This is a genomic window from Desulfogranum marinum, assembly GCF_963675105.2.
Lineage (GTDB): Bacteria > Desulfobacterota > Desulfobulbia > Desulfobulbales > Desulfobulbaceae > Desulfogranum > Desulfogranum marinum.
The window spans coordinates 930239-987909 of record NZ_CAXXRO010000002.1 but is presented as its reverse complement, the minus strand read 5'-3'; the positions used below and the strand labels follow the sequence as shown (position 1 = coordinate 987909).

Below are 57671 nucleotides of genomic sequence, written 5' to 3'. Positions count from 1 at the left end.
AGAGCATTAAAGTACGAGAGGTAAAAGAACGAAAAAATTAAGATGGAAAGTGAGACTGTAAACAGGGTCATGACCTGTGATTTCCAGGTCTGGAGCATGTTGCGCCCGGTATGACGAAAAGCTGATGATAGAAGACTCATGGACAGACGCTAATAGTTGGTGGCTTGTGTTGAAATATCTGATCCAGACGCTTGGTAGCTGTTTTGCTGACCAAACTCGAGTTGAATAACTCTATGTTGGTCGTTGTAGATCGACATATCATGGGTTGCGATCAACAAGGTCGCTCCCTGTTGATGGAGATCATGAAAAAGTGACATCACGCGCCCGGTTGTTTCAGCGTCGAGGTTTCCTGTGGGCTCGTCGGCAAGGATAATTTCCGGATAGTTGGCAACTGCCCTGGCAATGGCAACTCGTTGCTGTTCTCCGCGGGAAAGCTCAGCCGCCGGGGTATTTATTTTTGATTGCAGTCCCAGTTGTTCCAGCAGTTCTCTGGTACGCTTGATGATAAAAGAATTTTTTCGGTAAACAACTTCCATGGAAACAGCGATATTTGCCGCAACAGTCCGTTCAGGAAGTAATTTGAAATCCTGATAGGCCATACCTATTTTTCTTCTCAGGGAATACAGGTTGCGTCTCGGTATTTTTGCTATGTCAATGCCGTCTACCTCCACCATGCCCTTGGTCGGGGTTTCGACCTTGCTGATAAGCTTGAGTAGTGTTGTCTTGCCGGCGCCGCTTCTGCCGGTGAGAAAGATCATCTCTCCCTTGTTGACGGAAAAGGTGATATCTGTCAGTGCATGCACATCAGGAGTATAGAGTTTCGTGACCTTGATAAGATCAATTATGATATTTGGGGCCTGTTCTTGCTGCTCCATCGATGCCTGGTTTTATTTCAAGTGATTGAATTTGCATGTTTTGGCCGGTGCTTGCTCAAGACTTGCTGTATACAGGTCTCTTCTATTGAGGGCTGTGTCCTGACATCCTACACACCGTCTTGTGATGCATATATAGCTTAGCTACCCTGTTTTTCCCAGTAAAAACCAAAAAACGGCAGCCGAATTGAGCACTTTTGCCGCAGTGCCGCTCTTGTTAATGTACTTTTAAAAAAATGCAGGAAATCCTGCAGCAACGGTACAAAAAATATTTACGCGGTCCTTCACGGACTGGTATAAGATGGCTTTGCATATGGCTGGTGATGTTAATCGTTGGGTAGGCTTCAGTCCATTTTTCGAATGGCCTAGGTTTAATTTTAACGTAGGCCTATGGGCATGTATCGACTAATAGAACAGCAACGAAACACATTCTTAGTTTTTGGGAAAAAAGGGTTATTAAAAAAAGTGTCAAACAATTGAGAGATTGCTTGCTTTGTTTTTATAGAGGAAGACGTGATGCGCTATAAAGCAGTTATTTTTGATCTGGACGGTACCTTACTTGATACACTTGCCGATTTGGCCAATTCAGGGAACAAAGTTTTGGAACAACTTGGTTTTGACCCACATCCAACCGAAGCATATCGTTATTTCGTGGGTGATGGCATGGCAAGCCTTGTTGAGCGTATTTTGCCGGAACACCATAGGACACCTGCCGTCCTGGCCCAAGCAATAGAATACTTCAAACAAGACTATGCGCGGAACTGGGCTGTGGAAACAAAAATGTACCCCGGAGTTGCGGAGATGCTGGATGAACTGACCTTGATGGGCGTTAAAATTTGTATTCTTTCCAACAAACCCGACGGGTTTACCAGGGTGTGTGTGGATTCATTACTACCAAAATGGCATTTTGAGCCTGTACTAGGGCAGCGTGACCAGGTTCCAAAAAAGCCGGATCCGGCAGGTGCACTGGAAATAATTGAAGAGCTGGCGGCAGAAGCGATGGAGGCGAGCGAGATTCTTTATGTCGGTGATACTGCTGTGGACATGCAGACAGCAGTCGGTGCCCAACTCGATAGTGTTGGCGTGTTGTGGGGATTCAGAGATATTGAAGAACTTCAGCAAAATGGTGCCAAATATCTTGTCAATCATCCTGGAGAAATAATCGATATAATTCGTTGTTAATTGGTTACATTTTCCTTTTTTTTTTACCTCTTACTCTCCCTTTTTATGCAGGCTTGTTAAAATGCAATATTCAGATGTCCTTTTTTTTGCCACCTATGCAGGTCCACCGATCATCGGTGCTTTTATCGGCTATCTTACCAACCGGATAGCTATCCGGATGCTTTTCAGGCCGCTTAAAGCGTGGCACATATTCGGCCTTCGGGTGCCGATGACCCCTGGGGTTATCCCTTCTAAAAGAGCTGAACTTGCCGAAAATATAGGTGAGATGGTTGGCGAACACCTGCTGACAAGCAAAGAAATAGGCACAGCTCTTTCCAGGGAGCCTTTTCAGGAGCACCTTTACTCTTTAGTCGATACACGTGTGCAAGCAGTTTTGAAAACAGAGCTCGGCCCAGTTTCTTCATTTATCCCTGAACGGTTTCAATCCTATTTTAAAGTCGCGGTGCAAACCATGAAGTACCGCTTAGGTGTTGGTCTTGGGACGTTTCTTGCCGGCGAAAAATGGCAAGGACAGGTACACGGTTTTATCGTGGAACGGCTCGATGCCATGGGCGATAAAAAGATAAATCAGCTCATCGCTCCAGAGGCAAGAACTACCTTGTACAATGTGCTGGATAGTGTGGTGCAAAACATTCTTGCAAGTCCGGATACTTCCTCCAGGCTTTCTGCCTTTATAAGATGCTGGATCGAGGCGGAAGCAGACCAGGAGCAAACGCTCAAAGACCAACTGCCGGAGCAGGTCCTTGAGCTGCTTCATGCCGCAATACGCAAGCACACCCCGGCGTTGTTGGAGCAATTAGGGCGTCAGCTTTCAGAACCCTTTATCCGTGAACGAATTATTACTGGAATTTTAGGCGGGGTCGATCATTTTATTGAATCGCTTGGCCCCATGGGAGCGATGGCACGCGGCTTTATTGATATGGATTCGCTGGAAAGTACTGTTGATGCGTATCTCACTGATAAAGAAGATGATATTGTCGGCTGGTTACAAGAACCGACCCTGAATGACCACTTGGCAGGCGTCCTGTGTGCGCAGGTGGATGCAGTGCTGGATCGTCCCCTTGGCGAGCTGCTCGATCAAGCAGGGGAAGAAAGTGTGCAAGGGCTCTGTGACGGCATAGCAGAGCAGGTCTTAGCTATGTATTCCGTGCCTGGTAAGGGCGAGAGAAGTATACTGCAAGAAACCCTTGAAGGGTGGTGCGAGCAGGGTGAGCTCACATTACATGCCCTTGGCAAGCAGATATATGGAGGTGGGGAAGCTGGAGAGATACGTGATCTGATTGCACGACAAAGTGTGGAGCTACTGCAGTCGGCAAATATTGAAAATATACTCCATATTCTTACCGATAGAGCCATAGATGTCCTTTTGGAAAGACCGGTTGGTACTTTACATGCGGTTGTACCTCAAGGCGTGCAAAAAGGGTTGACCGAGTATGTGGTGTTGACCACCAATACTATGTTATTAAAAGAGGTGCCCGGCCTGGTTGGTTCGTTGAACATTAGTGAATTGGTTACCGAAAAGGTAAACTCACTTGATTTACTCAAACTGGAACGTCTGCTGCTGTCGATCATGGAAGAACAGTTCAAGTATATCAATCTCTTTGGGGCTCTTCTCGGATTTCTTATTGGGTGCGTAAACCTGCTTATTATCAGGATGGTATAGCAATAAACAACCGCCTGTACGGAGCTGTGCAGGTCATGGGATGATAGTTTGATATCTTCATTACTAAAAACCCATAGGCCTGCTGCTTCATCATTTTACTTTTTGTCGACCAATAGCCCTTTTGCTTTCCCATTGGGTGAGGTGGAGTAATTCTATGCTCAACTAAACAATTTTTTTAATCCTTCTTTCCTCGTAAGCGATTGAACGAGTTCCTTAAATTTTTCAGATTGTTCCTCATTGAGAAAGACGTCAATTTGATCCATGGTTTCTTGAACCAAGGTAGCCATCTGTTTTCCGGAATTTCCTCCTTTACCCGAATGTCGGCCACCCATAGCCTCCTCTTGTAATTGCTTAGATTGCGTTAAAAAGTTTTTCATTATTGGCTGAACCTCAGCAATTTGTCCCTGGTTAAGCTCCAGTTTATTTGTAAGTGTCTCCATAATTTTCTTTAGACTTACTTCTTTTGTCTGACGATGTTCATCTTTCCCTCCTTTGTGCGCTGCGGCAGCTTGCAATGGCAGGCCGCCGAGAAGGATGAGCTGGAAGAGAAGAAACATAATAATAACGGTAACGGGTGAAGGTGTGTGGAAACCGCTTGGCCGGCCACTGTTTTCTAGTGCCATGGAAGGTATGCTCCTTTGTTTAAAAAATAATCTGATTACCCATGAAACTCAGCCATTTTTTTTGGGGGACTCGGGAGACAGATCGGAGTCTTCGATCTGTCTCCCGGGTTTAAAAGAGAAATAAAATCAGTCCCCTGTCTGTTTCGGTAGATAATTGGCTAAGTTTTGTACGTAATCAGAAAAAATGATGGGTCATAATGACGATGATGCAAACGGTTGCCCTACGCTGGAAAAATAAAGAAAATGGCAAATCCATCGTCTGGCGGATTCATGCGTCTTGGGGGCTTATTCCCATTCAGGCCTTACAATAGGGGGTTGTTTGGGTTTGTTTTTGAGAAGCTCTGCGCGCACTGCTTGTGCTTTTTCAATTTGTTGGGCAGTGAGTACATTGTCGATTTCTTTTTTCATTAGTATGCGGCTAACAGCCATATTTTTCATTGCCTCAGCTACTGGAGCATATGCCGTATGAATGGCTGCTACATCATTACTGCTCTCTGCTGTCCGTCTGAATGCTTGTTTGGCTCTACGAATGTTTTCTCGTTCTTTGATCATTTGCTCCTTATAACTGTTTCGAATTGTCTTGATTGCTTCAATTTGTTCACTACTTAAATTCAAAAGATGCTTCATCACTATGTCATGGTCGGCGCTCCTCTTGGGTAGACCAGTCTCTTGAGCCGGTGCCACGTTGAAGCATAAAAGGAGTATTGCAAGGCAACTGCAAAGCGTGAGGGGGATTTTGCTGATAATTGGTTTTTTCATTGTTCACGGCTCCGGGTGTTGTGGTAGCACAATTTGCTACCGTATTAAATGGTGAGTATGCAGTTTTTGGTTATCCAAAAACAAGCAATCTTTTCTTCTTTTCACACTGAGACTTTTACTCCGTAATAACGCAAGAAATATGAAAGAAATGTGAAAATGAGAGAGAGGGGTGATTATTTTTAAAAGAGCGTGGTGATAGCTTTGCTGAACGTTGATTTTTTTATTTCCCCCTGCTGCATCCTTTATTTTTGTTTTGTTATCAGCAGTATTATGAAATGACCTTATTTGCTTGTTTATTAAAGCTGATTTGGTTAACAGTACTGTGGTTATGCAATGATTTTACAATGAAAAATTACGGAGAATGAGCAATGGAAAAACCTAGAAAGTGTTGGCTCTGGTTATCAATTTCCCTGCTGATTGCAAGTATGTTTTTGATCACGGAGAGTTTGGCCAAAGAAGCCAAACCCAAAGATGATCCACCGCCTAAAGCCGTTACCACCAAAAATATAGATATTCCCGTTGATGAGTTGGAGTTGCTGGTTAAGCCGCTGAAAAAAGATGAGTTGATTAGTGAAGCCGATGCTTGGCTTGACTTGTTGAAGAAAAAGGTCGAGGAAGTCAGTGCAGCGGAAATTGCCGTTAAACAAAAAAATAAAGAGATTGAAAAAGCCAAAGAAGTAAAAAAAGAGATTGAGGCAGCCAAGGAGAGCCTGGATGAAGTAAAGGTAGCTGTTCAGGATGCCGTGGAGGATAAAACAGGAAAGGCTGCTGAAAAAGCTGTGGAATCAGCTGGAAAGGCAGAGCAAGCTGCGGAAGCGGTGGTGGCAAAAATTGAGGAGGCCAAGGCCAAGGCTCAAGAGGTTGCCCAGGATGAATCAGTGAAAATAGCGCTTAAAGCAGCAGGTGAAGAAGCTCCTGCAAAGGATCAGTCGCCAGGTTTAGCGAAAGCTTCCAAAGCAGCCCAGGAAGCGGAGGCCTTAACCACAGCCGTTACCGAGGTTGCCAAGCAAACAGAGGCAGCAGGCGGAGAGGGGAAAGACGTCGATCGTACCCGAAAAGCGGAACAAATGATAGCCGCCGCAGATGATGCCAAGCAGGCGCTGCAAACCACGCAGGAAGAGATTAAGAAGGCAGTCATAGATTCCACTGAAAAAATGGTGAATGATGCTGAAAAGCTCGCCAAAATTAGTACTGAAATGGATAAGGTTGCTGATACCGAGGCAGAACTTAAAAGTAAGATTCTGGATACAGTCGCAGCTCTTCGAGACGAGCGCACCGGTCTCATCGATCGACTCGGTGTAGTGCTTGATGAGTTGAACGCCAAGCTTGGCAGAACACCAGAGGGAAAAGATAACGAAATAGTTGTTCCCTATAGGCTATATATGGATTCCGTAGGCGGTATCAAGGTCGATGTCTCAGACAAAGAAGCTGCCTGGGCTACTGTTATGGGGTGGGTGCAATCAGATGAAGGAGGTATTCGCTGGGCGAAAAACATTGTTGCGTTTATTGCTACCGTGTTTGCGTTTTGGGTTCTGGGATTGATTCTTGGCAAATTGGCTGAAAAAGCATTTGGCATCGCTAAAAACAGTTCTATCCTGTTGCGCAATTTTGTTGTTCACTCCGTGCGGCGGGTTACATTTATCATTGGTTTGATTTTTGGACTATCTGCTCTGGAAATCAATATAGGTCCATTGCTGGCATTGATTGGTGCCGCCGGTTTTGTTGTTGCTTTTGCCTTGCAGAATACCTTGAGCAATTTTGCAAGCGGTATCATGATCATGCTGTATAAGCCTTTTGATGTCGGTAATCTTGTTGATGTAGCAGGTGTTATGGGGGTGGTTCGTTCCATGAACCTGGTAACCACCACCATCACCACTGCCGATAACCAGATCATGGTTGTACCTAACAACTCAATTTGGGGCAATATCATCATCAACATTACCGGTAGCAAGCAGCGCCGGGTAGATCTTGTGTTTGGTATAGGCTACGACGATGATATCGACCTTGCCCGTAAAGTGCTGATGGATATTGTCGATAAGCATCCACTAGTACTGAAAACTCCTGAACCAAATATCCAAGTGCATGAGCTGGCGGAATCTTCTGTGAATTTTATCTGCCGCCCATGGGTAAAGACCGAGGACTATTGGGAGGTTTATTGGGATATCACCCGAATAGTGAAAGAACGTTTTGATGCTGAGGGCTTATCTTTTCCATTCCCGCAACGGGATGTACATCTTTTGCAGGATGCACAGACTGTAGCGTCGCAGGCCATTCCCGGGAAACAAGAAAAAACATATTGCAACGAAAGTTGAATGAGGTGTAAAAGGGTTTGTTGCTGATATCTCGACCATTTTGATTTTAATCAAGCACCTCCAGCGTTTGCTGCAGGTGCTTTTTTTTGTGGGGGAAGCAAAAGCTGATGGGGAGATGTGAGATACGGAGCTCAGAATGTGGTGAATGTGGCTATCATGTTGGTCAAATCCTGAATACCTTCCGGGTGAGAAATCATATGGTTGTAATTTGCTGAAGCGATAAATACCCGGTTGCTGGCTCTATTGATTATAACTTTTTGATATGACTCTCCCCCTGTCTGCGGATTGGTAAAAACGGCAAAAGCGGTTTCTGAAGGGAAATCGTAGGTTATTTGCGGAGGCTGCCACAGCTGCCCTGTCTGCAGCATGGCTTGGATGTTCAACGTAACAAATTGCTGGATATTAACATTGGGTGGTATCGATCCCACTCCAATGTTGAGGTGAGATCCCTCTTGGTTAAAGATGGTATACACTGGAACTGAGGAGTTTTGCAGGCCTGCCGGATTATACTGAATCTGCCATTGATCAGGGTGCTGCACGGAAAAAAGGCAACGTAGATCGTTACTGATAAAGTTTTTGCCAGAGAAAGCGGTTGGACTCGTCGATCCCAGAGTGGTGATCTGGTCAACAATATTTTGGTTTGTGATCAAGCCCTCTGTAAACTGAATTGTATCGCCAGCACCTTCTGTTTTGGATGTACCTATGGCTATCTGGTCAACAATAGGTTTCTCCAAGGCGAGGCTGAACTTCCCCTCTGTGAAGTCCACCGCTACCTTGCCGGAACCACCTTTTTCGGTCCCTTTGAGCAGCACGTAGAAGCCAACGCCTGCCAGGAGCAGCAGGGCGACTATGGTCATCAAAAAACGAAACGTTTTTTGTTTCTCTATGGCGAGCTTTTCTGAATTTTTTGACGAATTACTCATGAGATACTTGCCTTCAGAGTTTTTTGGGCGAAGGATGACTTAACTGGCGAGTTTCAACGAATTCGGTTGAATAATTGTATTATTCTTTCCTTTTTATTGAATCAAGGAAAAAAGGGGTAGAGTTAATTGAAATTTTCGAGGTTATTTTATTCTGACTCTTTTATATCAGGTCGATAGGGATAAGCAATTAATAAGGAACCGGCTGTCCCATTTTATTACAGGATAACCGGAAAAAACCTGCATTTTGCTAAAGTGTTATTTTTCAATAGTCTGGAATTTTTCGATAAATTTGCGGTCAATATAATCCTTAATCTTGAAAGCAAGCTTACCGCCAAAAATAACCGACCATTTGCAGAAAACCCCTTCATCGTTGCCCAGGTTATAGATGAGCAGGTAAGAACCGCCCGGCTGAAAGGCCTCCAGATCTTCCCCTTCAAGGCCGGCCATCAGGTTATGATATAATACCGGGTTTTGGCGGACAGCATAGACACCGACTTTATCCAATGGATCCGGTTCAAAATAAATACAATCACCGCCACCAAAGATATTGGGATATGCAGGACACTGTAAAAAACGATTAACCAGCAGCCCGCCATCAGGCCCGGTAGCCAAGCCTGAATCGGCAAAAATAGGAGACGGCCGCACGCCAACTGCAGGAAAAATAATATCAGCAGGGTGACTGGTCCCATCTTCCAGGTGGATTATGCCTTGGTCGATATTTTTGACATAGTTGCCTTCCAGCACCTTTACACCCCTCTTTGTCAACGATGCCAAGGCCAGTTTTCTAATTTTTGCAGGCTTGCCGACCATTATTTCTCTACCTGTGTAAATGGATATATGCGGTTGGTGGAGTGCCTGGCGCTGACCAAGTTGCTGCACATTCCCGGCAATCTCTATTGAAGAAGGTCCTCCACCGATAATGGCGATGTTAAGAGCTCGCTCTTTACTCAGGGAAAGGATCTTTTCCTGTGCCCGGAAAAGGCTTTCAATGGGTTTGGCTGTAAAAATTTCCGGGCTATCTGCGTGTATGATGTCACGTGGAACAGAGGAACCTGCATTGCATGAGAGGACATCATATCCAACCTCCTCGTCCGAATTGTCAAGCCGAACCACCTGTTTTTCAGGATCAATAGAAACCACTTTATCTTTAACAAAAGTGCCGCCCTGACTTTCCACTACCTTGCGAGTGGCAAAACGAATGTCATCGGGGTGATAGGTTCCTCCCAACATTCCTGGTCCCATGCCCGAGTAGTAGTGATGGGTTGAGGGCTGAATAACGGTGACGTCATACCCCTTGTCTACAATCGTGCGGATATTGGCTAGGGTGACCATGTGGGCGTGGCCGCCGCCTATGAGCACTAGTCTTCTTTTTGCCATTTTTTCACCTCATGCCATTGCGTCGAGATATTGAGTCAATTTATTTATGTGGGTGCGTTCCTCATTGGCGATATGCCGCAGAATCGAACTGACGTCTTCCTGATCAGCTTTGTCTGCAGCCCGCTGATAGAGATCCAGCGCCTGTGCTTCTATGGATATGGCGAGGGAAAGAATATCCAGTTTTGACTCAAGGTCAGGACTAAAACGTTCCAGGTATTGTGCTGTCGTCAACCCGCCTTCCATGGCTGGTTGTACCTTTTCTTTTTCAAATGTATCTTCAGGCATGCTTGTGCCGGTCACTTGATCGTAGAGTTTCAACAGTTGTTTTTGATGCAGCAGTTCAATATCGGCAAGCATTTGGAACAATTCTTTCGCTTCCTTGTCATCGACATTTTGCTGCATATCGAGATAGAATTCCCGTAAACCCTGCTCCAGGCCATAGCCGACAATGATTGTTTGTTCGGCGCTCTCCGCGCCGTCAAAGAGCTCCAGGCCAAGCTCTGGAGGGCCAACGGCTACCTCGCTGTTCCATGCCTTAATGCCACCACTCAGATTGTAAATTCGTGTAAAGCCTTTACCTGCCATCATCTGCGCAGCTACCCGGCTGCGACCACCAATGGCTCAGTACACCACCACCGGTTTGTTGGGGTCAAGTTCCCCTAATCTTTTATCCAACTCTCCCATGGGAATGAGGTGAGAGGCTGGAATATGGCCTGCCATATATTCCTTAGGCTGACGAACATCCAGAAAGGTGACATTATCGGCCCCTTCGTCTAGGACCAGTTTTTTGGCCTGATTGGCGTCAATTGAAGTGACCGGAGTAAAAAATTGTTTCCATAACATAGCAAACCTCCTCGATTCAGGTGGATGAGCACTGTTTAACCCGGATCTATTATCAGTGCAGATGGCCTTGGGTGAACATTGTGAACATTTATAATTCCATCTACTTGTCCTCAACATGTTGAAATTGTTTGCAATGGAACAAATTGACACAATGGTTTATCCGAAAATCCGGGTTAAGTGTTGGGAAGAGAGACAATCGTTCTGCCGTGAGAGAAGATCGGCTGTCGCTTCGTACTTAAAAGGACGGACATTCGCACAGATTTTATGTGCCGGTGTGCGTCCGCTCTCTGCCTCTAACATTTGGTTATTATTTAAAAGTATTACATACGACACATTCTATCGTTAATGGAGGAATAGCCGTCTGTCAAGGTCGAGATTGTTTCGTTTTTTATATGTGGGAGGAGCAAGGGTGGTAATGGATTTTGTCGTGTTATCGAAGAGGTGTCACATTGGGGTAGGGCACGGGTTTGATTGGCCTGCTTTTGATTTCCCTTGTAGCAAAGTCTCGGTAGGGCTAAGACGCGAACCGGCGCAAATTCCAGGTAGTGATTGCTTGGAATGGGTGAACAGAATTCAAGTGTCTGTGACACTCCAGAATAAGAGCAGCAACACATTTGAGAAAAAAGTCAAGAAACGGCTGGGAGATTATTTTGTGGAAATGTTATGTATGTTGCTTAAAATGGTGAGAAAATTTAAATAACTACTTCTCCTTTGCAGGAAAAGGTGATTTTTTTTTCGTGAGAGAATTCGCCCCGCGCACAGTCTTTTTTCCACCGCAGAGAGAGTGCATCCTGCGCCGGCGGTATTTTCGCCAAAATAACCAACTTCTTTTTTATAGCTATGGATATAACCGAACTAAGCGAATTGTTTTACGAGCTGGTAGCACCGAGCATACCCAGTGAGATGGATGTAGAAGAAAGCCTTCAGCCGCTTGTAGGTGAAAAGGAAAATATTGTAAACGATATTTTACAGCAGGTTCCTGCTCTTTGGTCTGTTTCTTACTCCTTGTGCTTTGCGTATTTGGCAAACGTGCATAAAGCGATACCTTACATCACGTCGGACAATCTCGATACATGGGTAAAAGAAATGCTGGGGCAGTATGAGGAAAAAGGTTTGCATTTTGTTCTGGCCCGTATAGAAACAGTGCGATTTTCCAGTGCTCGACTGCATGGTAAACAAGGGCTGCGGCTCGATGATGTGCACGGACGTTTGCAACTGTATCTTAATGGGCTTGCTGGTAGAGAACTACCCCTTATTGCCTCCGGCACAACCTATACAGACACTCATTCTATTTTCGTGCCCTGGGAATTGGATTTGCTCGAGGATGACAATGATGCTTTTCTTCTCTACAAGTTTATAGTTTCTTATCAGTGGGCATCCCTACAGGTAGGCACCTTGAATATCAGCGGCTACTCAAATACACCGGCAAAAACTATCCATCCACTGCAGGATTTTTTCACATCCGGTTCAGATCCACTGACCCTTATGCAGCTGTATCATTTTTTTGAAATGGTACGGACCCTTGCTTTTCTGCGCCGAGAATTGCCGGGGCTCATGAAAGCATTTACCTGTATTGCTTCTCAGTTGCGACGCGATCTACCTGATACTGTTAACACAACAGACCTTATCCCCTATCTACAAAAAAGGCTGCTTGGTGGAGTTGGATTCGATGAAGTGCATTCACGCCTTATGCAGCGTATTGGCCACTGGGTAGAGCAATGTGAAGGCAAGTCGGCTGTACGTACAACCAGTCAACGTGCCGCAAGGGATATCGCTGTGCTTGTGGCTGCTGAAGATGAGCTCTATTCAATTGATGGAGATCCCCTTGTTTTTCAAGGGGAGTTGCGTCTTAAAGAGGTAATGGCAGCCATACAAAAACAACGAAAAATACAGCAGCAACAGTTTATTGAAACATTCTCTTCCTATCTGGCTGATTCTTTAGAATACGATGTAGCGAATGAGGATGGTGCGGAAGAAAGCACTGCCGGCAATTCTGCTGGTGTGGAACAGGAAGCTGTTCTGAAAACAGAGCCGCAAGAACAGAATCAAGCTGGAAAACCTGTGTATATTGTTGTCGGAGATCAAGAGGTCGAACTTACTGAAGAGCTTAGCGAACTCACCGAGGAAATTATTAATGACCTGGGGCATCTTCCTCTCAATTACGTGAATAGCGCAGTCATGGAAGCCGACCAGAACAGGGGCATGCCTCGTAAAAGGGGTGATGAAACCGTATCGGCAGGTGTGCAATTTAAATATGATGAGTGGGATTATCGTCGCAAGGGGTATCGCAAAGACTGGTGCATTGTTAATGAAAAGCCTGTTCCCCAGGTACAGTCCTCCTTTGTTGAGGCAACCTTAAGTCGGTATCAGTATCAGATAGCAATGCTGAAAAGACAGTTTGAGATGTTGAAAACTGCAAACAGATATGTCTATCGGCAAAAGGAAGGAGATGATATCGATTTTGATGCTGTAGTGGAATCAATAGCGGACGCAAAGGCTGGTTGTAGCCCCTCTGATAATCTGTTTATTCGTCTGCTACCCGATAGCCGTGATATCGCGGTTTTATTTTTGGTGGACATGTCCAGTTCCACCGAAGGCTGGGTTGGTCGCTCTATAAAGGAAGCGCTTATATTAATAAGTGAGGCCATGGAGATGCTCAATGACAGGTATGGGATCTATGGCTTTTCCGGGAGATGTCGTCTAGGCTGTGAGATCTTCCCTGTTAAGGCTCTGGATGAAAAGTACAGCCCTGAAATAAGGCAGCGTATAGCTGGTATCTCACCGAAGGAATACACACGCATGGGGCCTGCCATCAGGCATATGTCATCATTGTTTGAGGAAGTTGATACTACCTTACGCTTACTGGTTGTACTTTCCGACGGCAAGCCACAGGACTATGATGATTATAAGGGTGACTATGCCATTGAGGATACGCGGCACGCGTTGTTTGAAGCACAGGCTGCCGGTATTCATCCATTTTGCATTACCATTGATGAACAGGCGCAATCGTATATTAGCCATATGTATGGAACTGCAAACTATATTTTTGTGGATAACCTGAAGAAGCTACCGATGCTTATGCCGGAAATTTATCGAACCTTGACCACTTGAATTTGAGGTGTGATAATGGCGAACTGTCTGTTATCAAGAGAGGGGTATGCTTGTGGCCAGGGCCTCTCTTATTTTGGTGGCGAGCTCACTTTTAGAAAATGGTTTCTGCAGCAAAAAAACGTCGTTGTCCAATACACCCCTGTTAATAATAACACTGGATGGATAACCGGACATGAACAGCACGTTGAGAGCAGGATTATTTTGCTGTAACCTCTTTGCCAGGTCACGTCCATTCAGTTCCGGCATGATCACGTCGGTAAGCAGCAGGTCAATCGGTTCGGCATGGCTTTCGACGATACTAATGGCTTCCATGGGCGAGTCTGTGGCTATAACGTGGTAACCGAGTTGTCTGAGCATTCTCTTGGTTAGATTGAGTATCGCAGCTTCGTCTTCCACCAGCAGCACGGTTTCGTTATTGCCCCTGGATGTTTCCACGGTGCTTTTTGCAAGAGTCTCAACGGGCTGACCGTTGGCCCTGGGCAGGTATATCTCAAAGGTGGTACCAATACCCAGATCACTGTTAACATTAATAAACCCATTGTTTTGCTTGACAATGCCATACACTGTTGCCAGACCGAGTCCGGTCCCTTTGCCGCTATCCTTGGTGCTGAAAAATGGTTCAAAGAGATGGTCTAAAATTGATGCCTCCATTCCCTCACCGTCATCGCTTAATGAGAGGCGAACGAATTCACCGGGAAAGAATCCCTGGTGCTGGGAACAAAAGTGGTCGTCAAATTTCGTGTTTGCCGTTGCGATAATGATTTTTCCCATCCCGTTCATAGCGTCTTTGGCATTAACGCAAAGATTAGCCAGAATCTGGTCAATTTGAGTCGGATCGATCTTTATCTGCCATATTTCCTCTCCCGGGCACCAGGCGAGTTTAATATCCTCACCGATCAGAGGGTTGACCATTTTGAGCATGCTTTGCACCGCCTCATTGATATTGAGTATTTTGGGCGCAATGGTTTGGCAGCGGGCAAAGGCTAAAAGTTGGCGGGTAAGTTCCTTGGAGCGATTTGCTGCACTCTCAATTTTCTTGATATAGTGATATAAAGGGTTGTCGGCCGGCGTTTTTTCCAGGACCATTTCCGAATAGCCGATAATGACGCTGAGCATGTTGTTATAGTCGTGAGCAACCCCACCTGCCAACCTGCCGACTGCTTCCATTTTTTGACTTTGCAGCAACTGCCGTTCCATTTCCTGCCGATGCTTCTCCGCTACATCCAGCCGCGTAGTCATATTGTTAAATTCGTCAACCAGAGTAGACAGGGTGCTGGTTGGCATTGCTTCGATTCTGTGCGAGAAATCTCCATCGGATATTTGTCGAAAGGCCTCCTGAAGTCGTTGTGTGGCTGCCTCTTCCACAGCTACCTTGGGGAGGCCTGAAAAGAGAATCCAATCGACACCTGGCACATGACTGTAACTGTATACCCAGTTCGTGCCGGCAGAGTTTGTTATTTGCAATACACCTGCTTGTTTTACGATAAGCTCTGCCAAGTTCAGATCTTGCCACTGTTTCCCGAGATCTGACAATGGATGCAGAAAAACGGTCCCCTCTGTTTTGTCGATTTCGGCATCTAGCTTTTCGTGCAATAACAGCATCCCTTGCTTGTTCACAATAAACTGCTTTTGCTGGGGAAAAGGTTTTGCAGAGGCAAAATCTTGGTAGATGTAGCGGATAGGCAAATCAATGCTCCACAAGCCGATAAAGCTGTCGCCCTGCCAGACAGGGATAGAAACGGAAAGAATTATACCTTCGCCGGCATAATCGACAGTGGGAGTTGTCCAGCGGATCAAGCGTTTGGGATTATTCTGCGGACATACGGAAAGGTAGGTGTGGTATGTGGTCCAGTCGAAATCAAAGGGAATTGCGGTGCATTGATCAATGAATGGATACTGAAGCGAGGTGTTTGCGGCATCTTGGTAATAGATCCAGCCAACATTTCCCAAGCGATCGTGGATATGCTTGAGATGGTTCCCAATATTTCGGTGGGTGTGTATATGGCGCCGTACGGTTGGGTCGCTTTTGAGTTGTTTTCCCCAGGAAATGCTGAAGGCCTCCTTTGGGGCGGTGCCTTGTCTAAACGATGACAGCAATGGTTTGCTTTGGAAAAAACCGTTTTCGTCAACAGCAAACCCCTCCTGTTGCAACCACTCGTCGATCTGTTTGTCTGAGGCAGTGTCTAAACTCATACAGAGTAGGGTGGTGCGTTGAAGTTCCTCCAATGCATTGTATAATCTATCAATGTGCTGGGAAAGGATGGCGCGGTATCTCTCCTGTTGCCAGCTTAAAGCTTCTATTTCATGCATAACTAGATCTCTGTAAAAAAGGTAAAAAAATAGAGTGAGATGGTTGTATCTTTTATTCCTGCTGCCTTTGTTTACAGGTGATGTCGACGTAACGTCTTATTTTCAAATATCGATTGAAATGAAGAGTAACGAACAGCAAAGCGTTCAACTGCTGCAGTTAGGGTTGGAGATTTGCAGTACACCTAATTGTTGACCTACCATTAAGCGCTTTGCAATTCGCAGGTTCATGAGGTAATACCCAAAACAAGTGATTGGCCGAGTGAGGGCCTGGGCCAGTCACAGCATTGTAGGCGTCGGTTGTATTTATCATGAGTGCCTCCTTTTCGGAGAGAGAAGGGGACGGATTAATAGCAATTGATGCTATTTCGGCAATGGATTTTTCAACATTTCAAGCCGATTTTTTATTACCGCATTTACTACAACATAAGAAGGTATGGCCTTATTGTCATTGTCTGCGTTGTATTTCCAGCTTGATCCATTTGAAAGAATTGCATAATGAACAATGCCGGAGGCCGCTATGTGTTGTTGAGCAACCAGGAGCTTTGTAAAAAAAATTTAGGGTGAGTCTGGCTATTATGACAATTGTGCCAACTACAATCAGGCCGAGAAAAATTCCGAACGTTACCATGTGCTCTTTCCAACCTAATGTTAGTTTAGCATAAAATTACAACCGGAGGCAAGGTCTCTGCCTTGTTTTCGATCTCAAAGAGTAGTGTAGGGAGGTTGAAATGAAAAGAGTTCTGGACCAGGAACGCCAGCGAAAGGTGCCCTGTTAAGATTACCGAGTAAAAATGTTTGAGCATACAGAATCTCCTTTTACCTGGAAGGGCGAATACGATAAAAGGGCGATTGGGTAGGCAAGAAAGAGGATGGTGAGAAAGTAAAGCTCCTCCTGAAGAATGCATCCCAGGGGAGCCTATCAATCTTATTTCAGCAAAGTCAAAGCCATATCACAGAAAAGTTCGACCCCTGTTAAGAGCACGTTTTCATCAAAATCAAATTTGCTGTTATGGAGAGGGGAGCATCCGGGGTGCCCGGTTCCGAGCAAAATAAAACACCCTTTGGTTTTTTCCAGATAGAAGGACATGTCTTCTCCACCCATGGTGGAGTCGGGAATGGTAACCTTATTTTCTCCTACCACCCTGGCTGCGCATTCCCCTGCGAGTGCCGCCATCTCTGTATCGTTGAATGTCGGGGGATAGCCTGTTTTGTAATCCAGGGTATATTCTGCCCCCATGGATTCGCATACACCTTTGATGATCTTTTCTATTCTTTTCGGCCATGAGACCCAGACGTCCCGGTCAAAGGTTCGGGTGGTCCCTTTAAGGTTCACCGTATCCGGAATGATATTGTAACTGTTTCCCCCATGTATACTGCCAATGGTGACGACAGTTGGGCTGATTGGGCTCATTTGGCGACTGGTTATGCGCTGGAGGGCATTGATTACCTGGGCGGCAGTGTCGACCGGGTCAATACAGAAGTGTGGCATGGCTCCATGACCACCTTTTCCGGTTATGGTCAGATCAAAAAAATCCATGGCCGCCATCAATGGCCCCTCTTTAACTCCGATCATACCCTTTTCTAAAGCAGGCCAGAGATGAGCACCCAGAGCATAATCTACATGGGGATTTTCGAGGACTCCAGCATCAATCATGGGTTTTGCTCCGCCAGGACCTTCTTCTGCAGGCTGGAACAAGAACTTAATCCGGCCGTTAAACCTTTCTTTTATGGTATTGAGAACCAGGGCCGTACCGAGAACCATGGCCATGTGCCCGTCGTGTCCACAAGCATGCATCTTACCCTGATGAGTGGAAGCCCAAGGTAAGCCTGTTTCTTCAGTCACAGCCAGGCCGTCCATATCCGCTCGGATCATGAGGGTCTTGCCTGTTTCGGTCTTTGGCCCATGACCTTTCATCAGGCCCGTGAGGCCATATTGGGCGATGCCTGTCTCCAGCTCAAGACCCAGTTTTTTGAGTTGCTCCTCCACAAACGTGCTGGTCTTGCGCTCGGTGAACGCAGTTTCTGGAATACGGTGCAATGTATGCCGGTAGTCGAAAATTGTTGATTTGTGTTGTTCAACAATAGATTTTAGTGCATTCATATTTCTTTTCCGTGTTATTCTTCAGCAGTGCACACCAGCGCACGATCGGGCAGGAAAACACTGCGTCATTCAAATTATCCAGCCGGCTTGCATGCATCTGAAGCTCTACTGAACAAATTACAAATCGGGGGGAAGGTGAGGTCGTTTATTATTGGCTGAATCGTTATTTTTTCGATAACTTTCTTTATTGATACACTGGATGGATGTTCTCTGCAAATAATCCGTTTTTGTTGTTTAAAGAGTGGGTTGAGGCCTGCCGGTACTTCGATTTGGGGTGGCCTGTCTTCCATGGGTTGAACAGAAATGATGATATCAATTTGGTATCAAACAATATTTGGGTGACAACGATTCATATCTTTATCTAACAAAGTTGGTCCCATGAAACATCGGGGTGGCTGGGCATAAATGAACAGAGGACATTTGAGAGTTTCCCGGGGCAAAATAGAAACGGGCTGTCAGTCTGTTTTTGTAACCGGCTTTCAAGTGAAAAAGAATGTGGTGCTGGTGTTACCATAGAGTTTATGATAACTTTCTAAATTAGCTTATTGCTGTTCCCTTCTTTGTTGCGAGACTATGAAAAGTCAAGAAAAGCAAGAATAGTATGTCCTAGCTGTTTAGTCCGCTGTACACGTTGCCCCCTTTCTCTTTTTCAGCTGTGCAGGAGTAGCTTTACTATGTCATTTCAGCTCCATCGGGGAATCCCCGGTTCATCTCTGCGAATAGTACTGATCGTACCGTACGTAACACTTGTTGTTCTGCTAGCTACAGTGCTTGGAATTTTATCCTATCGGACTGGCAGTGACGCTGTGTTGCTGGTTTCCAATCACTTACTTGAAGAGACTGCCAGCCGTATCAGTCTGGCCGTGGATAGGCATGTTGTTGGTTCAGTGGCGACACTCAAAGCGGCTTTCCCTGAGAAGATGGTTGCACCGGATTCAATCGAGCAGGATCTTGAAAATATCAAAACCCGTTTCTGGATAGCCACTTCGTTGCATACTGATCCCAATAACTATGTTTATTATGGATCAACCAGTGGCCAGGCTTTTGGTCTTTACCGTCACTCTGAAGAACGAGCTGAATTGCGGATTAAGTTTAAACCGGAAGAGCATCGAACCATATATTTTTTTGAAGGATTGAACGGGAAACCCGTTCTTAGCCACAAGGAAGAGAAATTATTCGACCCAAGAGTCCGTCCTTGGTTTCAGGTTGCCGAAACCAGTGATATCGATATCTGGACTTCCGTATATATTGATTTCGGAACAAATGATCTGGTCGCTACCAGGGCACGTCGGGTCCTGGATGAATTCGGAAATCTCAAGGGGGTGGTGGCTACGGATATGCCGTTGCGAGCCCTGAATACGTTTGTTAGTTCGTTGGATATTTCCAAGAATGGTATTGCCTTTATCATTGAGCCTAACGGAGACCTTATAGCCTCCTCTTGCAGCCCAAATATAAGGAGTCTTAAAGATGGGAAGATGAGGAGATTGAATGCAGCGGAAAGTGAAAACCAGATGCTGGTTGAGGTGTACAAACAAGTTGAAAAGCGCCGTGCGGGAAACACAAACAAGGTGCAGATAGATCCTTTCTATTTTTATAATAAAGAGGGCGCAAAAGTCCATGTAGCCTATTCCAGATTTCAGGATCAATCGGGCTTGATCTGGATCAATATTGTGGCAATACCTGACCAGGATTTCATGGGGGGCATTAGTCATAATGTCCGGCGTACAATTTTCCTGGCTGCTTTGGCTACGCTTTTTGTCGTACTCATAGGACTTTCTATTCTCAATTGGGTTACACGGGATCTCAAAAAATTATCTTTTGCTGCCAATCAGGTTGGGAGCGGTTCACTCGAACATCCCATCAATATCAGGCGTAGTGATGAAATAGGTGAGCTGGCTCAAAGCTTTCAAGCTATGCAGCAGCGATTGCAGACGGATCATCTGACAAGACTTCCAAATCGATACGCCTATGAACAAGCGCTCGGAGAAGCGATATGCCGTATTGAATCATCACCGATTGAGAAATTCGCAGTTATGTTTATCGATGTGAACGATTTCAAGAAGATTAATGATAAACATGGACACGAAATTGGTGACAATGTACTGATTGAGTTGGCGCTTCGGCTGCGTACCCAAGTGCGCAAGGAGGATATGGTTGCCCGATTTGCAGGTGATGAGTTTGTTGTTCTTTTTTACGATATCGATTCACGCGACGATCTCAAAGTCATTTACAATAAAATAGCTACTGCACTCTCCGAACCTATGCATATGGGAAGTGGTTCCATCAATTTATATGGCGCAGCCATCGGTGTAGCCTATTGTCCTGAAGATGGAACCACAGCAAAAGAGTTGCTGATAAAAGCCGACCACGAGATGTATGCCCATAAAGATCAATTGAAACAAATGAAAAATGATCCGAGCCTCTAGCTTTTGTATGCAATCACATCCGTGATTGCCAACAAAACGAGAAAAAATCTGGGAGGAACTACTTGCATAGAGAGCGGCAAGGCAGACTCAATTGAGTGGATTAATTCGTTTAGATACGTCAATGTTCTTTATATGCAAGGCTCATGGGGTGTCTCTCTTGGAGAGATCGTGTCCATTCGCTCTCAATAGTTTGATCAAAAATACCTTTATTCGTTAAGGCGGTCAGTTGTCAAAATGGTTGACCGAGCCTACAGCCATGCCCACCATGGAAAATATTGAAGCCATCTCTGCAAGGGGGCATAGTCTGTTTATAGGCATAGGGGCAGGTTTTGGTCGCTTGTTGATTGAGCGAGTAATTCGGCAACCGGTTTTTTGGGGATACCGTAGGGGCTCTGTTGGGTAAAAGTAGATTGCGGAAAGAGAGGATTTGATCCAGAAAAATTATTTTTTTAGTATTTAAAAAGCAAAGCCCATTTTAGTGCCTTAGACGAGCGGTGGTGCTAAATAAGGGGTATGAGATGTTATTTTTCTTGAATGGGATCATGAAGCCATTTTCTTCCCGCAACAATATAGAGCGATACAGAGAAAAGAATAAAATATCCAAACATCTCTACATTCTTTGTTTTAAGTACAAAGGAGATGGCAACAATAATTGTTGCGCTGGTGAGAAAGAATAACGGTTTGGGGATATGTTTGAGGATGACTCGTGCAAAGTGGGCAAAACGAATGTGACTGATCATTAACCCCACTGTACCGGCCGCTATTATCCATAGCAAAATAGGCTCTGCAACCAAAGCTGCACCAAGAACTATTAATGCACCTGCCGGACTTGGTAATCCATTGAAAACGCCTTCAGGAATATCTGTCCGTTTTTTATCAACAGTAACAAAGCGAACGAGCCGATAAGCAACTCCGACAAAAAATAAAGTGGCAAAAAGCCATGCCAGATTCCCACCTGATTGAACAATGACATAGGCTGGTGCAAGACCAAAACTAACAAAATCAGCAATGTCATCCAAGTAGGGTCCATACTTGGTTCCACCATGTTTTTCCGCCATGCGTCCATCAAAAAGATCAAAAAGCTGACCTAGGATTATAACAAAAATAGCCCAGGCAAAGAACTTGTTATGAGTCAGAATCAGGCTGGTTACACCACAGAAAAAGTTAAGGGTAGACAGTATATCAGCATATAAGCGATTGGGGATAAATTTAAAAACCACCGAGGCAGCAGCAAGAATAATGCAGGCTATAAGTACCTCATCGCCTATATTAACAACAAAAAGCCCTGAACTCTTTTCTAATAATGAACAAAAAATCATCAAGGTAAAGCAGATGATGGCTTTGATTTTTCCGAAATTATTAGCTGCTACTGAACACTTCATGTATGAGAGAATGTGTCTGGCTAAAAATTGGCCAAAGAGTTCTATGGCTACAAGTGTCCAGACAAGTTTGATTGACAGAATCCCGGCATAGGCAAAGCCAAGCAATGGTGGCAGGTATGTCAGTTTGTCGCACATGGGGTCAAGCCATTCTCCCCATGTGGTTGAGAGGTTACACACCCTGGCCACTGTCCCATCAACACCATCGAGTATTGCGGCAAAGGTGAAAATAATTATTGCAATAGCCTGAAATCCTGCAAAAAAATAGAGAACATAAGCTACTAGAGCAATCGCTGTGCGCCAGTAGCAAATTGCATTTGGATGCATTAGCCAGAGATTAGCGTGGATAAAATGCTGCATGGACTGTTTGTGGACTGCTCTGGCAAACCAGTAATAAAAGGCAGCCCCAAGTGCGGCAGCAAAAGCAATTAAAAGTAATCGTTCCATGTTATACTCGAAAACGGGTAAGTTCTATCAAAAGGTACGGTTTAAAAAGAGAAAAGTAACTTCAGTTGATGGCCTGTAATTTCGCCTTAATCTCGATCAGTAACTGTGCCGCAATGCTCCTGATCGTGCGCAGAAAAAACAACAGATTCCGCAGGGTGCGGCCGAATAGTGACTGAAATATCATTTTCTGAATGCTTGTTTACCATTAAATTGGAGTTTAGTCCATGGGCAGAGAGCGTATTTAGAGCGGTTGGATATCTTTCATCGATAAGGTGTAAATAATAAAAAAAAGCCCGTTGCAACCAGCTGCAACGGGCTTTTACAAGGTAAAAGAAGTAAGAGTATTATTCAGCTATCGGGTGTAATTCCACCCTTCTGTTTTTTGCACGTCCTTCGGCTGTTGCATTGTCTGCAATAGGATCAGCCATGCCATAGCCCTTTGCAACAAGTCGCTCTGCATCGATTTCTTTTTCAACAAGGTAATCGACTACAGCCTGTGCACGGAGGTTTGAAACCTGCAGGTTTCTCTCCTCATTACCGACCGAGTCTGTGTACCCTGCAACTTCAAGTTGCATTGCTGGGAATTTAAGGAGTGCTGCCGCAACCATGTCCAGGTTTTCCTTGGATGCTGGTGTCAGGTCGGCAGTTCCGGTTTTGAATGTAACGCCGCTAAGGATGATTTTTTGGGTCGGCTCGCATCCCAGTTCGTTAACAACGCTTCCCTCTGCAGAATCGTTACACAGGTCTGCGCGGTCAACAATTCCGTCTTTGTCGCTGTCAGGCTCACATCCGGTATCATCAACTTTTACACCAGCAGGAGTGTCTGGACATGCATCAGTCGCATCCATTACACCATCCTGATCGGTATCAGTACTTTGCTTGGCGAGTTGGTTACGTTCGTCTTTGAGGACGTCGAGTTCTTTTTGCAGTGCTTCTGCTTGCGCCTGAAGCTGAGCAGCAGCTTCACTGCTGGCAGCTAGTTGCTGTTGCAACATGCTGTTAGATTCTTCCAGGTCTGCAACAGTCTTTTCTGCTGCTACGAGTTCTTCGCTTTTACCTTTGGCTGCTGCGAGTTGCTTTTCTAGAGCAGCAATAGTCTCTTGGCTCGTAGCCTGTTCTTGAGCAAGTTGCTCGGCAGTGGCGCTTTTTTCGTTGACAGCAGTTGTCAGGGTAGCAATCTCGGCAAGAGAAGATTGCAGTTTAGAACTGACTGATGCAAATTTATTATCGCTTGCAGCAAGAGATTTGGATACCTCTTGGATGTTTCCTTGCAGGGTAGATGCTTCTGCCTCTAAGGAGGCTACCTTCTTCTCTGCAGCTATTTTAGCAGCGTCTGTCTGTTCAACCTTTGCGGTAAGTTCAGCGATCTGTTTGTCAAGTTGTTCAACTTTTGCAGCCTCTTCCTGCAATCCATTTATCTGCTCTTGTGCGTCAGTTAAGGCATCATTTTTTTCCTGGACTGTAGCTGTAAGCGTTTCAACCTGTCCTGCTTTGGCCTGGGCCGTGGTGAGTTGTTCTGTCAAAGCTACCTGTTGCTCTTTGGCTGTGGCAAGTTCCCCAGCTAAGCCGGTAGCCTGTTCCTGAGCAGCGGCGAGTTCTTCTGTCAATGAGGCCTGTTGTTCTTTGGCTGTGGCAAGTTCTCCCGCCAAGCCAGTAGCCTGTTCCTGAGCAGCTGTAAGTTCTTCTGTTAAGGATGCCTGCTGTTCCTGAGCTGCAGTCAGCTCCTGATTTACGGTAGAGAGTTGCGCTGTTTGCTGTTCCAAAGAAGTAGTAAGCTCACTGTTTTTTGCCTGGCTTTCTTCAAACTGCACTTTCAATGCAGTGAGTTCTCCCGCCAAGCCGGTAGCCTGTTCCTTAGCAGCTGTAAGTTCTTCTGTTAAGGATGCCTGCTGTTCCTGAGCTGCAGTCAGCTCCTGATTTACGGTAGAGAGTTGCGCTGTTTGCTGTTCCAAAGAAGTAGTAAGCTCACTGTTTTTTGCCTGGCTTTCTTCAAACTGCACTTTCAATGCAGTGAGTTCTCCCGCCAAGCCGGTAGCCTGTTCCTGAGCAGCTGTAAGTTCTTCTGTTAAGGATGCCTGCTGTTCCTGAGCTGTAGTCAGCTCCTGATTTACGGTAGAGAGTTGCGCTGTTTGCTGTTCCAAAGAAGTAGTAAGCTCACTGTTTTTTGCCTGGCTTTCTTCAAGCTGCACTTTCAATGCAGTGAGTTCTTCTACCTGTGCAGAGAGTTCAGCGAGAGTCGCATCTTTAGCGGCAATGGATTCTGCATGAAGAGCTGCAGCATTTTCCAATTCTTCAATCAATGCCGGAAGAGGGGTTAAGGTCTCAATTTGCGCGTTAGCTTCAGCAAGAGCCACCTCTTTTTCTTCCAGCGTCGCTTGCAGTGTTTGATTCTGTATCTGCAACTCCTCGACTTGAGTCTGGGTTTCCGCCGCAAATGCCTCTTTTTCTGCCTCCAGTGCAGCAATAGCAGTAGTTGCTTCTTCTACCTGTAGTTTCAATCCATCTACAGCTTGCTGGTCGGCAAGCATGCTGTCTATTTGGCCGGCGAGCGTAAGATTTTCTTCTTTGAGGGCAGTAAAATTACTGGTCATTTCTTGAAGCTGTGTTTCAAGTTCCTCAGACGCTGTTGTTTGTATTGCCAGTTGTTCCTGAAGTGATGCAACAGTTTCGTTGACACTGTTCAATTTGTCCTGGCTTTCCGTTACTGCGGCTTCGGCCAGCACAATGGCTGATTCAAGTTCGACTATTTTGCTCTGTGCTTCTGTCTCGGCAAGAGTTATTGCTGATTCAAGTTCGGCAATTTTGTCTTGCGCTTCTTTATTGTCTTGTGCTGCTTGTTCAATTTCGGCTTGAGCTACGCTGTTTGCATCAGAGAGTGCAGCAATTTTATCAATACCTTCCTGACGCTTAGCTTCTGTCTGTTTCAGGAGTTCGATAGAGGCTGTAAACTCTTCATTTTTGAGCGCAAGATCAGACTCTAATGCAGCGACTTTTTCCAGCAGGCTGGAGACTTGAGCAGCCTGCTCACTATTGGCCAGTACCAGTGCATCAAATTCTTGCGTCTTGCTGCGCAGAGCCTGCTGCAGGGATTCACCTTCATTGACTGCTGCTGTAAGAGCTGCTTGTTTTTCATCGATGAAAGTTTGCAGGCTCGCTATCTGTTCTTCAAAAGGAAGAAGGGATTGTTCTTTTTCCTGACCAAAGCGAAACATGGCTTCTGCCCTAAGATCGGCTTTTTTCAGGTTGTTACGGGTGATTGCAAGTTGGGACGTAGCATCGGTTAATTTAGCTTTAAGCCGTCCTATTTCGGTGGTCTGTGCCTGAATCTGGTCTTGAAGCTGAGCAAGCTGATCTTCATTTTCCTGGACGATTTTGTCGGATTTGGTGTTTGTTAGCTCTGCATCAACCAGGGCTGCTTTAAGTTGTTGGATGGCAGTGCTTGATGCTTCATATTTTTTCTTAAGCTCGTTGTTTTTTTCAGCAAGGGCTACTATTCGCTCATTGGCTACGCTAACGGCCTTTTCGTTTTCCTGTAGCGCAAGTTGAGCAGCAACCAGTTCTTCAGCGGTTGCCTTATTTTTCTCCAGTTCTGCACTGAGTGACTGTTTACCTTTGCGCAAAGCGCTGATGGCAGCATTGGCTTGTTCGGTTTGCTTGAGCAACTCTCGGTATTTATTGGCCACAATTTCCTGCGCTTCAAGCAACTCAAGAATCTGCTTTTCTTTCTGAGCAAGTTCATCACTGAGCTTCTGTTGACTGGCTACAACAGCCATATCTGCCTGCTGTTCTGCCGGTTTAGCTGCAACCTGCTCAGGAGCAGGTTGCGGCTGTTTATCTTCAGCCTCTGCTTCAATTACCGGTTGGGCCTGATCATGCGCGATGGGCTCATCATGGGCAGTAAGGGAAGCTGGAGCAGTCTCTTCCGAGTCTTGATCCGATGTCGGGGCTACATCAGTATGATGTTGGTCTGTGAGCTGCGCATGCTGCTCTACAGGGGTTGCGGCATGTTCGCTTGAGAGGGGGTTGTTTCTTTTCAGCTCGCCGTGGTATTTGGCGACCATGACGTAAACAACAATACCAACTACTGTCAGGATAATCGTACGTGTTTTCATAGGCCTTTTCAGTTACGGGTTTGTTTCAGTTAATACAAAAGGTGATCAACATGGTTTAAGAATAAGCGTTGTCAAGGGCGGCAGGGTAAGAGTTAATGAGTTATCCAGGCTGTGGCAAGCCTCAGGAGATGAATGTAATTCCTGAGGATTGGATACATCACTACCATTATATATGCCTAAATCGGAATTGATGAGTTCCGAATAACGTCCTGGCTTTGGTACGCCTATTTTGTACTGTGTGCGAACAACAGGAGTAAAATTACAGATAATAATGAGAAAGTCATCAGGATTTTTTGCAAATCGGACAAAAGATAACACTGAGTTGTCTGAATCGTTAGCGTCAATCCATGAAAAACCTGTCCAATCAAAATCCTGTTCATGCAACGCAGGCTCACTTTGATAGACCAGGTTAAGGTCCCTCATGAATCTATGGACACCGGCATGCTGAGGAGCTTCCAGAGCCTTCCATTCTATCCCCGTGTCGTAGTTCCATTCCTGGCGTTGTCCAAATTCACCACCCATAAAAAGTAATTTTTTACCAGGGTATCCCCACATAAATCCATAATAAGCTCGGAGTCCAGCAAATTGCTGCCAGTCATCACCCGGCATTTTTGCGAGCAGCGAACTTTTACCGTGAACCACTTCATCATGACTGAGTGGCAAAATAAAATTTTCATGAAAGGCATAGAGCATACCAAACGTCATTCGGTTGTGATGGTATTTTCTGTAAAGAGGATCGGTGGCCATGTATTCGAGCGTGTCATGCATCCAGCCCATGTTCCACTTGAGGCTAAAACCAAGTCCACCAAGGTACGTAGGGCGAGATACCATGGGCCAGGAAGTCGATTCTTCTGCAATAGTCAATATACCTGGGAATACCCCATGAACAACTTCATTGGTTTTTTTAAGGAAATGAATAGCCTCGAGATTTTCTCTGCCCCCGTATTCATTGGGTATCCATTGACCATCATCACGCGAATAATCCAGGTAAAGCATGGAAGCCACGGCATCTACGCGGAGTCCGTCGATGTGATATTTATCAAGCCAGAAAATGGCGTTGGAGATGAGAAAAGAGCGAACTTCATTTCGACTGTAATTAAAAATCAAGGTCCCCCAGTCCTGGTGTTCACCTTGAAAAGGATGCTGGTGTGAATAAAGATGAGTTCCGTCAAAAAAATTGAGCCCTGATCCATCTTTGGGGAAATGGGCGGGAACCCAATCAAGGATGACCCCCAGTCCGGCCTGATGACATTGATCCACCAAAAACATGAAATCTTCTGGAGCTCCGAAGCGAGACGTTGGAGCGAAAAAACCAAGCACTTGATATCCCCAGGATCCATCGTACGGATATTCGGCAATGGGAAGAATTTCAAGGTGAGTAAAACCTAGATCTTTAACATAGGGAATGAGTTGTGCAGCTAGTTCGCGATATGTCAGAAATCTGTTGCCGTATTTCTCGTCGCTAGGTTTGCGCCATGAACCTAGCTGAACTTCATAAATGGAAATAGGCCTATCTAAATTTTGTGTCTGTTTTCTTGATTGCATCCAGTGGGTATCCTGCCACTGGTATTTATCAAGATTAACCACTACCGAACCGGTCTTGGGGCGTTCTTCCATCGCAAACCCGTAGGGATCTGCTTTATCAAAAGTTTGAAGATCCTGGGTGGTTATGTGAAATTTATAAACGGTATATTCACTTAAGCCGGGTATAAATAAACTCCATATTCCGGAGTCAGAAGGGTGCATTATATGGAATGAGCTGTCCCAGTTGTTAAAATCTCCGATAACAGCAACGCGTTTGGCATTGGGAGCCCATACGGCGAAAACAACACCATGTTCATCCTCAGTAGTTATGAGGTGGGCACCCAGTTTTTCGTAGACTTTTTCGTGGGTACCTTCACCTATCAGGTGTGTATCAAAATGCGTGAGCCATTTGCGAGGTACTGGTTTGCCGACAGGGTATGTTGTGCTCATTGTTGCAGGCGCCTAGCCTTGGAGAAAAGTGAATAGTTAATACCTGGATCTATTTTAGAGTGTATGACAACTAACCATATGCATTAAAAGAATGTCAACGTACTACCATTTTGTTTTCAAATCGTCCATCATGATTAACCCGTGTTGAAAAATATTAAAAGAAGGTAACTGGTCAAAGCACCCCACGGAGTCTCCCGTAGGTCGCTTACCTCTTCGGACGGTCACGATCTCCAGCATAGATAGGCTGCCGGAGTTTTATGCTCGCTTGCGAAAAATCGAGCCGGCCCAAATATGAAGCGCCTGCAACCAGTTGTAGATTTTGATTAAATCAGTTGGTTATCATCCTCAGTGAGTATTTACAAAAGAAGAACATAACTGTTAAGCAAGGATCAACCCGAATTTCTCCAGAGCATTTTGTTATTCCAGGAAAAAATAGTGATTTCATAACTATGCTATTAAAATCAATCAGATTTAAAATTAACAAAATGCTTACCAACGGTCAGTTTATGCGATACCATCTTCTGCAATATTTTGGTAGTAAAAGGTAAATGAAGATTCCGATAGCCTCCCATGATTCATTGTCAAAAATTTTGAAGCCGGCATCGCCTGCACTGATCAGTACTCCTGGCTAAAAGCTGTCAATCTGCTCCGAAATGTCACTGTTCAGCAGTGCTCCATATGTTTACAAGCCTACCTATTAGCTCTGCAGCGGTATACTGGGTAGGCAGATCGTAGAGAGTTGGGGTGATGCGGAATAGTTACAGAAGAACATGAGTCGATTGGTTGCCAGAACCAAACTTTTATTCTTTACCAGGTGCAACAGGTAAAATGAATTTTACAAGAGGTAAAAAAAAGGTCGAGCCATACAGATAGCACGTGTGCGAAATGTGCAATCGTACGCCTGGTTGTTTGTTTGGTTGTTTGTGCCTGTCAATTATTCTGCGGTCAAAGAGGGGTGGAGGAGAGAGAGATAGAACGTAAGAGATATTAAGCAGGAAAAACTGACTGGCTTTGCACAATTTGCATATATTCTTTTTGGACTGTGGGGATCTGAGGGAGTCCATATTTTTATGAATTAATTGTTTTTTCTTGACAGAATGGCGGAGTGAAGTTAATGAATAGCGGTTCATTTTTATTCTTTTTTAGTCCAACAATTGGAGCTGGTTACAGCTCAAGCGGCTGAAAATTACTAATCAGAGTTGAGAGGTTGAAGCGATGACAACTGAACTGGTTCTCTCGGCAATTGCTCTCATAGGGATTGCCGTATTTATCCCGCTTTTCATGGTCGCAATGACTGTGTTGGGGCCACGTGCTAAAGGCGAGATGAAGAACGATCCGTATGAAAGCGGTATCAAGCGTATGATCGGACTTGCTGAACAAAAGTTCAGCGTCAAGTTTTATCTACTAGCGATTCTTTTTCTCCTGTTCGACATAGAAGCAGTGTTCATGTATCCGTGGGCCGTCAGCGTTCGTGAACTTGGTTGGTTTGGGTTTACTGAAATGCTGGTCTTTATGGTGCTGCTCCTGACAGGGCTTATCTACATCTTAAAGAAAGGGGTGCTCAATTGGCGTTAGGATTAGAAGCAAAACTGGGCGATTCGGTACTGACAACACAACTTGATGTAGTTGTCAACTGGGGCCGACAGTATTCACTATGGCCTATGGTTTTTGGAACAGCCTGTTGCGCCATCGAGTTTATGAGTGCTGCAGCCAGTCAGCATGATATTTCAAGGTGGGGAGCGGAGGTTGTTCGTTTCTCACCACGACAGGCTGACCTGATGCTTGTCTGTGGAACTATCAGTTATAAGCAGGCTCCAATTCTGAAAAGAATTTACGAACAGATGCCTGAACCCAAGTGGGTAGTGGCAATGGGTGCATGTGCCAGTTCCGGTGGTGTCTATGACAACTACTGTACTGTGCAGGGAATTGATGAGATTATTCCCGTCGACGTGTACATCTCCGGTTGCCCTCCACGGCCAGAGGCGGTTCTTGATGCTCTTATGAAGATTCAGGACCAAATCAAAGGTGAAAGCGTATTGGAAGATCGCCATAAAGATTTTAAAGGGATTCTCGACTGATATGAATACGAAGGCACTCGAACTCATTCAGGGGGCTTTTCCAGAGGTTCCTTGTGAAACTAGCATCGATTCGGTAGTCCTTACAGTACAGCCAGATGAGCTGGAAAAAACATTAACCAAGCTGAAAAAAGATCCGACTTTGGACTTTGGTCTGCTGCTTGATGTTACTGCAATAGATTATTTGGATTATCCGCAAAAATCAAACATTCGGTTTTACGTGGTGTACACCATAAGAAACTGGAAAGAAAATTTGGTTGTACAGGTTCGTATACCTGTTAATGATCCTGAGGTTGGCATACCTACAGCCAGTCACATATGGGATTCCGCCAACTGGGGTGAGCGTGAAACCTATGACCAGTACGGCATTAATTTTCAGGGGCACCCTGATTTGCGCCGAATTCTCAATCACTGGCAGTTTGAAGGGCACCCATTGAGAAAAGACTATAAGATAGACGCCCGCCAGGTCTGTTATGAATCTGATAGTCTGGAAAAAGAAATTAAGGCGCGCCTTGCCACAAAAGGTATTGATGAATTGACCCTTAAGGATATCAATACCGAAATTATGTTTCTTAATATCGGACCTTCGCATCCCGCAACGCATGGTGCCATCCGTATTCTTTCGGCGCTTGACGGTGAGACAGTTGTCGCCAATGTTAATGAAATTGGTTATCTCCACCGCGGTTTTGAAAAAACAGCTGAAGACAGAACCTATAATCAGATTATTCCCCTTACAGACCGGCTTAATTATTGTTCATCACTGATGAACAATGTGGCATTTGTTAAGGCTGTTGAGTCATGGATGGGCATAGAAATAACTGAAAGAGCACAGTTCATGAGAGTTGTTCTTTCGGAATTTTACAGGGCTCTTGATCACTTGGTTTGTCTTGCTGCTCTTTTTGTCGATATGGGTGGTTTGACCAACTACTGGTATCTGTACAATGAAAAAGAAGCTGCCTATGATCTTATCAGCCGACTGTGCGGAGCACGATTGACCAGTTCCTTTACTCGAGTTGGCGGAATGTATCGTGATTTCTACGAAGGCTGGGAAATCGATATGGAAAACCAGCTCAAAGCTATTGAAAAGGGTGTTGCTGACTCCTTGACCTTGGTAGCTAAGAATCGTATCGTCCACGATCGTTCGCAAAACATCTGCTGTATTTCTCCTGAAACTGCTCTTTCTTATGGCTTTACCGGTCCTAATCTTAGGGCATCAGGTGTACCTTTCGACCTGCGTAAAGATAATCCGTATTATAATTACGAAGCTTTTGACTTTTCAATCCCCGTTGGAAGTAATGGCGATATATATGATCGTATAATGGTCCGGTTTGAAGAAATATTCCAAAGTATTTCCATCATTCGCCAAGCCATGAAAATGATCCCCGCAGGTCCTGTCAATATCCATGATAATAAAGTGACCCTACCTGCCAAAGATAAAGTCTATGACAATATCGAAGGTCTTGCCGGACACTTTAAACTGATATTTGAAGGTGTGAAAACCCCGGCTGGTGAATGGTACGACTCTTTTGAAGCTGCCAACGGTGAGCTTGGTTTTCATTTTGTGTCTGACGGCTCAGGAAAGCCCTATAAATGTAAGGTGCGTCCACCATGTTTTTATACCATGGGTGGATTCCATGAAATGGTTGAAGGTGAAATGATTGCCGATGCGGTTATCAATCTGAGTAGCATCAATATTATCGGTGGAGAGTTGGACAGATGAGCGATAGATCACAATTAATTGAAACTGGGACGCCGTTTCAGTTCGACGCAGAGCGAGATGCGGAATTTGAAAGGCTCGTCAAGCGCTATCCAACTCGTGAATCAATGATACTTCCTGCCCTCTGGTTGACGCAGGAACAGGAAGGATGGATAAGCGCTGAAGCCATTGGTTATATTGCCGACAGGATTGGTACCTTTGCCAGTAAAGTCTTTGAGGTAGCAACGTTTTATACAATGTATAACCTCCACCCTGTTGGTGAATATCATATCTGTGTCTGTAGAACACTCTCCTGCTACCTTCTTGGGAAGCAGCAGATAGTTGACTATCTTTATCAGGAACTTGGGATCAAACCAGGTGATGTTAGTAAGGATGGGAAATTCAGCCTCGAAGAAGTTGAATGTCTTGGCCATTGCGGAACCGCTCCTGTGGTACAGGTCAACGGTGAGTTCCACGAAGATATGGACGTGGAAAAAATGAAGGCACTTTTGGCCACCCTGAAATAGGAGAGGACTGTCATGGAAGTAAAACTACTCAGTGCCAGATTCGACGTAGAAAATTGTAATAAAATTGAGGTGGCACTTAAGAATGGAGCCTATTCGGTACTGGATAAAGCATTCAGTATGGAACCCGGAGAGGTGACAGACGAGGTCAAAAATAGCGGTCTCCGAGGCCGTGGTGGTGCTGGTTTTCCTACAGGTTTGAAATGGACATTTTTGCCTAAACAAACAGAAAAGCCAGTTTATCTTGCCGTCAACTCCGATGAATCCGAACCTGGGACCTTTAAAGATCGCTATATTCTGGTTCGTGACCCGCATATGTTGATCGAAGGTATTATCATTTCCTGTTATGCCATTGGCAGTCATGACGCCTACATCTATATTCGTGGAGAGTATACTACTCAGGTAAAGGTGCTTCAGGCTGCGATTGATGAGGCATATGAGGCCGGTTATCTTGGCGACAAAGTTGCAGGCAACGATTACCGGGTTGATGTTACTGTGCATCGTGGGGCAGGTGCCTATATATGTGGTGAAGAAACAGCGCTCCTTGAATCCATTGAAGGGAAAAAAGGACAGCCAAGAAGTAAACCACCATTTCCTGCCGTTGAGGGACTTTATGGATGCCCAACTATTATCAATAATGTGCAGAGTATAGCCTCTGTTCCTTATATAGTATCTAACGGTGCTGATGCATACAAGGCTTATGGCACCGAAAAAAGCCCGGGGACCCACCTTTTCGGTATATCAGGGCTGGTGGAAAAGCCAGGCATGTATGAATTGCCCCTTGGGTTACCGATTCTTGAGGTGATTGAAAAGGTTGCCGGCGGAGTGAAGGGCGGCAAAAAACTCAAGGGCGTTATTCCCGGAGGTAGTTCAACACCGGTACTGCTCCCTGAAGAGTTGGAAACGGTCACCATGGACTATGAATCAATGGCTGAACATAAAACCATGTTCGGTTCCGGTGGCATGGTTGTACTCGATGAAGACGTCGATGTTGTGAAATTGGTGAAAAATTTAATTGATTTTTATCACCATGAGAGCTGTGGTCAATGTACACCCTGCCGTGAAGGACTTGGCTGGATGCTTAAGATAGTTAAAAAGATCATTAACGGTGATGGTACTCTTGATGATGTTAACTTACTTAGAGAACTCTGTGACAATATCGAAATGAAAACTGTATGCGTGCTTTCGGCAGCATGTACCATGCCTGTGCGGGCCTTTCTAGACAAGTTCCGGCATGAATTCGAAGCCTATGTTCAATGAAGTTTTCAATGTCAAAGCAAAGTAATAGGGATAGGTAAAGAACCATGGCAGAAATGGTAAAACTGTCCGTAAATGGACAGGAAGTTGAAGTCGAGGCAGGGAAAAACCTGATCGACGCTGTTGGTGCCGTCGGCATAGAAATCCCCCATCTATGCTATCATCCTGCTCTTGGCGCAGACGGCAATTGTCGTATGTGTCTGGTAGGGATCGAAGACGGTAGACCTCCTTTGGTACCGGCATGCAAAACGCCCGCAGCTGAGGGAATGAAGGTACAACTGGATGCTGAACACATCAAAAAGATTCAGCACGATGTGATGGAGCTTGAGCTCATTAACCATCCAACAGATTGTCCGATCTGTGACCAGGCTGGTGAATGTGCCCTTCAGGATTATTACCAGAAATACGACGGTCAAGAGAGTCGTATGACCGTTCCACAAGTTCAAAAATCAAAAAAACTTGATTTTGGCTGTGGAGTTATCCATGATCAGGAACGTTGTATCCTTTGTGCACGCTGTGTTCGTTTCACCCGCCAAATTACAAAAACAGGTGAACTCGGCATCGTTAACAGAACAGATGATGCTAGAGTTACTACTTTTCCAGGCCGTCCATTAAACAATAGGTATGCGCTGAATGTTGTAGATCTTTGTCCTGTTGGTGCTATGACCAGCAGTGATTTCCGTTTTAAGCAACGGGTATGGTTCCTGACTAGAGATAAGGGGATTTGCCACGGTTGCAGTAAGGGTTGCAACATCTTTATCGATCATCATAAGGAAAAGTATAAAGACGATATTATCTATCGATACCGACCATTTGTGAACGAGCAGGTCAATGGCTACTTCATGTGTGATGAAGGCAGGATGACCTACAAGAAAGAAAATCAGGATAGGTTGCTTGTTGCCAAGGCTAATAACGCTGAATCGATTATAAGTAGTGCAGTTGATTCACTGAAAAATGCTATTTCCAGTTCCAATAAACCGGTTTTTCTTGTTTCTCCGAACTGCTCTCTGGAGCAAATGTACGCCATTAAAAAACTTGGTGAGGCAAAAGGCGCCACGGTTAGCGGCTTTAGTGATGGTTATATCCTAGAGGGTGATGGCGATGACTTCCTCATCCAGGATGATAAGGCCGCCAACAGAGCCGGGCTTGAATTGTTGGGAGTTGATACCACCAAGGAAGCTTTTGAATCAGCGATGAAAGAAGCGGACCTCCTTGTTAACTTCAACAATGATCTTGCAAAGAGCTATGATGCAGCGGCGCTTGATGAACTCATAGGTGATTGTAAGTTTGCTATGGTCGCAACAACACAGGATGCTCTTACAGAGAAAGCAGAAATTGCTATACCGGCAGCGTCTTACTCCGAGTACAGCGGTAGCGTTATCAATACAGACAACATCCTGCAGATGTTTAACAAGGCGGTCGTTAAAAACGAGCCCTTTGATGATATAGTGAACATTGTCAGCCGAATTGGTGGAGACGTAAATGAAAACTCCGCAGCTTGGGCTGGAATGAAGGCGAGTGTTCCCGCACTCAAGGATGTTGAACCTGAACAAATCCCTGAGCAGGGATTGGCACTTAATAGTTAAAGAGGGCTCTAATGACGCTGCAGGATATACTTCTAATTATCATACGAGTAGCTATAGGAGCATTTGTACCGCTCTGTTTTGTAGCTGTCTCTGTGTGGATGGAACGGCGAGGCGCTTCTTTTATCCAGGACCGATCTGGACCTAACCGCGCTAATATTCTTGGTTTCCGTGCTGGTGGACTTATCCAGAACCTTGCGGATGCTGTAAAATTATTTTTCAAAGAAGACGTAATTCCGGCACATATCAAACATAAATTTTATTTTGTACTTGCACCTATTATTGTTTGTGTGACCGCTCTTGTTTCTTTTGCCGTAGTGCCTTTTGCAGATACTCTGGTGCTGGGGGACAAAGAATACCTTATGCAAGCTATCCCAACGGACCTTGGTATACTTTGGTTTCTTGCCATTGCAAGTTTTGCTGTGTACGGAATCATCCTTGCCGGTTGGTCTTCGCATAACAAATACGGTATGCTTGGTGGTCTTCGTTCTGCTGCCCAGGTAATCAGCTATGAAATTCCAATGGGACTAGCCATCATCAGTTTGCTCGTGGTGTATGGGACAGTAAGCCTGAATGAAATGGCTCAATTTCAGGGTCAGCTCTTGTTTGGTTTTATACCGATGTGGGGCGTCATTCTCCAACCAATAGGGGTAGTCATTTTTATGGTTGCTGCCTTTGCCGAAGCAAATCGAACACCTTTTGACCTTGCTGAAGGTGAGAGTGAAATCGTAGCTGGTTATCATGTTGAGTATAGTGGGTTGAAATTCACTATCTTTTTCATGGGTGAGTATGTGGCTATGTTCGCTTCGAGCGCTATCATTGTCACGCTATACTTCGGCGGATATCAAATTCCCTGGTTTAACACAGCTACCCTTCTGAAATATGCCGTACCAGTAACATTGCTATTGATGATCGCTACCCCGATTATAGCCAAATTTGTTGCTGCCTGGATTCGTAAAAACAATGTCAGTCATTACGAACGGGAAAATGATCCTCGGGTAAGGGAAGCTAATGTATATATCAAGATTGTATGGGGAGCGGTGATCCTGTTGGAGGCCATTTTCTTTCTCTATCTTGTTTTTGCATCAGGCGGAGCAGCTGACAATATTCTTGTTGCTTGTCTCCAGATCTGTACTTTCCTCGCAAAAACCACCTTTATGTTGTTCGTTTATGTCTGGGTGCGATGGACGTTGCCACGTTTTCGTTATGATCAGTTACAGAAGTTGGGATGGAATGTACTGTTGCCGCTCTCTCTTCTGAATATTTTTGTAACCAGCGCTATCGTCGTTGCGTTGAGCTAATAGGGAGTAGCCATGAGCATTAAAGTTAAAACCATAGTGCGTTACGGCAGGAGCTGGCAGGAACGGCTCTATCTCATAGAGGTTTTTAAGGGTATGGCCTGCACATTCCGGCATTTCATAACCAACTTCCTTGATAATTCCAAACTATATGTAAGGCATTATCCAGAAGTGAAACCTGAGATCACACCGCGCTGGAGAGGACGTCACAGGTTGACTACTCACGAAGACGGCACGATTAAGTGTGTTGCTTGTTACATGTGCCAGACGAACTGTCCTGCCCAGTGCATCCAGATCGAAGCTGGTGAGCGAACTGACGGTCGAACTGAAAAAGTTCCGCTCAAGTTCGATATTGATCTTTTGGAATGTATATACTGCGGATATTGCGTAGAAGCCTGCCCAATGGACGCAATTAGAATGGATACAGGTATTTTCTCGGTCACAGCTACTAACCGTGAAGAGATGAAAATGACTATTGACCAACTTCGCTCGACCCCTGGTGCATTTAGCGAAGAAGAGTACAAGAAAGGAGGCGCTTGATATCATGTTTGCCGATGGGCTTTTCATTCTTTTTACGGTAATTGCTGTAACAGGAGCAGCAGGGTTGGTCTTATTTAAGCATCCAATGAATGGAGCAATGAGTTTTATCGTAACACTCATTGCCATGGCAGGGCTTTATGCGCTGCTGTCTGCAAAATTAATTTTTGCCATCCAACTCATTGTTTATGCTGGTGCGATCATGTCATTGATCCTCTTCATTATAATGTTCCTGAATATTCAGGAAGAAGATTTACCTGTTGAAGAGGGCAGGTTTAAATATCTGATTGGCGGTGCGATTATCGTAGCTCCGATCGGGTTATTCCTGACCAGAGTTATTAAAAGTTTTCCAGGTGCTGAAACAACTATCACTGTTGAAGGATTTGGCGGAATTAAAGAAGTAGGGCTTATTCTTTTTCGAGAGTGGCTGCTACCCTTTGAGATCGTTTCTATCCTTCTACTTGTGTCCCTTGTCGGTGCCGTTGTGCTTGCAGGAAAAAGGAGGATGGTCAAATGATTCAGAGTTATCTCACTGTGAGTATCCTGCTCTTTTGTATCGGAATTGTCGGTGTCATATCTCGCAGGAATGTTTTTACCGTATTCATGTCTATTGAGCTTATGCTGAATGCAGCTAACCTCGCTTTTGTTACCTTTTCCAGGTTGCATGAAACTATGGATGGTCACGTTCTCGCACTGATAGTAATGGCTGTAGCTGCTGCCGAAGCGGCTCTTGCACTTGCTGTCGTTATTCTGCTGCATAAGCATAAAGGCCAGTTGGATACCAATGTATTCAGCCTGTTAAAAGGGTGATTTCATGGAACATAATGTAACATTTCTCGGATACATTCCGCTTCTCCCGCTGATAGGTGCAGCTGTTCTCGGCTTCTTTCACATCGGGACTTGCAATCGTAAACCATTAAACGAAAAATTTTACGGGCTGGTAGCCTGCATTGGTCCTTTGCTTGCGTTTGTCCTCGCTTTACGAGTATTTCTCACACTCAAAGGCATGCCGGAAGAGGCTCGCTACCTTAGCCAGAAAGCATTTACCTGGTTCCAGGTTGGCGACCTGGATATTACAATGGGATTTCTGGCTGATCCGCTTAGCTCGCTGATGCTGGTATTTGTAACGCTTATCGGTTCATTGATCCACATTTACTCCATTGGTTATATGGAAGGGGACAAAAATATAGGTAAGTTTTTTGCCTACCTTAACCTTTTCCTTGGCAGTATGTTGATCCTTGTTCTTGGTGACAACCCTGTCGTGATGTTCGTTGGCTGGGAAGGGGTTGGCCTCTGCTCCTACCTGCTGATCAGTTATTACTCCGAAGGTACTGACAACGTACTTGCAGGAAATAAGGCGTTTATTGTCAACCGTATCGGTGACCTTGGGTTTGTGCTTGGGATGGCCTTCCTTTTCTGGGCAATCGGTGCTGGTGGTTTTGACTATTTTTCACTCAAAGCTAATGCACATAGCCTTACTCCCGGAATAGCCTTAGCTGTCTGTTTACTCCTTTTCGTAGGAGCTACCGGTAAATCTGCACAGATTCCACTGTATGTGTGGCTGCCTGACGCTATGGCTGGTCCTACTCCTGTATCTGCGCTCATCCATGCTGCAACCATGGTTACGGCTGGTGTATACATGGTTGCTAGATTTAGCTTCCTTTATGCGCACGTACCTGTCGCCGGTGAAATTGTAGCTTGGGTCGGTATTATTACTGCACTCGTTGCCGCAATTTTCGGTATGTTTCAGGATGATATTAAAAAAGTACTGGCTTACTCAACCGTCAGCCAGTTAGGCTACATGTTTGCCGGTGTAGGTGTAGCCGCCTACTCTGCTGGTATTTTTCATGTTTTTACCCACGCATTTTTCAAAGCGCTTCTTTTTCTAGGTGCTGGTGCAGTCATCTACGCCATGCATCACGAGCAAAACATTTGGAAAATGGGTGGTTTGAAAAACAAGATGCCCAAAACCTATATAACCATGGTGATTGGGGCACTTGCTCTTGCCGGATGCCCGCCTTTTGCAGGCTTTTTCAGTAAGGATGAAATTTTATATTCCGCTCTTGCCACAGGTCATGTGGGAATATGGGCTGTCGGAGTTCTTGTAGCAGGTATGACAGCCTATTACACCTTCCGTATGATCTTTGTCGTTTTTCACGGTGAACCCCGTGACCAAGAAGCATACGATCATTGTCATGAGGCCCCCGCTGTGATGACGGTTCCACTTATTATTCTTGCTGTGGGTGCTTTACTTGCTGGCTTCTTAAACCTGCCTGCCATTTTCGGAGGTCATCAACAAGTTACACACTGGTTGGCTCCTAGTTTGGTAGAACATCACCCGCATGCAAGTCTGTTTGTCGAGATTCTTGCAATAGGTGCCAGTGTTGCTGCTTTTGTAATCGGTATCCGCATTGCCTACAAACGTTTCGCTGTTGGTGCTGAAGAACCAGTATTCTCAGGTTTTAGCAAATTTGCCTACCATAAATTTTATATTGACGAACTGTATGACGGAATTTTTGTTCAGCCATACAAAAAGATTGGTAATGCTATTCGTAAGACTATTGAACCATCGGTTACTGATGCACCTGTAACGCTCGTTTCTAAGCTGTACATGGTAATAGGGACTGCATTCAAAGTCTTTCAGGTTGGATATGTTAGGGTATACGCCATTTACATGATCGTTGGGCTGAGCTTGATGAGCCTGTTACTGTCACAATCGCTGAACTAGGTAGGTGTAACAATGTTTGAACACGTTCTATCAGTAATGATATTCCTGCCGATAGTTGCAGGACTAATTCTGCTGCTTACGCCGGCTGGAAAAGGTCTAGCTCGATTAACCGGATTGGTAATCTCCTTTGCGAGTCTGATTCTCGGTCTAGACATTTTCTTTAAGTTTAAAGAACAGGCCGCCCTGCAGTTCGTTGAAAATGTGCCTTGGATCCCATCGTTTGGCATCAATTATCATTTAGGTCTTGACGGCATTAGCTTGTTTGTCCTCCTTGCAGGAGCCGTTCTTATGCCGATGGTATATCTTCTCTTTACCACGAAAGAGAAAGGGTATTACGCCAACCTTTTAATAGTACAAGGGGCCATGGCCGGTGCCTTATGTGCCGCCGATATGGTGTTGTTTTACATTTTCTGGGAAATTATGCTCCTTCCTATATTCTTCATGCTTGGTATGTATGGTGGAGAAAAAAGGATTAAAGCAACCTTAAAAATCACTATTTATACCATTGCCGGATCCCTGCTGATGCTGGCTTCAATTGTTTATGTTGGAGTTACCTATCACTCGCAGTTTGGTGAGTGGAATTTTGCGATCTCGCAGATGTCTCAACTCCAACTTGCAGGCCCTGTAGCTGTACTTGCTTTTTTCGGATTCATGATTGCTTTTGCAATCAAAATTCCTCTTTTTCCTTTTCATACCTGGTTGCCGGACGCATATACCGAAGCACCTACTGCCACGACATTTGTCTTGTCTGCTATTATGGCTAAAATTGGTGTCTACGCGGTTATACGTTTTGTTGTACCTGTGTTTGATGGTGAGTTTGCCCGCTTTGCCTTACTGCTTGCCTACTCTGGTGTGATTGGCATGATGTATTGTGGTATAACTGCCATTGCCCAAAAAGATGTGAAACGAATGTTGGCTTTTTCATCTGCATCGCATATGGGAGTCATTGCCCTTGGTGTTTTCTGTCTCAATGTTCAGGCATTGACCGGTAGTATATATCAAATCGTTGCCCATGCAACGAGTACCGGTGTCCTGTTCCTTTTTGTCGGTATACTTGAAGACAAAATGAAAACCCGTAAAATTGAAGATCTTGGCGGGATAGCGTATAAAGCTCCTGTTTTTGCCTTTTTCTTTGCGATTGCCATGCTCGCCTCTGTAGGCCTTCCTGGAACCTCCGGTTTTATTGGTGAATTCCTCATTATTTTAGGTGCTATCAAGTTTAATGTGTTGATAGGAGTTCTAGCCGGTACTACTCTTATTATTGGAGTTTGTTACATGTTGTGGATGTTTCAACGTGTATTTTATGAAACAACCAATGAGCGAACCGAAGGGTTCACTGATTTGAGCATTACAGAAGGACTCACCTTTTTACCCGTTATTGTTCTTATCGTTATCATGGGGCTTTACCCCCAACCCTTTCTCAGTAAAATTGAACCTGCCGCCCAGCAGCATATAGCTGCTTTAACCAAGGCAGACACAATACAAATAGCTCAAAGTACTCACGCCCAACCAGTAGAAGGGCATACAGTAGAAAAGAAGAATTAAGGCCAGGGGCTAATCATGACAAACGATTTTATGTTACTAATGCCGCTCATACTTATTACAGCGGGCGCCATTTCGTTAATGCTGGCGGCAGCATACGAAAAGGTCACTATCGAACAGGCTGCATTTGGTTGCATGGGGATTTTTGGTGTCGCTTTTCTCGTGCAGCTGTCTAACTGTATTACCGGAAACGTGGCCCCTTATGAAACCGTTTTTAACAACATGCTTGTTATAAGTAATTTCACCAGGGTCGCAGGACTTATTATTCTTGGGTGTGGGTTTTTCACTGCCATGAGTGCCCAGACTTATTTTAAACAGAACAATTTCTGTACCACTGAGTTTTACAGTCTTGTTACTTTTTCAGCGTGCGGCATGCTGTTGTTGACAATGGTTCAAGAACTTATCTCCGTATTTGTGGCACTTGAGATAATGTCACTCGCGATATATATTCTAGTCGGCTACGACCGAAAGAATAAAACCGCTGCAGAAGCTGTCATGAAGTACCTCATGCTTGGTGCTTTTGCTGGAGCCTTTTTTACAATGGGAGCTGCGCTCATATATGGTGGCGCGCATTCAACCCAGTTCTCCAGTATCGGTCAATTCGTTGCTGAAAAAGGTTTTTTTAATAATCCAGCACTGGTAGCAGGGTCTTTTTTTGTAATTGTGGCCTTTTTATTCAAAGCAGCTGCTTTTCCCTTCCACGCATGGGTTATTGATGTTTATGACGGTGCTTCCGCACCAATCACGGGGTATATGGCTACTGGGCTTAAGACAGCAATTTTTGCTGTATTCGCCAATTTTTTAGTAGCTGACGAAACTCTTCGCAGTAGCTGGGTTACTTACCTGTTTTACTTTTCCATATTCACCATGTTTGTTGGTAACCTCATCGCTATCGGTCAGGATACCTTGAAAAGAATGCTTGCTGCATCCGGTATTGTACATACCGGCTACCTGCTTATTGCGCTTGTAGCAGTGAGTGCTGAGAATTTTTCCGGTAATGTTATTCTCTACTACCTGGCGGCCTATGCAGTTGGTACACTTGGTATATTTGCTGCACTTTCTTACCTCGGTGGTGATGGTGAAAAGAGGCAAAGTTTTGATGACTTTAAAGGTCTAGCACGGGTTAGGCCATTTTCAGCAGCAGCTATTACCATATTCCTGCTTTCAATGGCTGGAATACCGCCAACAGCCGGTTTCATGGGCAAATTTTTCATCATTACCAGTGCCATTGATGCAGGACAGATCGCCTTAGCTGTTTTCGGTATTATCAGCAGTATTCTTTCAATGTGGTATTATCTGCGATTAGTAATTAATATGTACTTTCATGAAGCCACTGATAGCTTTGAAGATACCACATCCAATAGATATGCTCCGGTCGGCACCTTTATTTTAGCGGCCTGTGTATTTGTAATTGGTTTGTATCCGGTAATTATTTAAATTGCTCTCATCGAAAGCAAATACTTCGAAGCACTGCGCCTATCGCTGCTGATCGAAGTCTTATTCAAAAGGAGTATCGAACATGAAAGTTAAAGATATACTTAAGGCTAAGGGCACAGTCGTGCACACCATTAATCAGGATTCTACCCTGATGGCAGCGTCAGACAAGTTTTTCGCTGAAAGAATCGGTTCTCTGCTCGTAGTTGATGAAAATGATAATATTCAAGGAATCGTAGCTCCAAATGACATCTTGAAAGCCATTCAGGAAGGATGTACTGATGAAAATTGCGCCTTACAGAAAGTCAGTCGAGTGATGACCAAAGATATTATCGCTGCCTCAGAAGACGATGACATTGACTATATTCAGGCGATCATGACCGAAAATCGTATCCGTCACATCCCTATTATGGACAAGGATCAACTCAAAGGACTGGTATCCATTGGTGATGTTGTAAAAGCATTGATTAAAGATAAGGAAGTAGAGAACCATTACCTTAAGGATTATATTTCCGGTAAATATCCAGCATGATCTAAAAAGATTTCAGGCTGATTCATTGTGCAAGCAGTCTAAAATGCAAAGGGAAAGTTTCATAGGAAACTTTCCCTTTTTTCTTTATGGTGATTTCGTACAATACTCAGCCAGGTAATTCCCGCAATTTCAGCCGACTTATTATATTTGTCTTTTAAACCGGGAGACAGATCGAAGGCTAAGCCGTCTCCTCTTCAAAAAAGTAACTCAGCGGTTACCCTACTGGGGCTCCTATTAGTTGTCGCTTCTGCTTTAAAAGGTCCCGATCTCCTGCATAATAGGTGATCGGAGTCTTTCTTTACTTGCGAAAAATCGTATCCCCAAAATATGAGGAGCCTGTAAGCAGTGCAGGTTTTTGATATAATAGATCAAAGATTATCAACCAAGTGGGTTGTTACCAAAATAACATCAAAAAGCAGTGCCTTCCCTCTGTATGAAAAAACGATCAGCCTCCCCAGTTAAATCCATACGCCCTGGTTTTATGGAAAATAGATTTTTTCATGCTTTGGCTATTCTTTTTTGTAGGCCTGTTGCATAAGCTGTTGGTTTTTATTTTGTAGATCCCTATCATTTTGTGCGAGGCTTACGGATTTTTTACATAACTGCAAAGTTTGATCATAGTCACCACGCTCGTAGCTAACTATGGCAAGATCCAACCAGAGCCATCCATTGTAAGGATTTTTTCTAATCGCTCGTTCAAGTAGCGACTCGGCTAAATCAAAATCACCTGCGTTCAGTGCTTTTTTCGATTTTTTTACTAAAGACAAACTTGTATAGTTTTTGGCAGTAACTGAGTATGAAATTTCTTTTTGCGGAACAGCTTGTGGTACGCCTTGTTGCATGTCAGCGCAGCCTGTTACAAGTAGCGCAGTGAAAGCCATTAATATAAAAGAAATGTTGGTGGCAGGTAATTGCATCATCTGTTTTCAGTTGAATATTTGTAAGATTGAATCAAAAAGAGATTCAACACTGTCCTGTAGACTGTTTGATCCCTTACCCTTTTTTTGTGAAGGGGTGTGATTGGTATTTCCTTTACCTAACATGGGCAAATATAGAGATTGGTTTACTGAGTTGGTTGATGGTTTAACCTTGGGAGGTGTTATTTTTCGCCAATGGATGTTACTCGGCGTATCCGGTTCAACTTTGCTATACGGCAAGGTTTTAATAATGCTGCCCCAGGCATCCATGGCACCTGAAGCTCCTGTCAGTCCAGTGCTGGTGTTATCATCATATCCCAGCCATACTACACCTAGCATCTCTCCTGTAAAACCTGCAAACCAACTGTCGCGATACCCATCTGTGGTTCCTGTTTTACCCGCTACCCTTTGATATTCAGGGAAGTGGTTATGTAGCCCCTTACCGGTTCCAACTCTTACTGCTTCTTGCAATGCGAATTGAAGGAGAAACATTTCAGAAGTAGTAAAATGCTGTTCCACAGATAGGCGGTTCCTTTGGATAGGAACCTTTTCCTGATTTAATACTCCTCGAATAGCCCTTAGTGGTGTTTGAAAACCTGAAGCAGCAATTGATTGATACATTTGCATAACTTGTAGAGGAGAAAGTTCAATACTTCCCAGTAAAATGCTGGGATAAAGTTCGATGTTTTTGGTGACTCCCAACTTTTTCACTGTATCAACTACATTGGTTAAACCGACCTGTAGTCCAAGGTTAACAGTGGCAAGGTTTAATGAATAAGCTAAGCCTTGATAGAGCATGACATTGCCATGTTCTGTTTTATCGTAATTTTGTGGCTGCCAGCTCTTTCCCGAGGGATCTTCCAACGTGACGCTATGATCACTAATTATGGACGCTAGGCTGTAGCCTGAATTGAGTGCTGTGAGATACACTGCAGGTTTAATCAGTGAGCCGATTTGGCGTTGCGCATCAATTGCTCGGTTAAAATCTCCAATCCTAGGATGTATTCCCCCCATGAGTGAAACTACTTCACCAGTGTGGCGGTTACCTATAACGTACGCTCCTTGCAACCGTTTTTTCTTACTCTTGTTCTTTTCGGCTACCGTAGACTGGAACTGCGAGTGTGCTTTGGTGTGGATAACAGGATCCAAGGTGGAAAAAATTAATAACCCCTGGCTTGTTAAATCCTGTTTAGAATAGGACTGCCTGAGTCGCCGTTGTACAAAATCTATAAAAGAAACATAATTGGAACTCTGGCTGAGTGCATTTTTATTAATGGTTGGAAAACTATAATCTAAGGCTTGGCGGTACTGTTGCTCATCGATGATGTTATCATCAAATAAAATTTGTAAAACAATATTTTTCCGGGTTTGTGAGCGTTCAAGAAATTGTATTGGATTATAAATAGATGGTCCTTTTATAATGCCAACCAGCATTGAGGTTTCAGCGATATTAAGTTGAGTGAGTTTTTTGTGAAAGTAAAATTGACTTGCCAGTGCAAAACCATGGATTGCTCTTTTGCCTTTTTGGCCAAGAAAAATTTCATTGCAGTAGGCAGCGAGTATCTCCTCTTTGCCGTATTTTTGTTCAAGGATCAAGGCCATTATGGCCTCGTTTAACTTTCTGCGTAAGGTACGTTCATTGGATAAAAAATAATTTTTCACCAATTGTTGTGTGAGGGTAGAACCTCCTGCCACTGCTTTTCCAGCACGAAAGTTGAGATACAGTGCTCGTAAAATGCCTTTTGGATCTATGCCAATGTGGGAAAAAAAAGTTTTATCTTCTACAGCAAGCAGAGTGTCAATAAATTGTTGAGGGAGATCTTCGTATTTGAGGAGAATTCGGTCCTCTCCTGTTTCAGGTAAGAAGCTTCCTATAGTAATCGGATCTAAACGGCATTCATCTATCGGTTGTTGGGTTGTGATATCGTAGGTTTTTGCTATTGTATTTTTATCAAATTGAATAGCGCATTCTTTGCTGCCCTGGTTTCCATCCAAAAAATTGAATTCTCTTGTTTTCAGAAACACGAGATTGCCTTGAGTAGCGTATTCTCCTGCTGACAGGGGGGGATTTTTGTGCCGGTATCCTCCCTGGCGAAGTTCTGTAATGAGATCTGCTAAAGATATGTTTTTTCCTGGGTAGAGTTCAAGAGGTCGCGCAAATACCCTGGCTGGTATTTGCCAGCGGTCGTTATCAAAACGTCTGGTTATTTCTTTGTTTAGCGTGTTTACGCGATCATACAGTACTATTGCACTGATACCTGCAACTGCCGCGGTTATAGAAAAGAGGAGCGTCCAAATCGTTAATCTTTTTTTCATAGACAGCGTATAAAAAGGTGAAAATATTTAAAGAGTAAAAAGCGAAATTCGAAGAGTAGTCATATGCTACATTATGCAATTAAGCAAATAGACCGATGTCGATGTATCAGGGGAAAGAGGAGAAGTAGAGGTGGGGGGCTTGTTTACGTTTGACAGTAAAGATAAGATCAAGACGAGAGAGAGCTTATTTGATTCTTTTACCGAAAAAGGTGCACCAAAAAGGAATTGATGCTTCATTGGTGCACCGACAGTCGCTCTTTTACTTGTCTGCAGACAAAAAGGATACTGTTAAATTGCTAGAAAAGAAGGTCTGAGCCGAGAACGGAAACAAGCTCATCGGCTGCCCGCGTCGGAGCTTTTTTACCACTTTCGACAGCAGCGGTGATAGTGGGTAATACTTTTTTTATCTCTTCGTTGTTATAGAACCAATTTTCAAGTCCTTCTTTAACGAGAAACCACATCCAGGACATTGCCTGATCTTTACGTTTTTCATCAAGCTCACCAGTGGCTGACATAATTTTTTTATGTTGTTTTATGGTTTCCCAAGCCTCCTCAAGGCCTATTTCTTCTAGGGCACTGCAGGTCATTACTGGTGGAGACCAGTTAGGTGAAGATGGCGTTACCAAGTGGAGAGCTGTTTCATATTGTTTTTTTGCCAGTTTTGCTCGGGTGACATTGTCACCGTCTGCCTTGTTGACTACAATAGCATCTGCAACTTCAAGAACACCTTTTTTAATGCCCTGAAGTTCATCCCCGGCGCCTGAGATTTGCAAAACCATAAAAAAATCGACCATTGACGCAACGGTAGTCTCGGATTGACCGACACCTACTGTTTCAACAATGATTACATCAAAACCTGCGGCTTCGCACAGGAGCATGGTTTCACGAGTTTTTCGGGCGACCCCACCAAGACTACCGCCTGATGGTGAGGGGCGAATAAAAGCCATGTCATTGATGGCAAGTTTTTCCATTCTGGTTTTATCGCCTAGAATAGAACCTCCGCTTCGGGTACTGCTGGGATCGATTGCCAATACGGCAACACGATACCCAAGTCCGGTGAGCATGTTACCAAAACTTTCTATAAACGTGCTTTTTCCTGCACCTGGAACACCAGTAATACCCAGCCTGACTGCCTTACCTGTATGGGGCAGCAGTTCACTAATGACATTTCTGGCAATATCCTGATGAGTCTGCAGTGTACTCTCTATGAGTGTAATAGTACGTGCAAGCGTCAGGCGGTTATTATCGAGAACACCTTGAATAAAGTAGCTGGGATCTTTGTACATGATGGTACTCTCAGGGAAAAATTTTTGGAGGGAAGGCAGACGGGCAGGCTGGAGTCACTGCCCGTCTGTTGAATCAGTCGTTTATATACTGATTACTTGATGTATTGGGCTTCAAGCAGATCCATTACCTTACCAGCTGAAGTGGTAATAGGGGTACCTGGACCAAAAATAGCTTTACAGCCATTGTCGTAGAGGAAATCATAATCGCTAGGGGGGATAACACCACCGGCTACCACACCAATTTCTCCAGCACCCTGTGCTTTGAGTTTTTCAATGAGCTCAGGTACAAGGGTTTTATGGCCGGCTGCGAGACTGGAAGCGCCAACGATATGGACATCGTTTTCAATGGCCATCTTTGCAGCTTCGTCAGGTGTTTGGAACATTGGGCTGATATCTACATCAAATCCGAGATCAGCAAAAGAAGAGGCGACAACTTTAATACCCCTGTCATGTCCATCCTGTCCCATTTTGGTTACAAGTATACGTGGGCGACGACCGGTTTTTTCGAGGAAGTTTTCGGTACGCTTACGGAAGTCTTCAATAACAGTTGCACTCTCTGCGTCAGCTTCACTGTATTCTGAAGAATAGGCACCGGATACACACTGGGTTGTTGCAACATAACGTCCAAATACTTTTTCCATAGCGTCAGAAATTTCTCCAACTGTTGCCCTAGCTTTAGCGGCAGCAACTGCAAACTCAAGCAGGTTACCATTACCTTCAGCAGCTTTGGTAATTGCTTCAAGGCATGCTTGGGTTTCAGCTTCGTTACGGGTTGATTTAATCTCTTTAATACGTTCGATCTGCTCAATGCGGACAGAATCAGGCACTTCAAGGATATCGAAGTCAAGTTTTTCGTTTTCGAGGCGATACTTGTTAACACCAACAATAACGTCAGAGCCTTGGTCAATACGTGCCTGACGACGGGCAGCTGATTCTTCGATACGCATTTTCGGCATACCGGATTCGATGGCTTTAGACATTCCACCGATTTCTTCAATTTCGTCGAGGATTTCCTGAGCTTTCTCAACAATCTGGTTGGTCAGATACTCAATATAGTAGGAGCCACCAAGTGGATCAGCAACTTTACAGGTGTGAGTTTCTTCCTGAATGATGATCTGGGTGTTACGTGCAATACGTGCAGAGAAGTCTGTAGGCAGACAAACAGCTTCGTCGTAGGAGTTGGTATGCAGTGACTGGGTACCACCAAGGGTAGCAGACATCGCTTCCAGGGTTGTCCGAATAATGTTGTTGTATGGATCCTGTTCTGTCAAACTCCAACCAGATGTCTGGCAATGTGTACGGAGCATGGAAGACTTAGGATTCTTTGGATTAAACTGTTGCATGGATCGATGCCATAAGAAGCGAGCAGCTCTCAGCATCGCGATATCCATGAAGAAGTTCATGCCGATGCCGAAGAAGAAAGAAAGACGAGGTGCAAAGGTATCAATATCCATACCGGATGCAATAGCTGCACGAACGTATTCAATACCATCTGCGAGGGTAAAGGCAGTTTGAAGAACAGAGTCTGCTCCTGCTTCCATGATATGGTAACCACTGATACTGATGGTATTGTATCGCGGCATATTTTTAGAAGCAAACGCCATAATATCAGAAACAATCCTCATAGAAGGTGCAGGAGGATAGATATAGGTATTACGGGTCAGGTATTCTTTGAGAATATCGTTTTGAATGGTTCCGTTCAGTTGTTCCTGTTTTACTCCTGATTCTTCGGCTGCAGCAATCCACATACCGAGGATAGGAATAACAGCTCCGTTCATGGTCATGGAAACTGACATCTTATCAAGCGGGATGCCATCAAAGAGGATTTTCATATCTTCGATAGAGTCAATCGCAACACCTGCTTTACCAATATCACCGGCAACGCGTGGGTTGTCTGAGTCATAACCACGATGGGTTGCAAGGTCAAAGGCTACAGAGAGACCTTTCTGACCGGCTGCCAGGTTACGACGATAAAAAGCATTTGATTCCTTAGCAGTGGAGAATCCTGCGTACTGACGGATTGTCCAAGGACGTCCAGCATACATGGTTGCCATTGGTCCACGGGTATAGGGAGCCATACCAGGCAGGGAACCAACAGTATCCATTCCTTCTATATCTGCGGCAGTATAGAGGCATTTTACATCAATACCTTCAGGTGATTTCCAAGTCAGGGTATCAGGCGATTTGCCTTTCATCTGCTTGGTCGCCATTTCCACCCATTCGTTGTAATTAGGGTTTTGTGCCATGTCCTTACTCCTTGTTTGTGGGATGGTTCCCGTTAGTTAAAGCTTAAAACAAACTGATTTTTCTACGCTAAAAAGTTAATGTTTACTTTTCAGTTCAGAAAAAAAAGGGAAATTAAGCAAAAAGGAGCCTCTCATCTCGTTGCCGCGAGGTGAGAGGCTTTAATATTTTTAATCTCTTTGGCAAAGTTCTACCAGTATTCCACCAGTCGCCTTTGGGTGCAGGAATGCAATCTGTGCTCCACCAGCTCCAATACGAGGGGTTTGATCAATTAATTTAATTCCTTTTTCTTTCAGTTCATCAAGTGCTTCATTAATATCTGCTACACGGAATGCTACGTGTTGAAATCCAGCGCCCTTTTTTTCTATAAATTTAGCAACCGGTCCATCCGGAGATGTAGATTCAAGCAGTTCTACTTCACTTTCTCCTACAGGGAAAAATGCTGTTGTGACCTTTTGCTCTTCAACTGTTTCTGCCCCTTCCAACTCAAGTCCAAGCACATCTGACCAGAAGTTTTTTCCATCTTCAATGCTAGGAACCGCGATACCAAGGTGATCAATTTTTTCTATTTTCATGTTATTTCTCCCTGTTTTTACCTTCTACATACTTTATTGATGCAGAAAAATTTTTCCTTTTTAGAAGAATCACTTTCAAATAAGCATAATATTACTAAATATTTGAATGGATACTTCCGTGATATTTCACAAATAAAATAGAATATATCGGGTGGTACTACTACCAGGCTAAAGCAGTTTCACCTCTGAAAAGTACTTTGCAGGGTAGTTAAACCGGAAAAAGCAGTGCTACATTTGTTGTGCTGTTAAATTGATATTCTTATTTACTTTCTTTTTTGCTCGTTTTACAAATGCACCATTAGGGTCAATGTCTTCACGAATCATCCTTACTTCTTCTTCTGTTGGTGGTGCAAATTCACTTGCATCAGGCGCTACTAGCAGCTCAAAACCAGTTGCCGCTTGAACAGATTCAATTGTTTCACCCGGGAAATAGTGTATCAGACGCATTCTTTTTGATTCTTCTTCAAAATCAAAGATACCTTTTGTGCTGATGAGTCGATAAGGTCCTTTGCCCTGCAATCCTGCATCGAAACGAGCACCAGGAGATCCATCAAGGTGACCGGGACTGGTTACATATTGCAGTTTTTCAGTGAATTTACGTTTGTCATGGGGAACGATCAAAATAGTTCGTTCACAGGATGCAGCCATATCACTTGCTCCACCACTACCGGGTAGCCTTACTTTTGGCGTCTGGTATCCTGCAGGGAAGTCACCGATCATGGTAGAATTGAGATTACCATACTTATCAACTTCAGCACCACTAATAAAACCGAAATCAGCAAATCCTCGTTGAGTGAGTTCAAACGCAGCATTCAGGCCACCAACAAACGACGCTCCGGTAAATGTTTTTGAATCACCAACAGAAATTGGTAATCCGACATTTAACGGAGGACCGACCGCACCAGCTTCAAAAACCGGGATGAGGCCTGGAGCGTGGGTTTGTTTGGCCAGCAGTGAAGCGACCATAGGAAGGCCGGTTCCAACAAATACTATTTTATTATCTTCTAATACTTTAGCACCAGCCACAACGATTATTTCCTGAGCGGTGTAATCTTTAGAAGCTGTCATGTGATTCCTAGTCTATTATTTTAACAATAATTTTCGGTTAATTTCGATTTTCAGGCCAATCGTTCACAGTTGAAAGACTCTGCTTTCTGATCTGCTATCAATTTTTTAACCGGAAACTTCGCGATGAAATCTTCAAAAGTTTTTGTGTTGTAGATATATTCATCGTAATAGGTCTTTAAAGTATCAGGTGCACCACCTTTGCACATTTCAGTAGCTCCGGCGTGGAATGCACTAATATGATCACCATTAAAGTAATAGTGACGACGACACGCACCTGGGTATGCTCCAAATGGCACTTCAACAACTGCATCAACGGCCACAAATGGAATACCAACATCTTTCGGAGTTTGTGTGATCAGTTCATGGGAGACGAGTTGCTCACAGGTGACGATGGTATGCGCTGATGCCATGGCAATTTCAGCACAGGTTGCGTCAGTACCACGAATAATACAATTACCGTATTGGTCGGCTACCTGAACGTGAATAATTGCAACATCAGGATTGCTCGCCGGCAGGAGAGCAATTGGGCGACCGGTAAAAGGGCAATCTATAATTTTGGTTCTGCAACTAGATGGAATGTCACCGCCAAGAGGACCACGGGTTGGAATGAAGGGTAGGCCCATGGAACCAGCCTTGAACCTTGCTGACATATTGTAGTTACTCCAGTCTTCAATTTCCAGCATGCCGCGCTCAGCAAGAAAACGGAACATCGGAGATAGGCCAAATGCTTCGTGAGCCCAGTAAGCAAGCTCAATGCGCTTGATAGAAAAGTGGTCGGGGTTGAGCATCATTGCGCCGGCGAGATAGTCAGGGGCCATACCGGCGGACTGCCAGGAAAGGGTTAGATCTTTGAAACCATGACGTACCATTTCATGGGTGATAGCGATGGGTTGACGGATATTTACAAAGCCTCCAACACCTACGTTATCGCCGTCTTTTATAAATTGGCTTACCGCTTCTTTCAGCGTCATTCGCTTGTCCTTCATGGACTTGTCTTTGTTGACAAGCGCTTCCCTTGCTTCATCGGGAGATAAACCTGTCCAGTACATTTCAGCGTAATTTTCCAATTTTCTATCTCTTCCTGTCCATCACAAGCTTTCTTGTTAATCCGGAGAAACAAAATGTTTCTCAGTACTTTTTGCACAAAAAAAAGCCATGATATAACTAGCTGCCAAAGCAGCTAGTTATATCATGGCTTTTTTTAAAGTCGTGGCTAGTGGAACTCGTTGAATTCTTTGCAAGACTATTTTTGTCAAACTTTCAAACACTTTTTTACGATTGCTCCTTTTTGGTTTAAGTAGCTGATCTGCTAAGTAGTTGACAATTTTTAAAATGGTTTTTTACTCTTTTTTACGAGGTTAATCGAACCAATAAGTTGGTTTCGGTATAGCTCCTTCTACGAGTATCCAGTTTAACATAAAACAGGCTAGGAGAGTTGTTTTTGATTTTATAGAATTACAGTATCGATATAGTATTGGCAGGAAAAAACTTACCCCCGTTAAGTTTAATTTGCCAGCTAGGATTTTCCTATTTTAAGTCGAGCTTTTTGTCAACTTAAAAATAAAGAAGCTACTGTTTTCCCTCATTTTTTTTCTTCGCCAATCAACGTTATTATAGGAAGATATGCGTTTTTACGACTCTTTATCTATATTATTTATGAAAGAGTTCAATTTGTTCGAAAAGTTCGTTTGGTGCAAAAATAAAATGGTTTGACCATAATAAATTGTAATTTGAAAACAAACAAATTTATGAGCACTGCAAATTGTGAGTGATAAGATCCTGTTCCATGATTTTTATTGTCAAAGGACTGGGTTCATTTCCTTGCCGGAAATTAGGTAAATATTCTTTTTAATTGTAAAATTAGAAAATTGCTTGACGGTGAGCTCCCTGATTTGTAATGATAAACATAAAAAGATATAAGGAACGAAATATACTGTGAAATATTTTTTGGGTCCTCTTTTCCATGACTTCGGAAGCTTGCTTCTTATCTTTTTAAGTTTCGATGGAAAACTGTTAAAAAGGAGAAAAGGAGGTTTGGATGAAAAAGCAGAACCATTCGTCAAAAGGCAAACTGCAAGGGTTAATAGTCACCTGTAATGAATGTGGAGAAGAACTGCCCTTATTACATCCTCATATTATGGTAGAAAGAAGTGATGATGACAGAAATCCAATCTGTGAGGCCTGCTGGGTTGAAAAGGAGAAGGCAAAACTAGAGAGGTTAGAGTAACCGTCAATCGCTATAGTGCTCAATTTGGGCGTTGTGCCGATAACCAGTTTTTGAGCCTTTATGAAAATAGGGCTCTTAGTCATAGTTGCGGAAAACCTCATTGCTTTGCTTTCTGCAATGATTCTAAAAACTAACTGTTGCAGCCTGGAAATGCTGGAACCGTTATTTCAAAAATTCATGTCGGATTTGAGGAGCTTATTGAAAAACGAACTTTTTTTGTAGTTGGTCATTATGACGGCTTCGGGGAGAGGTGGTGCGGATTATGTTTCTATATTTGCATGGGAGAACATAGAGTTTACCAGCACACACCCGTATTTTATCGCCCCTGCCAGCCGGCCGAGTCACCGTTGTATCGCCTGCTCTAAGATCCATTCGAAAGTTTCGAGCACGTGCGTGATGATCGAATTGCAAGGGAGTATGGGGTCTATGGCCCGGTTATCTCCGATGTAGTCAGGGACTGCTTGAAGTATAGAGATCTGCAATAGGGATTTAATCGTGTACACTGACTGTTCCAATTGTCAATACGAGTACCTGCTAGTCTTTTTCTGCCGGGATCGCTGGTTTCGTAGTCTCTTTCCTTGCTTGCCAACTCAAGCTGTCATGCTAAACATGTTGTCTAGTTTGGTGGGTTATTGCAGGAAAACATTCTCTACTCACGGCCACATCACCAGTATTTCTTCTGTGTTTCTATTATTTTGCGAAAATATTTTCTCTATAATCGTAAGCTACTTTCCAGACACTGTACCTTCGACGCAGAGAACCTTTGAACACTCCTGCGGATCATTTTCAAGTCTGAGCTAGGCTTTGTCGGGGCTGAATTGATTATCAGACCTGTGAAAAACACTGTTCTTCTGACAACTAATTTTTTTAAATTGGTTGTATTAATTGAACTGTATACTGCCATTTTTATTGACAACCTGTTGACATAATCTTGTGTTTGAGGGAAATGGAAGTCATTATTCCAAATAGGTACAACGGTGGAGGCAATCCCATGGTAACATCACACACACACCTTCCGCTCGAGACATTACTGGCATGTCCTGAAAATCTGTACTGGGCATGGTTGAAGTACCAGCAATATCTGCAGGCCACTCATTGCTGGATAGACGAAAGTCGGCTGGCTTGTTTTGAAGCAAACCTGCAGGCAGAATTAGATGCCATTGGCGCACAGTTCAAAAGGTTAACGTACAGAGCCAGTCCAATTCGTCCTTTACCTCTACCATCGCATGACAAAAAGAGGGAGTCAAATGGGCACATATTTGATATTTCCATTCGCGACCAGGTTGCCTGGATTGCCTTTGTAAATGTTATCGGACCGGGATTAGATTGGCAGATGCCACCCTGGAGCTATGGTGGCCGTCTCTATAGGTCAACGTGGGAGGAGGAAAAAAAAAATATTATTGTCAGCAAGAATGGTCGTTACAGGCACTCTGATGGATACCTCTATCGCAATTCAAGTTTAACCTGGTCACTGTATCAACGTCATATTTTTCTTACAGCAAGAGCAATGGCCGGCTTGCTAGATCCTGAAGACCTTGAGGATTCTGAGCGTAAGGTATTTGAACAGGAGCGTTATTTTGAGGGCAGGCAACAACTGCCCTATTTGCTGGACGGTTACTGGCCCTCTGATGATAATCATAGGGTATACCGGGCACAACTGTCGTTTAATACAACTCTCTCAGAAGGTAACCTTTCAACTATTCTGGATAATCTTGCCAACTTTTCAACCGAATTCAAACCCCAGATTCATCAACTTGCCTCCCAACTCTTGGATTTCAGACTTGACCTGGATGATTGGGACCAAAAGAAGCATGCAGAATTTGAGCTCTCACGGGTAGAAAATAGCATAGATTCCATACCTGAGGGGTTGGCTGTTGCCGATTTTCTCAAAAATATAGCTCTGATGGTTGTGGACAGTTCGATAACAGACCACCAAATTTTTTCCGGCTCAACATTGCAGCCTGGCATACAGGGAAAAAATATAGCTCACTTTCGTTTTGGCTACAACCACTGCTTTCTCTCCCGTACCTTCTCAGGCCTTGTTAATTGGGTCGAAGATTACCAGACACTCTGTGAAAAGCACGGCTCTAGAATTGTACCAGACTGGCAATCTGTTGAGCCCAGGTCATTTTCCAGATATTGGGAGCATGGCCAAGCAACTCCTAATGAACGAAAATTACTGGAGGAATATAGGAAACAAGCAGCAAAAGAGACGCTTTTAGATAATTCCAATCCACTACCAGCGATAACCAGAACCCTGAGATTGTTGACCAACCTTACAGACCTGAATTTTGACCTTCTGCAGCAAAGGGAAAAAATGCATTATATTGATGAAATGGAGAATCTTCTGCTTGGTCACAGCACCGGCTCTGTCATCAATGACGATTTTCAGGTTGACAATATTGCTCATAAGCTCGCCTGGTCTGTCCCACAGGAAATTATAGGGAATCAGGCGAATCTGTGTCTGTTTGAACGCCAGCTTTTTGAGGCACGTTTACGTGAAACATCACTTCACAAGCGTTTAAAAAGCCTGCGGCCGGAAGCCGAGGACGCAGAAAGCGTACGTGTTGATATCCAACAGGTACAGCAAAAGATTGCTGAGCTTAATCAAGAGCACCAACTCATCGCTGCCAAGAATATGGGAAGACAGTTCAAAAATAAGATGCGCATATTTTTGATGCTGTTAAGAGCAGTCCGCAATAACCCCATGAAATTAAATCTGTGGATTTACCTGCTGGAGTATTGCCGTTTTTCAGGACAGACCGATCTGACCCTGATTCATAAAGAGTTAGAGGCGTTATACAGACATGATCGCCTGGGTGCAGGTTATGTGTGGGCAATGGTTTATCGACTGATGGCAAATCAGGCTGTGCAATGCTCTTTGAACATGTCGCAAAAAGATCATCTTATTTATCGGCGTCAAGCAGCATATTCGTATTTAAAAACCCTTTTGCTGCAGCCGGTCACCCTGCCGGTAGATGCAGAGTCAACATTTTATGAACTTCATTCTCTGCATTTGCTGCAATGTGGGCTAGGCAGTGCTCTTATGTATCTCCGAAACGCGGACAACGAACTGGTTACAGACGACGATTTCAAGTTGATGGAGCAACGTGTAGCCAAATGTGGTGGTATTGACTGGACCTCCCTTCCTGAAAAATGGGCTGCAGAGACGTCTGTTCCACTTTCAGTATGGGCGTGGTGGGCTGAAACCAGACTCAATAGCCCCCAAAGGACGAATCCTGGGCCGATATGGAAAGCTGCTGTAGGCAAACTTGAAATAGATGTTCCCTGTGGCCGACAAATGTTGTTTCGCTATCCCCGAGAAGCTGTACGAGCAGTGGGAGTAAAAACAATGATTGATGCCTGCTTGGCAGAAGGAACTTTTTATCGGAATAATTGTGCTGGATGGTTCTATGAG

Annotated in this window: 41 protein-coding genes (2 of these 41 running past the window's edge); 22 read left to right on the top strand and 19 right to left on the bottom strand. The window is 44.3% G+C overall.

The annotated features are described in order from the left end of the window. Window positions 1-140, bottom strand: the 5' end (the start) of a protein-coding gene (locus ACHZCY_RS05140) for a cell division protein FtsX (protein ID WP_205222285.1). Its footprint begins 748 nt before the window's first position; the window shows 140 of its 888 coding nt (coding positions 1-140); it begins with the start codon at window positions 138-140; its stop codon lies beyond the left edge, outside the window. A 9-nt stretch (window positions 141-149) separates the two neighbouring features. Then, the gene (gene ftsE, locus ACHZCY_RS05135) at window positions 150-875 is read right to left on the bottom strand and encodes a cell division ATP-binding protein FtsE (RefSeq protein WP_205222286.1); all 726 of its coding nucleotides are present in this window, start codon (window positions 873-875) and stop codon (window positions 150-152) included. 513 nt (window positions 876-1388) lie between these two features. Here ftsE and ACHZCY_RS05130 point away from each other — a divergent pair. Next, complete coding sequence (locus ACHZCY_RS05130; protein WP_205222287.1) at window positions 1389-2054, top strand: HAD family hydrolase; 666 nt, start codon at window positions 1389-1391, stop codon at window positions 2052-2054. A gap of 61 nt (window positions 2055-2115) precedes the next feature. Continuing rightward, complete coding sequence (locus tag ACHZCY_RS05125; RefSeq protein WP_319548067.1) at window positions 2116-3717, top strand: DUF445 family protein; 1602 nt, start codon at window positions 2116-2118, stop codon at window positions 3715-3717. 158 nt (window positions 3718-3875) lie between these two features. Here the strand turns inward: ACHZCY_RS05125 and ACHZCY_RS05120 are convergent, their stop codons facing one another. Together ACHZCY_RS05120 and ACHZCY_RS05115 are read right to left on the bottom strand one after the other, a co-directional pair. After that, a complete protein-coding gene (locus tag ACHZCY_RS05120; protein WP_205222290.1) occupies window positions 3876-4340 on the bottom strand; it encodes a hypothetical protein in 465 nt (154 codons plus the stop codon). A 285-nt stretch (window positions 4341-4625) separates the two neighbouring features. Then, a complete protein-coding gene (locus ACHZCY_RS05115) occupies window positions 4626-5099 on the bottom strand; it encodes a Spy/CpxP family protein refolding chaperone (protein ID WP_319548066.1) in 474 nt (157 codons plus the stop codon). A gap of 368 nt (window positions 5100-5467) precedes the next feature. Between ACHZCY_RS05115 and ACHZCY_RS05110 the strand changes: the two genes are divergently transcribed. Next, entirely contained in the window at window positions 5468-7411 is a 1944-nt protein-coding gene (locus ACHZCY_RS05110) for a mechanosensitive ion channel family protein (protein WP_319548065.1), read from the top strand. Window positions 7412-7542: 131 nt separating this feature from the next. Here the strand turns inward: ACHZCY_RS05110 and ACHZCY_RS05105 are convergent, their stop codons facing one another. The 3 genes from ACHZCY_RS05105 to ACHZCY_RS05095 all read right to left on the bottom strand — a co-directional run bounded on the left by ACHZCY_RS05105 (window position 7543) and on the right by ACHZCY_RS05095 (window position 10554). After that, complete coding sequence (locus tag ACHZCY_RS05105; protein ID WP_319548064.1) at window positions 7543-8334, bottom strand: hypothetical protein; 792 nt, start codon at window positions 8332-8334, stop codon at window positions 7543-7545. A gap of 255 nt (window positions 8335-8589) precedes the next feature. Beyond that, the gene (locus ACHZCY_RS05100; protein WP_205222294.1) at window positions 8590-9711 is read right to left on the bottom strand and encodes an NAD(P)/FAD-dependent oxidoreductase; all 1122 of its coding nucleotides are present in this window, start codon (window positions 9709-9711) and stop codon (window positions 8590-8592) included. Window positions 9712-9720: 9 nt separating this feature from the next. Further along, window positions 9721-10554, bottom strand: a complete 834-nt coding sequence (locus ACHZCY_RS05095) for a rhodanese-like domain-containing protein (RefSeq protein WP_205222295.1) — start codon at window positions 10552-10554, stop codon at window positions 9721-9723. An 840-nt stretch (window positions 10555-11394) separates the two neighbouring features. Between ACHZCY_RS05095 and ACHZCY_RS05090 the strand changes: the two genes are divergently transcribed. After that, window positions 11395-13665 carry a nitric oxide reductase activation protein NorD gene (locus ACHZCY_RS05090; protein ID WP_319548063.1) on the top strand — a complete coding sequence of 757 codons (2271 nt, stop codon included), beginning with the start codon at window positions 11395-11397 and terminating at the stop codon, window positions 13663-13665. Window positions 13666-13698: 33 nt separating this feature from the next. Here the strand turns inward: ACHZCY_RS05090 and ACHZCY_RS05085 are convergent, their stop codons facing one another. Further along, entirely contained in the window at window positions 13699-15975 is a 2277-nt protein-coding gene (locus ACHZCY_RS05085) for a response regulator (protein ID WP_319548062.1), read from the bottom strand. Window positions 15976-16900: 925 nt separating this feature from the next. Next, window positions 16901-18076: a M20 metallopeptidase family protein gene (locus ACHZCY_RS05080; protein ID WP_319548061.1), complete on the bottom strand. Its 1176-nt coding sequence runs from the start codon at window positions 18074-18076 to the stop codon at window positions 16901-16903. 674 nt (window positions 18077-18750) lie between these two features. Between ACHZCY_RS05080 and ACHZCY_RS05075 the strand changes: the two genes are divergently transcribed. Next, window positions 18751-20502, top strand: coding sequence for a sensor domain-containing diguanylate cyclase (locus ACHZCY_RS05075; RefSeq protein ID WP_205222299.1), 1752 nt, complete (start codon window positions 18751-18753; stop codon window positions 20500-20502). Between the two features lie 226 nt (window positions 20503-20728). Beyond that, window positions 20729-20905, top strand: a complete 177-nt coding sequence (locus ACHZCY_RS05070; protein ID WP_319548060.1) for a hypothetical protein — start codon at window positions 20729-20731, stop codon at window positions 20903-20905. A gap of 118 nt (window positions 20906-21023) precedes the next feature. Here the strand turns inward: ACHZCY_RS05070 and ACHZCY_RS05065 are convergent, their stop codons facing one another. The 3 genes from ACHZCY_RS05065 to glgB form a co-directional block, all read right to left on the bottom strand. Beyond that, complete coding sequence (locus tag ACHZCY_RS05065) at window positions 21024-22328, bottom strand: CDP-alcohol phosphatidyltransferase family protein (protein ID WP_205222301.1); 1305 nt, start codon at window positions 22326-22328, stop codon at window positions 21024-21026. Window positions 22329-22672: 344 nt separating this feature from the next. Next, window positions 22673-26440 (bottom strand): OmpA family protein, encoded by a 3768-nt coding sequence (locus ACHZCY_RS05060; protein ID WP_319548059.1) that lies wholly within the window; start codon window positions 26438-26440, stop codon window positions 22673-22675. A 45-nt stretch (window positions 26441-26485) separates the two neighbouring features. Beyond that, a complete protein-coding gene (gene glgB, locus ACHZCY_RS05055) occupies window positions 26486-28414 on the bottom strand; it encodes a 1,4-alpha-glucan branching protein GlgB (RefSeq protein WP_319548058.1) in 1929 nt (642 codons plus the stop codon). A 1215-nt stretch (window positions 28415-29629) separates the two neighbouring features. Here glgB and ACHZCY_RS05050 point away from each other — a divergent pair. The 14 genes from ACHZCY_RS05050 (at window position 29630) to ACHZCY_RS04985 (ending at window position 43620) form a co-directional block, all read left to right on the top strand. Continuing rightward, window positions 29630-29989 (top strand): NADH-quinone oxidoreductase subunit A, encoded by a 360-nt coding sequence (locus ACHZCY_RS05050; protein ID WP_205222304.1) that lies wholly within the window; start codon window positions 29630-29632, stop codon window positions 29987-29989. Next, window positions 29980-30492 (top strand): NADH-quinone oxidoreductase subunit B, encoded by a 513-nt coding sequence (locus ACHZCY_RS05045; RefSeq protein WP_205222305.1) that lies wholly within the window; start codon window positions 29980-29982, stop codon window positions 30490-30492. Before ACHZCY_RS05050 ends, ACHZCY_RS05045 begins: the two co-directional genes overlap by 10 nt. Window position 30493: 1 nt before the next feature. Then, window positions 30494-32209, top strand: a complete 1716-nt coding sequence (locus ACHZCY_RS05040; protein ID WP_319548057.1) for an NADH-quinone oxidoreductase subunit D — start codon at window positions 30494-30496, stop codon at window positions 32207-32209. Further along, a complete protein-coding gene (locus tag ACHZCY_RS05035) occupies window positions 32206-32712 on the top strand; it encodes an NADH-quinone oxidoreductase subunit NuoE family protein (protein WP_205222307.1) in 507 nt (168 codons plus the stop codon). Before ACHZCY_RS05040 ends, ACHZCY_RS05035 begins: the two co-directional genes overlap by 4 nt. Window positions 32713-32724: 12 nt before the next feature. Continuing rightward, entirely contained in the window at window positions 32725-33969 is a 1245-nt protein-coding gene (gene nuoF, locus ACHZCY_RS05030) for an NADH-quinone oxidoreductase subunit NuoF (protein ID WP_205222308.1), read from the top strand. Between the two features lie 44 nt (window positions 33970-34013). After that, window positions 34014-35552 (top strand): NADH-quinone oxidoreductase subunit G, encoded by a 1539-nt coding sequence (locus tag ACHZCY_RS05025; protein WP_319548056.1) that lies wholly within the window; start codon window positions 34014-34016, stop codon window positions 35550-35552. Window positions 35553-35563: 11 nt separating this feature from the next. After that, on the top strand, window positions 35564-36850 hold the full coding sequence (locus ACHZCY_RS05020) for a complex I subunit 1/NuoH family protein (protein WP_205222310.1): 1287 nt from the start codon (window positions 35564-35566) through the stop codon (window positions 36848-36850). Between the two features lie 12 nt (window positions 36851-36862). After that, window positions 36863-37387 carry a NuoI/complex I 23 kDa subunit family protein gene (locus ACHZCY_RS05015; protein ID WP_205222311.1) on the top strand — a complete coding sequence of 175 codons (525 nt, stop codon included), beginning with the start codon at window positions 36863-36865 and terminating at the stop codon, window positions 37385-37387. A 4-nt stretch (window positions 37388-37391) separates the two neighbouring features. Then, window positions 37392-37901, top strand: a complete 510-nt coding sequence (locus tag ACHZCY_RS05010) for an NADH-quinone oxidoreductase subunit J family protein (RefSeq protein ID WP_319548055.1) — start codon at window positions 37392-37394, stop codon at window positions 37899-37901. Further along, the gene (gene nuoK, locus ACHZCY_RS05005; protein WP_205222313.1) at window positions 37898-38194 is read left to right on the top strand and encodes an NADH-quinone oxidoreductase subunit NuoK; all 297 of its coding nucleotides are present in this window, start codon (window positions 37898-37900) and stop codon (window positions 38192-38194) included. The genes ACHZCY_RS05010 and nuoK overlap by 4 nt, the downstream gene beginning before the upstream one ends. Before the next feature lie 4 nt (window positions 38195-38198). Beyond that, window positions 38199-40112 carry an NADH-quinone oxidoreductase subunit L gene (nuoL, locus tag ACHZCY_RS05000; RefSeq protein ID WP_319548054.1) on the top strand — a complete coding sequence of 638 codons (1914 nt, stop codon included), beginning with the start codon at window positions 38199-38201 and terminating at the stop codon, window positions 40110-40112. A gap of 12 nt (window positions 40113-40124) precedes the next feature. Further along, window positions 40125-41657: a complex I subunit 4 family protein gene (locus tag ACHZCY_RS04995; protein ID WP_319548053.1), complete on the top strand. Its 1533-nt coding sequence runs from the start codon at window positions 40125-40127 to the stop codon at window positions 41655-41657. Between the two features lie 15 nt (window positions 41658-41672). Continuing rightward, window positions 41673-43091, top strand: coding sequence for an NADH-quinone oxidoreductase subunit N (locus tag ACHZCY_RS04990; RefSeq protein WP_319548052.1), 1419 nt, complete (start codon window positions 41673-41675; stop codon window positions 43089-43091). 82 nt (window positions 43092-43173) lie between these two features. Then, window positions 43174-43620, top strand: coding sequence for a CBS domain-containing protein (locus ACHZCY_RS04985; RefSeq protein WP_205222317.1), 447 nt, complete (start codon window positions 43174-43176; stop codon window positions 43618-43620). A 509-nt stretch (window positions 43621-44129) separates the two neighbouring features. Here the strand turns inward: ACHZCY_RS04985 and ACHZCY_RS04980 are convergent. From ACHZCY_RS04980 to ACHZCY_RS04950, 7 genes are all read right to left on the bottom strand, one after another. Further along, complete coding sequence (locus tag ACHZCY_RS04980) at window positions 44130-44540, bottom strand: tetratricopeptide repeat protein (RefSeq protein ID WP_319548051.1); 411 nt, start codon at window positions 44538-44540, stop codon at window positions 44130-44132. A 6-nt stretch (window positions 44541-44546) separates the two neighbouring features. Continuing rightward, on the bottom strand, window positions 44547-46853 hold the full coding sequence (gene mrcB, locus ACHZCY_RS04975; RefSeq protein WP_319548050.1) for a penicillin-binding protein 1B: 2307 nt from the start codon (window positions 46851-46853) through the stop codon (window positions 44547-44549). A gap of 296 nt (window positions 46854-47149) precedes the next feature. Continuing rightward, entirely contained in the window at window positions 47150-48139 is a 990-nt protein-coding gene (gene meaB, locus ACHZCY_RS04970) for a methylmalonyl Co-A mutase-associated GTPase MeaB (RefSeq protein WP_319548049.1), read from the bottom strand. 92 nt (window positions 48140-48231) lie between these two features. Beyond that, window positions 48232-50385 (bottom strand): methylmalonyl-CoA mutase, encoded by a 2154-nt coding sequence (gene scpA, locus ACHZCY_RS04965; protein WP_319548048.1) that lies wholly within the window; start codon window positions 50383-50385, stop codon window positions 48232-48234. A gap of 168 nt (window positions 50386-50553) precedes the next feature. Further along, on the bottom strand, window positions 50554-50958 hold the full coding sequence (mce, locus tag ACHZCY_RS04960) for a methylmalonyl-CoA epimerase (protein ID WP_205222322.1): 405 nt from the start codon (window positions 50956-50958) through the stop codon (window positions 50554-50556). A 228-nt stretch (window positions 50959-51186) separates the two neighbouring features. Beyond that, window positions 51187-52026: a CoA-transferase subunit beta gene (locus ACHZCY_RS04955; RefSeq protein ID WP_205222323.1), complete on the bottom strand. Its 840-nt coding sequence runs from the start codon at window positions 52024-52026 to the stop codon at window positions 51187-51189. Window positions 52027-52076: 50 nt separating this feature from the next. Then, window positions 52077-53093 (bottom strand): CoA transferase subunit A, encoded by a 1017-nt coding sequence (locus tag ACHZCY_RS04950; RefSeq protein ID WP_205222324.1) that lies wholly within the window; start codon window positions 53091-53093, stop codon window positions 52077-52079. A 971-nt stretch (window positions 53094-54064) separates the two neighbouring features. Between ACHZCY_RS04950 and ACHZCY_RS04945 the strand changes: the two genes are divergently transcribed. Next, entirely contained in the window at window positions 54065-54253 is a 189-nt protein-coding gene (locus ACHZCY_RS04945; RefSeq protein ID WP_205222325.1) for a hypothetical protein, read from the top strand. Between the two features lie 991 nt (window positions 54254-55244). Continuing rightward, on the top strand, window positions 55245-57671 hold the 5' portion of the coding sequence (locus ACHZCY_RS04940) for a hypothetical protein (protein WP_319548047.1). Its footprint extends 870 nt past the window's final position; only the first 2427 of its 3297 coding nucleotides appear in the window; the start codon lies at window positions 55245-55247; its stop codon lies beyond the right edge, outside the window.

Excerpts from the sequence above, each read along its gene's own strand:
- ACHZCY_RS05125 (WP_319548067.1), top strand. The coding sequence starts at position 2,116 with ATGCAATATTCAGATGTCCTTTTTTTTGCCACCTATGCAGGTCCACCG.
- ACHZCY_RS04990 (WP_319548052.1), top strand. The coding sequence starts at position 41,673 with ATGACAAACGATTTTATGTTACTAATGCCGCTCATACTTATTACAGCG.
- ACHZCY_RS05080 (WP_319548061.1), bottom strand. The coding sequence starts at position 18,076 with ATGAATGCACTAAAATCTATTGTTGAACAACACAAATCAACAATTTTC.
- ACHZCY_RS05130 (WP_205222287.1), top strand. The coding sequence starts at position 1,389 with ATGCGCTATAAAGCAGTTATTTTTGATCTGGACGGTACCTTACTTGAT.
- ACHZCY_RS05100 (WP_205222294.1), bottom strand. The coding sequence starts at position 9,711 with ATGGCAAAAAGAAGACTAGTGCTCATAGGCGGCGGCCACGCCCACATG.
- ACHZCY_RS05015 (WP_205222311.1), top strand. The coding sequence starts at position 36,863 with ATGAGCATTAAAGTTAAAACCATAGTGCGTTACGGCAGGAGCTGGCAG.
- nuoF (WP_205222308.1), top strand. The coding sequence starts at position 32,725 with ATGGAAGTAAAACTACTCAGTGCCAGATTCGACGTAGAAAATTGTAAT.
- ACHZCY_RS05040 (WP_319548057.1), top strand. The coding sequence starts at position 30,494 with ATGAATACGAAGGCACTCGAACTCATTCAGGGGGCTTTTCCAGAGGTT.
- ACHZCY_RS05065 (WP_205222301.1), bottom strand. The coding sequence starts at position 22,328 with ATGGAACGATTACTTTTAATTGCTTTTGCTGCCGCACTTGGGGCTGCC.
- ACHZCY_RS05010 (WP_319548055.1), top strand. The coding sequence starts at position 37,392 with ATGTTTGCCGATGGGCTTTTCATTCTTTTTACGGTAATTGCTGTAACA.
- ACHZCY_RS05120 (WP_205222290.1), bottom strand. The coding sequence starts at position 4,340 with ATGGCACTAGAAAACAGTGGCCGGCCAAGCGGTTTCCACACACCTTCA.
- ACHZCY_RS05020 (WP_205222310.1), top strand. The coding sequence starts at position 35,564 with ATGACGCTGCAGGATATACTTCTAATTATCATACGAGTAGCTATAGGA.
- nuoL (WP_319548054.1), top strand. The coding sequence starts at position 38,199 with ATGGAACATAATGTAACATTTCTCGGATACATTCCGCTTCTCCCGCTG.
- nuoK (WP_205222313.1), top strand. The coding sequence starts at position 37,898 with ATGATTCAGAGTTATCTCACTGTGAGTATCCTGCTCTTTTGTATCGGA.
- meaB (WP_319548049.1), bottom strand. The coding sequence starts at position 48,139 with ATGTACAAAGATCCCAGCTACTTTATTCAAGGTGTTCTCGATAATAAC.
- ACHZCY_RS05105 (WP_319548064.1), bottom strand. The coding sequence starts at position 8,334 with ATGAGTAATTCGTCAAAAAATTCAGAAAAGCTCGCCATAGAGAAACAA.
- ACHZCY_RS05115 (WP_319548066.1), bottom strand. The coding sequence starts at position 5,099 with ATGAAAAAACCAATTATCAGCAAAATCCCCCTCACGCTTTGCAGTTGC.
- ACHZCY_RS05085 (WP_319548062.1), bottom strand. The coding sequence starts at position 15,975 with ATGCATGAAATAGAAGCTTTAAGCTGGCAACAGGAGAGATACCGCGCC.
- mrcB (WP_319548050.1), bottom strand. The coding sequence starts at position 46,853 with ATGAAAAAAAGATTAACGATTTGGACGCTCCTCTTTTCTATAACCGCG.
- ACHZCY_RS05075 (WP_205222299.1), top strand. The coding sequence starts at position 18,751 with ATGTCATTTCAGCTCCATCGGGGAATCCCCGGTTCATCTCTGCGAATA.
- mce (WP_205222322.1), bottom strand. The coding sequence starts at position 50,958 with ATGAAAATAGAAAAAATTGATCACCTTGGTATCGCGGTTCCTAGCATT.
- ACHZCY_RS05025 (WP_319548056.1), top strand. The coding sequence starts at position 34,014 with ATGGCAGAAATGGTAAAACTGTCCGTAAATGGACAGGAAGTTGAAGTC.
- ACHZCY_RS05035 (WP_205222307.1), top strand. The coding sequence starts at position 32,206 with ATGAGCGATAGATCACAATTAATTGAAACTGGGACGCCGTTTCAGTTC.
- ACHZCY_RS04955 (WP_205222323.1), bottom strand. The coding sequence starts at position 52,026 with ATGACAGCTTCTAAAGATTACACCGCTCAGGAAATAATCGTTGTGGCT.
- ACHZCY_RS05060 (WP_319548059.1), bottom strand. The coding sequence starts at position 26,440 with ATGAAAACACGTACGATTATCCTGACAGTAGTTGGTATTGTTGTTTAC.
- ACHZCY_RS04995 (WP_319548053.1), top strand. The coding sequence starts at position 40,125 with ATGTTTGAACACGTTCTATCAGTAATGATATTCCTGCCGATAGTTGCA.
- ACHZCY_RS05110 (WP_319548065.1), top strand. The coding sequence starts at position 5,468 with ATGGAAAAACCTAGAAAGTGTTGGCTCTGGTTATCAATTTCCCTGCTG.
- scpA (WP_319548048.1), bottom strand. The coding sequence starts at position 50,385 with ATGGCACAAAACCCTAATTACAACGAATGGGTGGAAATGGCGACCAAG.
- ACHZCY_RS04945 (WP_205222325.1), top strand. The coding sequence starts at position 54,065 with ATGAAAAAGCAGAACCATTCGTCAAAAGGCAAACTGCAAGGGTTAATA.
- glgB (WP_319548058.1), bottom strand. The coding sequence starts at position 28,414 with ATGAGCACAACATACCCTGTCGGCAAACCAGTACCTCGCAAATGGCTC.
- ACHZCY_RS04980 (WP_319548051.1), bottom strand. The coding sequence starts at position 44,540 with ATGATGCAATTACCTGCCACCAACATTTCTTTTATATTAATGGCTTTC.
- ACHZCY_RS05050 (WP_205222304.1), top strand. The coding sequence starts at position 29,630 with ATGACAACTGAACTGGTTCTCTCGGCAATTGCTCTCATAGGGATTGCC.
- ACHZCY_RS05090 (WP_319548063.1), top strand. The coding sequence starts at position 11,395 with ATGGATATAACCGAACTAAGCGAATTGTTTTACGAGCTGGTAGCACCG.
- ACHZCY_RS04985 (WP_205222317.1), top strand. The coding sequence starts at position 43,174 with ATGAAAGTTAAAGATATACTTAAGGCTAAGGGCACAGTCGTGCACACC.
- ftsE (WP_205222286.1), bottom strand. The coding sequence starts at position 875 with ATGGAGCAGCAAGAACAGGCCCCAAATATCATAATTGATCTTATCAAG.